Below are 57,353 nucleotides of genomic sequence, written 5' to 3' on the forward strand. Positions count from 1 at the left end.
AGTCGCGCACCTGACCCAGGTAGTCGCGCACCTGCCCCAGGTCCGGCACGAACACCAGGTCGGCCGTGGCCCACGCGCGCCCCGACAGACCCACACCCCGGGCGAACGTCGCGGTCGCCGTGACCCGCGCGAACTCCTCGCTCACCGACCCCGACTCCGAGGAGAAGTGCAACAGCCCATCGGCCGGATCGAGGGTCCAGTGCGACCCGTAGGCCCACCCGAACCCCTCACGGACAGCGGACAACGCAGCCCGCACCGCCTCCTGGCTGGACGAGACACCCGCCAACGCCGACACCACCGACGTCACCGCATCGACGTCGGCCTCCGCCTGGGAGGCGGACGCGGTGGTGACGGGCGTGCGGGAACGGACAGTGAACACGGGTGCTCCTCGGGTGGGCTCGCCGTGGGTTCGACGAGGTCGTGCGGGCGTGGCATCGATGCCGTGCACGGATGGCTTCGGCGGACCGCCAGCTCGATTGAGCCGAAACGTGTCAGTGAATGCTGTGAGCAAACGACGTTGACCCAGGTCGAGGAGGGGCCCCGGACGGTCCCGTAAAGAATGGTGCCGGGTGATCCGTGTCGTGGCGCGGGCCCATTGCGGCCCCGATGCTCGCCGGATGTGGAAATCTTGGGTCGTGACGACGCGAGTACCCGAGCGCCCCCGCCGGGCGACCAGCTCCGACGTGGCCCGCCTGGCCGGGGTCTCCCGGGCCACGGTGAGCTACGTGCTCAACGACGTCCCGCACCAGACCATCCCGGAGGTGACCCGCCGCCGGGTGATGGAGGCCGCCGCAGCGCTGAGCTACCGGGCGTCACCGGCCGCACGCGCGCTCCGCACCGGGCGGTCCGACGTGGTCCTCGGGGTCCTGCCCGCCGTGCGGTACAGCCACATGTACGCCACCTTCTTCGCCGAACTGGGCATCGCGCTGGGCCGGCGGGGCCGGACGCTGGTGGTGCACCCGCTGGACCCGGGCACGCTCCCCCTGCGCGAGGTGTGGCGGACGCTGACCCCCGACGCCGTGCTGGCCTTCGGCCCCCTCGGCGACGAGGACGTCACGGCGATGCGGGCCGCCGGCATCCAGGTCGCTCTCGCACTGAGCCCGGTTGCCCCCCGTGGCCCCTGGGAGGTGGGGATCGGCGACCAGTCCATCGGACACGCCCAGGCCGAGCACCTCCTGGGCCTGGGGCACCGGTGCCTGGGACTGGCCCTGCCTGCCGACCCGCGGGTCGAGGCGGTCTCCGGTGGACGGGTCGAGGCGCTGCACTCGCGGGCCACCGCGGCCGGCGGCGGGTCCTCGCTGCGGTCCCTCGACCCCGAGGACCCCGACGCCGCACTCGCGGCCTGGTTGGCGGACGAGCCGGACATGACCGCCGTCGCCGCCTGGAACGACGAGGTCGCCTTCGCCCTGGTGGCGGCCGCGGCGCGGCTGGGGGTGGCCGTCCCTGAGCGTCTGGCCGTCATCGGTGCCTACGACCACGCGGTGGGCAGGATGTCGCGGCCGACGCTGTCCACGGTGCGCGTCGACGTCGCCGCCCGGGTGGAGCCCATCGCGGCCGCCCTCGTCGCCGCCGTCGAGGGGGCTCCGCTGCACCTGGACCCTCCGGGCACCGACACGCTGGAGGTCGTGCGCCGGGGGTCGACGTGACCCCCGGCGCAGCGGGCGGCGCCTAGAGCGGCCAGCGCGCCGGTCGCGTGTCGGCCGGCTGCACGGTGAGCACGGCGACGTCGTCGACGACTGCGGCGTCGGCGGTCCGGTGGCCCAGCTGCAGCAGGTCCCGACGCAGCCGGGCGACCCGGGGGCCGAGGTCCCCGGCCCGTCCCTCGACGGTGACGTGGACCAGCTGCTCGCCCCGGCCCCGTGCCTGCTGCAGGCGCGCGAGCGCCCCGGCGAGGTCGTCGGCGCCGGAGCCGGCTGCCGCCAACCCGTCGGGTGCCGGCACGAGTCGGGTCATCGGGACGGGTCGGCGGCCACGCCGGTCACCCGTCCGCGGTCCTCGAGGGCGCGCAGCGCCAGGTGCACGAACGTCGCGGTGACCTCGCGGTCCAGCGGGCCGGAGACCCAGTGCGCCACCAGCAGCGCGCGGGCCAGGTGGAGCACCGTGGCGTCCTCGGCCGGGACGCCGCCCAGGCCCGTCCACCACGCGTCCAGGTCGTCGTGCAGGTGGCCGTGCAGGGCCCGCCGCAGCGTGGGGTCCAGGGAGGCGCGGCCCAGCAGTGCGGCGGCGACCTGGGCCGAGCGGGTCGGCGGCTGGGTCCAGGACTCGGCCAGGGCGCGGACGGCGAGCGGTGGCGGGGTGTCGGTGTCGGGCCGGGGGAGGAGCTCGGCCCGCTCCATGAGCTCGGCCTCCAGGGCCCGCATGTCCGGCCAGCGCCGGTAGATGCCGGCCTTGCCCGCGCGGGTGTGCGCGGCGAGCAGGTTGGCGGTGAGACCCGCCGACCCGCGCTCGATCAGCAGGGTGGCCGCCCGCTCCCGGAGCCGGTCGGTCAGCACCGGGTCCAGCGGGCGCCCGGGGCTGCGCGGGCGGGTGGTCGGTGCGTCGACCGGCTGGCGGTCGAGGTCCTCCTCCAGGTACACGGACACGGTTCTCCTCTCGAGCAGCCGGCTTCTCGACTGCGGGGTTACAGCTTTAAGCGTGCACGGACACTGTCCCATGGGAGAGCCGGAACGGAAGCGACCCCACGCGTGAGCTGCGTCTACGTGCCACCCGCCGGGGTGAGGGCCGCGTCCGCGGGTCTCAGGACCGGGGGGTCGACTGCCGAGGCAACCGCCATGGGACGACGAGAGGCCGCACGCAGCGGCTGGGCGCCCCGGGACGCCCCGGCGGCGACCCGGCTGGGCCTGGCGTTGCTGCTGGCCGGCGTCGCGCTGCACGTCGGCCTGCTGGTCGCCCTGGGTCCCGCGCGGTCCAACGCCACCGTCCAGCTCGTGGCCCTGGCGGCGCAGGTGGCCACCTGCGCCGCGGTCGCCCGCTGGTCGGTGCGCCTGCCGTCGGGCACGTGGGCCGGGCTGGTCCTCGTCGTGACCCCGGTGATCGGGCTGCTCCCGCCCTTCTACCCTCAGGTCGTCCTGCTGGCCGTCCCGTTGCTGTTCCTGCTCGTGGTGTTCTCCTCCCACGCGCTGGGGGCTGGCGTCGCCCGGTTGGTGACCGCGCAGGCCGTCCTGGTCGCCGTGCGGGTCGCCTGGCAGCTGCACGGCGATGTCGCGCTGAGCGTGGTCGACGTGCTGTTCGTCGGCGGCGTGCTGGTCCTGGTCCACGGCCTCCTGGTCCGGGGGGCCGACGCCCAGGAGCTGCTGGTGTCCCGGCTGGAGCGCGAGGCCCGGTACGACGGGCTCACCGGGGTGCTGGCCCGGCAGGCCTTCGAGGACGGCGTGGACCGTGCGCTGCTCGGGACGGCGGGGCCGACCGGACTGCTGCTGGTGGACGTGGACCACTTCAAGGCCGTCAACGACACCCACGGCCACCCCGTCGGGGATGCCGCGCTCCGGCACGTCGCCGAGCTGGTGTCGGCCGGCGTCCGGCGGTCCGGTGGGGTCGTGGGCAGGCTGGGTGGTGACGAGCTCGGGGTGCTGCTCGTCGACTGCACCGCCGAGGTGGCGGCGGAACGGGCCGACGCGCTGGTCCGTCAGCTGCGCGCGTCCCCGCTGCGGACCGGCGAGGGCCTGCTGGTCGGGCTGACCCTGAGCATCGGTGCGGCGGCGACCGACCGGGGTGGCCGCATCGAGCTGTACGCCGCGGCGGACGCGGCGCTGTACGACGCCAAGCGGGCCGGACGGGACCGCGCCTCGGTGCGGGTCGACGGCGACCGCCGCTCGGGTGCCCCGGTCGTGGAGCCGGCCGCGGATCCCGTCGTGGGGCAATCCTCACCACTCTGATCGGGTTGGTGTGGAGACGAGATCCGGCGGCTGGTAGGAACACCGGCGTGGACGACCCGGCACGTGCCCCCCGACGCCCCGACGCCGACCGGCTGCCCGACTTCGTCATCGCCGGCGCCCCGAAGGCCGGGACGACGGCCCTGCACGCCGCGTTGGCCACCCACCCGGGGCTGTTCCTGTCCCCGGTCAAGGAGCCGAAGTTCTACCTGACCGACGGGCGCCCGCCGCCGCGGTCCGGGCAGCGCGGCCCCGGCGACGCGCACAGCGCGCAGGAGTGGGTCTGGCGCCGCGACCGGTACCTCGCGCTCTTCGACGGTGCACCCGCCGGCGCGGTCCGGGGCGAGAGCACCCCGTTCTACCTCCACGACCGGGCGGCACAGCGGCGCCTGGTGGCAGACGTCCCCGGGGTGCGGGTGGTCGCGGTCGTCCGGGACCCGGTCGACCGGGCGTACTCCAACTGGGTGCACCTGCGCGCGGACGGCCTGGAGCCCGAGCCGGACTTCGGGCGGGCGGTCGAGCTGGAGCAGCAGCGGGTCGCGGCCGGCTGGGCCCCCTTCTGGCACTACCGCGGGCTCGGTCGCTACGGGGAGCAGCTGCGCGACCTGCTCACCCTGCTGCCGCGGGAGCAGGTGCTGGTGCTGCGGTACCGCCAGGTCGTGTCGGCCCCGGCCGACACCCTGGACCTGGTGGCCGGCTTCCTCGGGGTGGCGCCGGGGCTGGCCCACGCGGTGCCGGCGGAGAACGTCAAGCCGCACGTCGCCGACTCCCGGCGCCACCGGGCGCTGTCCCGCGTCGCCCGGACCGGGGCCGCACTGGGCGCCGGCCTCCCGCCGCAGGTCTGGCGGCAGGCCTCCCGGCCGCTGCTGGCCGCGCTGCACGCCGGCCGCACCCCGCGACCACCGCTGCCGGTCGACGTCCGGCGGGCGGTGCTGGCGCCGCTGCTGCCCGACATCGCGCTGCTGGAGGAGCTGCTGGGGGAGTCCTTCGAGGACTGGCGGGGTGACACCGGACGTGGGGACTTCCGGTCCCGCACGGCGACCCCGTGAGCCCGGCTGACAGGCTCCGGGCATGACGAGCTGGACCCCTGACCGGCTGGACCGCTTCTGGGGCGAGGCGCAGGTGGTGGCCGTGCCCGAGGACCCGCGGCCGGGGTCGTGGGCCGGCGGCCCCTCGGTCCAGCACGTGGACGGCGTGTGGTGGCTGGCCTCCCGGCTCCGTCGCCCGGTGGGGGAGGGGCGCGGGTTCGCCAACGTCCTGTCCCGGTCGGCGGACGGCGTGCGCTTCGAGCCGGTCGCCGCGCTGGGCAAGGACGCCTTCGGCGCGGAGTCGCTGGAGCGGCCCTGCCTGGTGCACACCCCGGAGGGCCGGTGGCGGGCCTACGTCAGCTGCGCGACCCCGGGCACGAAGCACTGGCGGGTCGACCTGGTGGAGGCCGACACGGTGGCGGGCCTGGCCACCGCGCCGTCCCGGACCGTGCTGCCCGGCGACGCCGGCTCGGCCGTCAAGGACCCCGTCGTACGGCACGACGGGGTCCGCTGGCACCTGTGGGCCTCGGTGCACCCGCTCGACGACCCCGACGCCACCGACCGGATGACCGTCGAGCACGCCACCAGCCCCGATGGCGTCGACTGGACCTGGCAGGGCACGGCGCTGGCCGGGCGTCCCGGTCTCTGGGACGCCCGCGGGGTGCGCCCGGCGACGGTGTGGGTCGAGGGTGGCCGGACCTGGGCGCTGTACGACGGCCGGGCGAGTGCCGCGGAGAACTGGGAGGAGCGCACCGGTCTGGCGCAGGTGGGCGGGGCCGGCTGGACCGCGGTCGGCGCCGAGCCGTTGCTGCAGAGCCCGCACGCCCCGCACGGGCTGCGCTACGCCGACGTCGTGGTGCTGGCCGACGGGACCCAGCGCTGGTTCTACGAGGCCACCCGGGCCGATGGCGCACACGAGCTGCGGACGGTGCTGCTTCCCGCACAGTGAGACAGGTGTTTCACAGAATGGGACGGCGGGTGCAGGCTGTCGGCGTGGACACCTACACCCACGGCCATGCCGACGCCGTCCTGCAGTCCCACCGCTGGCGCACCGTGGAGAACTCCGCCGGGTACCTGCTGCCGCACCTGCGCCCCGGGCTCGGCGTCCTCGACGTCGGCTGCGGGCCGGGCACGATCACCGTCGACCTGGCCCGCCGGGTCGCCCCCGGTCGCGTGCTGGGCCTCGACGTCGCCGAGGCGCCGCTGGACGAGGCCCGGGCGCTGGTCGACGGCGAGGACGTCACCTTCGCCGTCGGCGACGTCTACGCCCTGGACCTGCCCGACGACTCCGTCGACGTGGTGCACGCCCACCAGGTGCTGCAGCACCTCACCGACCCGGTCGCCGCGCTGCGCGAGATGGCCCGGGTGGCCCGGCCCGGCGGGCTGGTCGCCGTCCGGGAGGTCGACTACGCCGCGACCACCTGGTTCCCGGCCGACGAGGGCCTGGACCGCTGGCTGGACCTCTACCGCCGGGTGGCCCGCCGCAACGGCGCCGAGCCCGACGCCGGCCGGCGGCTGCGCGCCTGGGCGCACGCGGCCGGGCTGCGCGACGTCACCGCCTCGGCGTCCACCTACTGCTACGCCTCGGACGCCGAGCGGGAGTGGTGGGGCACCTCGTGGGCCGGCCGGGCGACCGCGTCCGCGTTCGCGGAGCAGGCGGTGGCCTACGGCCTGGCCACCCCGGCCGAGCTGGACGACGTCGCGGCGGCGTGGCTGCGCTGGGCCGCGGCCGACGACGGCTGGCTGGGCATGCTGCACGGGGAGCTGCTGGTCCGGGTGTGACCGGGGTCCCGGGGCCACGCGGCCCCGGGACCCGTGGGTCAGCGGCGGACCGAGGACATGTCGGGGTAGCGGTCGCCGACCGAGGCGCCGACCGGGAGCACCTGCTCCAGGGTGGTCAGCTCCTCGGGCGTGAGCTCGACCTGCACCGCGGCGGAGTTCTCGGCCAGGTAGGAGCGCCGCTTGGTGCCCGGGATCGGGACGACGTCCTCGCCCTGGGCCAGCAGCCAGGCCAGCGCCACCTGCCCGGCGGTGACCTGCTTGGCCTCCGCCAGCTCGCGGACCCGGTCGACGAGCTCGAGGTTCGCGGTGAACGCCTCGCCCTGGAAGCGCGGGTTGGCCCGCCGGAAGTCGTCGGGCGCCAGGTCGTCGACGCTGCGGATCGCCCCGGAGAGGAAGCCGCGGCCCAGCGGGGAGTAGGGCACGAAGCCGATGCCCAGCTCGCGGACGGTGGCCAGCACGCCGTCCTCCTCGACGTCGCGGGTCCACAACGACCACTCGGTCTGCAGTGCGGTGACCGGGTGCACGGCGTGCGCCGTGCGGATGGTGTCCGGGGCGGCCTCGCTGATGCCCAGGTGGCGCACCTTGCCGGCGGCCACCAGCTCGGCCATGGCGCCCCAGGTGTCCTCGACGGGGACCGTGGTGTCCACCCGGTGCTGGTAGTAGAGGTCGATGTGGTCCACGCCCAGCCGGGCGAGGCTGGCGTCGCAGGCGGAGCGGACGTAGTCGGGGCGCCCGTTGATGCCGCGGGTGCCGTCGGGACGGCGCTCGTTGCCGAACTTGGTCGCCAGCTGCACCTCGTCGCGACGGCCGGCGATCGCCCGCCCGACGAGCTGCTCGTTGGTGAAGGGGCCGTACATGTCGGCGGTGTCCAGGAAGGTGACGCCGGAGTCCAGGGCGGCCGCGATGGTGGCCAGGGACTCCTGCTCGTCGCCGGCGCCGTAGAACTCGCTCATGCCCATGCAGCCCAGGCCCAGGGCGGACACGGTCAGGGCGGCGTCGGCGGTGCCGAGGGTGCGGGTGGGGAAGTCGGTCATGGGTCCAGCGTCGGACTTCGAGTGCACTCGACGTCAAGCCGGGGCGGTCAGCCCCAGACGGTGCGGTACCCGGCGATCTTGTGGTTGATGGCGTCCAGGTGGTCGGTGACCTCGGCCAGGTGCCGCCGGACCTCGTCCCGGTGGGCCTCCAGGACGGCCAGCCGCTGGTCCTCGTTGCCGGCTCCGGCCCGGCACAACTCGGCGTAGGCCCGGATCGCCCGGACCGGCATCCCGGTGGCCCGCAGCCGCTGCACCATCTCGATCCAGCGCACGTCGTCCTCGTCGTAGCGCCGCCGGCCGGCCGCGGTGCGTCCCGGTGAGCCCAGCAGCAGCTGCTCGGACTCGTAGTAGCGCAGCGTGTGCGTGGTCAGCCCCAGCCGGGCGGCGGCCTCGCCGATGGTCATGCCGGGGCTCTGCACGGTGGTCACCCCACCGATGATGCCCCCGCCGGGGGGTGCCGCACCCGGGCCTCGAGGGCCTGCAGCGAGCGCCGCACCCCGACGGTCACCGCGCCGAGGGCGAAGAAGCCCTCGTCGTCGGGCACGGCGGAGGCGCGCAGCAGGTGGGTGAGCCGGTCCAGCGCGCCGAGGGCGGCGGCGATGGCGTCGTCCCGGGCGTCGTGCTCCGCGCCCCGGTGGTAGGGCGTCCGGACGACGCCGGCCAGGCCCTCGAGGGCGTCGGCCAGCACCCATCCGGTGCCGTCGTCGACCCGGTCCAGGCCGCGGCGGTGCGGTTGGAACTCCACCACCAGCGTGGTCAGGTCGTCGATGAGGACGGCGACCCGGTCCAGTGCACGGGACTGCTCCCGGATGCTGGTCGCCCGGCCCTGCCAGCGGCGCGCCCGCGGGTTGGCCTTGCGGGCCCGCTCGACCTGCTGCTCCTCCCGGCGCAGCCGGTCCAGTGCGACGTCGAGGGCCTCCCCGCGTCGCTCCCACTCGGCCGGTTCGGGGGTGCCGCCCAGCCGCAGGGCCGCGGCGACGTCCTCCAGGTGCGCGGCGACCAGCGCCCGGGTGACGACCAGCTGCTCGACGGCCCGGGTGAGCAGCATCGGCGGGAAGAGCACCGTGGTGACGGCGACCCCGACCGCGGCGCCCAGCAGGGTCAGCCCGCCGTAGCGCAGCACGTAGGACGCCGGGTCGTCGGTGCCCACGGTGATCATCAGGACGGCGGCGAAGCTGACCCAGCTGGCCTGCTCGCGCAGCAGCCGCCACTGCTCGACGGCGATCGCGATCGCGACGATCAGCGCGATGGTCAGGGCGTTCGGCACGCCCCGGGTGACCTCGTAGACGCCGACGGCCAGCCCGAAGCCCAGGAACATCGCGGCGACCGTGCGCCAGGCCGCGGACGCGGAGTCCGCCACGGTGGGGTGCACGGCGATGACGGCGCCGAGCGGGGCGTAGTAGGCGTAGTCCGACAGCGTCGGGGGCAGCAGCACCGCGATCTGCCAGGCCAGCCCCGCTGCCACCGCTGCCCGGACGCCACGCTGCACCCACGGCCGGCGCAGCAGGCCCACCACCCGCCTCACCGGCCCAGGATGCAGCGCCGCCAGCGGCGTTCCCCCGGCGGGGGGCGCAGCCGCCGGGGGTCACGCCTACCGTGGCCCCGTCGTCCCCCGTCTCCGGAGAGCAGGCACCCTGTGCGCGTCGTCGTCGTCGGCGGGACCGGTCACATCGGCACCCACCTGGTGCCCCGGCTGGTCCGGGCCGGGCACGAGGTGGTGAGCATCAGCCGGGGCACCGGCAGCACCTACCAGGACGCTCCCGAGTGGGCCTCGGTCGAGCGGGTCGTCGCCGACCGTGAGCAGCAGGACGCCGCCGGGGTGTTCGGGGCCACCGTGCTCGCGCAGCGCCCCGACGCCGTGGTCGACCTGGTGTGCTTCACCGTCGAGTCCGCGCAGGCGCTGGTCGATGCCCTGCGCGGCCGGGTGGCGCACCTGCTGCACTGCGGGTCGCTGTGGCGCTACGGGCCCAGCCTCGAGCTGCCGATAGTGGAGGGCGCGGGCACGGCGCCCAGCGACGAGTACGGCATCGCCAAGGAGGCGATCGCCCAGCTGCTGCGTGCGGAGACGGCCGCCGGTGGGCTGCCGACCACCTCGATCCACCCCGGGCACATCGTGGGCCCGGGCTGGGCGCCGATCGGGCCGCTGGGCAACCTGGACCCCGACGTCTGGCTGGCGCTGTCCCAGGGGCGCCCGCTGCGGGTGCCCGGCAGCGGTGCGGAGGCGATGCACCACGTGCACGCCGACGACGTGGCCCAGCTCTTCGAGCTCGCCCTCGCCCAGCGTGACGCCGCCGCCGGTGAGGACTTCCACGCGGTGGCCGCCACCGCCCTCACCGTGCGGGGCTACGCCGAGCTGGCCGCGGGGTGGTTCGGCCGGCAGGCCGTCCTGGAGCAGGTCACCTGGGAGGAGTTCCGCGCCGGGACCACCCCCGAGGCGGCGGAGGCCAGTTGGGGCCACCTGCACCGCAGCCACGTGCTGAGCATCGAGAAGTCCCGGGCCCGGCTGGGCTACGCGCCGGCCCACGGTCCGGCAGGGGCGGTGCTGGAGTCGGTGCGCTGGCTGGTCGAGCACGACCGGCTCACCGTGGCCGGCCCCCTGCGCGTCTGACCTCCCGGCCCGGTCAGGCGGGCTGCTCGTCGGCGTGCGCGACGTGCCGCAGCTGGGACCAGATCAGCACCACGAACACCGCGGACCCGGCGAAGGCGAACCAGAACGGCGCGGTGACGCCCCACTCCCGGGCCAGCAGGCCGCCGATGCCCGAGCCGACCACCAGCCCGCCGAACGTGCCGACCAGGTTCACGCTGCCCACCCGGCCCTGCAGCGGCTGCGGGACGGCGCGCTGCCGCACGGTCACCGACGTCGTCCCCCAGACGAAGGCGTGCACGCCGAAGACGAAGAACACCGGCAGCGCGACGGCGGGGCTGCGGGTCAGCGCGAGCGCCAGGTGGGTGAGGGTCTCGACCACCAGGCCGACCCGCAGCAGGTCGCCCAGCCGGACCCTACGGGTGATCCACCCGTAGGCCAGCACGCCGATGAGGCCGCCCGCTGCGCTGACCGCGGTGACCAGCCCGAAGCCGATCGGACCCAACCGCAGCTGCTCGGTGGCGTAGAGGACCAGCACCGACCAGGCCGCGCCGAAGGTCAGGTTGAACACGGTGATGGTCAGCACCAGCGTGCGGACGGCGGCGTGGTGCCGGACCCAGCGGGCGCCCTCGGCGATGTCGGCCCGCAGCCGGGACGGCGGCCCCTCCCGCGGCGTCCGGGGCACCACCACCCGGGACACCAGCACCGCGCCGAGCGCCACCACGACGGCCTGCACGCCGAACGCCCAGGCGGCGCCCACGGCGAACAGCGCGGCGCCCAACGGCGGCCCGGCCAGCTGGTTGACCGTGATGAACCCGGTCTGCAGCCGTGCGTTGGCCACCGCCAGGTCGTCCCGGTCCACCAGCATCGGCAGCAGCGTGGACGAGCTGTTGTCGGCGAAGACCTCCGCCGTCCCCAGCAGGAGGAGCACGCCCAGGACGGCGGCGATCGGGACGGCGTCGGTGGTCAGCGCCAGGGTCAGCACGGTGAGCACCACGGCCCGGGCCAGGTCGACGGTCACCACGATCAGCCGCCGGTCCAGCCGGTCGGTGACCGCCCCGGCCAGCAGCCCGAACAGCAGCGGCGGCAGCCACTGCACGGTCGCCGCCAGCGCGACCAGCAACGCGTCCTCGGTCAGCGAGGCCACCAGCAACGGCCCGGCGGCCAGTGCGATCCCGTCGCCCAGGTTGGACGACCAGGACGACGCCAGCAGCCAGCGGAACCGGGTGCCCAGCCGCCGCGGGACCAGCACCTCCCCGAGACGGCTCACCGCCCGACCCTCTCACCCGGGTCGGGCGGTGAGACTCAGCCCTGCCCGCTCAGCCCTGCCCGCTCAGCCCTGGTGCTCAGCCCTGCCGGTCGGCGTTCGCGACGACGGCCGCGCTCACGTACTGGGCAAGGCCCGGCGCGATCCGCTCGTAGTACGCGGTGAACCGCTCGTCCTGGACGTACATCGCGCCCAGGCCGGCGTGCAGCTCGGGCGGGCAGTCGTACCAGCGCCGGGTGATCTGGCCGCGGTGCTCCTCGGCCAGGTCCATCGCCCGCTCGCCGTCGGCCGGGGCGCCGTCGGCCAGGGCCGCGGCGAACCGGGCCTCCAGGTCGTCGGTCTCGGCCTTGACGTCGAGCCAGTCCTGCTTGGTCATCGACTGCTGCCGGGTCTTCGACTGCGCCCAGGCGTCGGTGTCGCCCCAGCGCTCCTGCGCCTCGGCCTCGTACTGCTCGGGCAACCAGTCCCCGAACACCTCGAAGCGCTCCTGCGGGGTCAGCGGGATCCCCATCTGCCGTGCCTCCATCTCCTTCTTGACGGCCGCCACCATCTGTAAGAGGACCTCGTCCTCCCCACCACGAGCAAGCTCGCGGCGGGCCCCGGGACGAGGCCGTGCCGGCCCGCCTGCAGGGTCCCGCGGCGAGCTCGCGAGTCGTGGGGGGCAGGCGGGTCCTCTTTCTGCTGGAGCCGGTCGACGTCGGTGACGTCGTAGACCCGGTAGCCCGCCGCCGTCCGTCCGGACGGCGTGAGCAGCCCGATCCGGTCGTAGTGGTGCAGCGTGCGCACCGTGACGCCGGCCAGCCGGGCCAGCTCTCCCACCGTGTGGCTCATGCCTCTCCTCCTCCGACGACGACGATGCAACCGCCTGACGCCGCGTCAGGGTCAAGCCCTCTCGCGGATCCCGTCCACCGGGGTGAGGATCGGGGACGTGTTCCCCTCTGCGGACGACCCGTTCCCCCGCTCGCGCGTGCGCGTCCGGGAGCAGGAGATGGCCTACGTCGACACCGGCGAGGGGGACACGGTCCTCTTCCTGCACGGCAACCCCACGTCGTCCTACCTGTGGCGCAACGTCATCCCGCACCTGTCCGGGCTGGGCCGCTGCGTCGCCCCGGACCTGATCGGCATGGGCGAGTCGGCCAAGCTGCCCGACCCCGAGCGCGGCACCTACTCCTTCCAGACCCACGCCGGGTACCTGGACGACCTCCTCGAGGAGATCCAGATCGGCGACCGGGTCACCCTCGTGCTGCACGACTGGGGCTCGGCGCTGGGCTTCCACTGGGCGGCCCGGCACGCCGACCGGGTCCGTGCGATCGCCTTCACCGAGGCCATCGTGACGCCGCTGCTGTGGGCGGACTGGCCGCGGGACGCCAAGGGCGTCTTCCAGGGCATGCGCTCGGACAGGGGCGAGGACCTGGTGCTGGACCGCAACACCTTCGTCGAGCGCATCCTGCCGGGCTCGGTGCTGCGCGGGCTGTCCCCGGAGGCGCACGAGCGCTACCGGGCGCCCTTCCGCGAGCGCGAGGACCGCTGGCCCACCCTGGAGTGGCCGCGGCAGATCCCGATCGAGCACGTGCCACCGGACGTGCACGACGTCGTGGACCACTACGGCCAGTGGCTGGGGCACTCCGACGTCCCCAAGCTGTTCGTCAACGCCGACCCCGGCTCGATCCTGGTCGGCCGCCAGCGCGAGACCGTCCGCCGGTGGCCGGCGCTGACCGAGGTCACGGTCCCCGGCAGCCACTTCGTCCCGGAGGACTCCCCGGACGACATGGGCCGCGCGATCGCCGACTGGCTCCGCACCCTGCCCTGACCCCGCCGGCCGGCCCGCCGGCCCGCCCGCCGGCCCCGCTGCGCGGTGATCATGGAGTTGGGAACGGTGACACGCCGGACGACGGCGTGTCCGCGTGCACCAACCCCGTGATCACCGGCTGAGGTGCCGGCGGGTGGGGGGGCGGGTGGGGGTGGAAACCGGGTGCGGAGGGCGGGGTGCAGGTGGGAGGGTCCGGGCCCATGAGCAGCCCCCTTGGCCCCGGCGGTACCCGGCGGGAGGCGGCCGTGGCCGCGGCCGTCGACGCAGCCCTCTCGGTCGGGGTGACCGGCGCCGACCCGGCGGTGCTCTACGAGGCGTTCTCGGTCGTCGTCCACCTGGCGCCCGAGCCGGTGGTGGCCCGGGTGCCCACGGTCCTGCCGCGCACCGTGCGCGCGGACCTGCCCGCCCGGCTGCGGCAGATGCGCGCCGAGCTCGCGGTGACCGCGTGGCTGGCCGGCCGCGGCTTCCCCGTCGTCGTCCCGGCGCACCCGGAGCCGCTGGTCGCCGACGGACAGGCACTGACCCTGTGGCGGTGGGTGGAGCAGACCGACCGGGAGGTGCCCGAGACCGAGAGCGGGGCCCTCGTCGCCCGGCTGCACGCCGCGCTGGCCGACTGCCCGGTGGAGCTGGACTGGCTGGTCCCGCTGGACGAGTCGGTGCCCGACGCGCTGGGGCAGCTCGTGGCGGACCGGCCCGCCTGGCTGACCGCCGAGGACGTCGTCCGGGCGCAGGGGGAGTGGGACCTGCTGGCGCCCCTGGCGACCGAGCCGGCTGCCTGGGCGGCGGCCTTCCCGGACGCGCCGGCGCAACCGGTGCACGGGGACGCGCCGTTCTACAACGTGATCGCCACGCCGTCCGCGCTGCTCAGCTCGGACTTCGAGCACGTCGGCCACGGGCCGCCCGAGTGGGACCTGGCCTCCGTGCCCGCCGGCGTGCGGGCCGGCTACGACGCCGAGGCCGCCCGGCTGGGCCTGCGCCCGCTGGACGAGCGCGCCCTGCAGGTGGCCGAGCGCGGCCGCGCCCTGCAGCTGCTGGCCGTCCTGCCGCTGGCCGGTGAGCTGCCCGGCATGGCCGATGCCCTGGAGGGCTTCGCCGCCGGCTGGCGCGCGAGCTCCCCGCTGGCCGACCTCCTCCGGCGGTGATCATGGGAGTCGCCCCGCCGACACGCCGGGCGACGGCGTGTCGGCGTGCACCAACCCCATGATCACCGGCGGGCGGGGGTGTGCGGGTGGGCGGGCGGGCGGGCGGGCGGGTGGGGGTCAGGCGGTGATGGTGGCCTTGGCCGTCGTCCAGGCGCGGAGCTGGTCGGTGGGGGTGACGCCGAGGCCGGGGCGGTCGGAGAGGTACATCCGGCCGCCGGCGGTCTCCAGGTGCTCGTGGAAGAGCGGGGTCAGCCAGTCGAAGTGCTCGACCCAGGGCTCGATCGGGTAGGCCGCGGCCAGGTGCGCGTGGATCTCCATGGCGAAGTGCGGCGCCAGGGTGAGGTGGTGGGTCTCGGCGAGGGTCGCCAGCTTGAGGAACTGGGTGATGCCGCCGATGCGGGGGGCGTCGGGCTGGATGACGTCGACCGCGCCGTGCCGGATCAGCTCGGCGTGCTCGGCGACGCTGGTCAGCATCTCCCCGGTCGCGATGGAGGTGTCCAGCGCGCGGGCGAGTTGGGCGTGGCCCTCGGCGTCGTAGGCGTCCAGCGGCTCCTCGATCCAGACCAGGTCGAACTCCTCCAGCGCCCGGCTGACCCGGATCGCCGTCGGCCGGTCCCACTGCTGGTTGGCGTCCACCATGATCGGGACGTCGTCCCCGAGGTGCGCGCGCAGCCGGGAGACCCGGCGGACGTCCTCCTTGGAGTCCGGCAGGCCCACCTTGATCTTGATGGCGCCGATGCCGGCCTCGAGCGTCGCGGTGGCGTTGTCGCAGACCTGCTCGATCGTCTCGTGCAGGAAGCCGCCGGAGGTGTTGTAGCAGCGCACCGAGTCCCGGTGGGCGCCCAGCAGCTTGGCCAGCGGCAGGCCGGCACGCTTGGCCTTGAGGTCCCACAGCGCGATGTCCATGGCCGCGATGGCCTGGGTGGAGGCGCCGCTGCGGCCCACCGAGGCACCGGCCCAGACCAGCTTGGTCCACAGCCGGGAGATGTCGTTGGGGTCCTCACCGATGAGGACGTCGGCGATCTCCTTGGCGTGGGCGAACTGGGCGGGGCCGCCGGCGCGCTTGGAGTAGCCGAAGCCGATGCCCTCGAAGCCGTTCACGGTGGTGATCTCGGCGAAGAGGAAGACGACCTCGGTCATCGGCTTCTGCCGGCCGGTGAACACCTTGGCGTCGCTGATCGGGGTGGCCAGCGGCAGCGTCACCGAGCTCAGCGTCACCGAGGCGATCCGGTCCAGCACGGGGGAGGTGGTCGGGACGGTCATCGGGGTCTCCAGGACGGTCATCGGACGAGGGCGGGGCGCTTGGGGTCGAACTGCCACCCCGGGAGCAGGTGCTGCATGGCGACCGCGTCGTCCCGGGCGCCCAGGCCGTGCTCCAGGTACAGCTCGTGCGCGGCGGCCACGGCGTCCTCGTCGAGGGTGACGCCCAGGCCCGGGGTGCTGGGGACGGCGATCGCGCCGCCGCGGATCTGCAGCGGGTCGGTGGTGAGCGGCTGCCCGTCCTGCCAGATCCAGTGCGTGTCCAGGGCGGTGATGGTGCCCGGGGCGGCCGCGCCGACGTGGGTGAACATGGCCAGCGAGACGTCGAAGTGGTTGTTGCTGTGCGAGCCCCAGGTCAGCCCGAAGTCGTCGCACAGCTGGGCGACCCGGACCGAGCCGCGCATCGTCCAGAAGTGCGGGTCGGCCAGCGGGATGTCCACGGCGGCCGAGCGGACGGCGTGTGCCATCTGCCGCCAGTCGGTGGCCACCATGTTGGTGGCCGTGGGCAGGCCGGTGCGGCGGCGGAACTCGGCCATCACCTCGCGGCCGGAGAAGCCGCCCTCGGCGCCCACCGGGTCCTCGGCGTAGGCGAGGACGCCGTGCAGGTCGCGGCACAGCTCGACGGCCTCGGACAGCAGCCAGCCGCCGTTGGGGTCCAGGGTGATCCGGGCGTCGGGGAACCGCTCGGCCAGCGCGGTGACGGCGGCGACCTCCTCGGCCCCGGCGAGCACCCCGCCCTTGAGCTTGAAGTCGGTGAACCCGTAGCGGGCCCGGGCTGCCTCGGCCAGGGCCACGACGGCGTCGGGGGTGAGGGCGGGCTCGCGGCGCAGCCGCTCCCAGTCGTCGGCCGGGGAGTCCTCGACCAGGTAGGGCAGGTCGGTGGCGGTGCGGTCCCCGACGTAGAACAGGTAGCCCAGCATCGGCACGGAGTCCCGCTGCTGGCCCTCGCCGAGCAGCTCGGCCACCGGCACGCCCAGGTGTTGGCCCAGCAGGTCCAGCAGCGCCGACTCCAGCGCGGTGACGGCGTGCACCGTCGTCCGCAGGTCGAAGGTCTGCAGGCCGCGGCCGCCGGCGTCCCGGGCGGCGAAGGCCCGCGACACCTGCGCGAGCAGGCTGCCCAACCGGGCGACCGGCTGGCCGACCAGGAACTCGGCGGCGTCGGTGATCGTGGTCGCGATCGCCTCGCCACCGGGGACCTCGCCGACGCCCTGCCGGCCCTCGGAGTCGGTGACCACGGCGATGTTGCGGGTGAAGAACGGGCCGTGCGCGCCGGAGAGGTTCAGCAGCATGCTGTCCCGCCCGGCGACCGGGACGACCTGCACCCGAGCGATCGTGGGGGAGACCATCACTGCTCCTCGGGACGGCGGACGACGCCGTCGACGCGGCGGGACAGGCCCCACGGGTTGGCCCGCTGCAGGGACGGCGGGAGCACCTCGTCGGGGGCGTCCTGGAAGCAGACCGGCCGCTGGAAGCGGTGCACGGCCAGCGTGCCGACGGAGGTGGAGCGGCCGTCCGACGTCGCCGGGAACGGGCCGCCGTGCACCATCGCGTGGCTGACCTCGACGCCGGTGGGCCAGCCGCCGAACAGCACCCGGCCGACCTTGGTGGCCAGCAGCGGCAGCACCGGGGCCAGCGCCTCGGTGTCGCCGGCGCCGGCGTGCACGGTGGCGGTGAGCTGGCCCTCGAGGTCCCCGACCGCGGTGAGCAGCTCGTCGGTGGAGCTGTAGCGGACGACCAGGCCCAGCGCGCCGAAGACCTCGGCCTGCAGCTCGGGGCGGGCGGCCAGGTCGGCGGTGGTGGTGGCGTAGACGGCCGGGGCGGGGGCGTGCGGGCCGGAGCCCGGAGTGCCCTCGGCGACCGGCTCGGCTCCCGCGGCGGCCAGCGCCTGCGCGCCGGTCCGGTAGGCCTCGGCGATGCCCGGGGTGAGCATGGTCTGGCCGGTGGCCGCGCCGACCAGCTCGCCGGCCGCGGCCAGGAAGGCGTCGCCGTCCGGGCCGGTGGGCAGCAGCAGCAGGCCCGGGTTGGTGCAGAACTGGCCGGCACCCAGGGTCAGCGAGCCGACGTAGCCCGCGGCCAGCGCTGCCGGGTCGGACAGGCCGCCGGGCATGACCAGCACCGGGTTGATCGAGGACATCTCGGCGTAGACCGGGATCGGCACCGGCCGGGCGGCGGCGGCCGCGACCAGCGCGAGCCCGCCCCCGCGGGAGCCGGTGAACCCGACGGCGGTGATCCGCGGGTCGCTGACCAGCGCCTGGCCGATCTCGTTGCCACCGCCGTAGAGCAGGGAGAAGACGCCGGCCGGCAGGCCGTGCTCGGCGACGGCCTCGGTGACGGCGCGCCCGACGAGCTCGGCGGCACCGGGGTGCGCGTTGTGCGCCTTGACGACGACGGGGCACCCGGCGGCCAGGGCGGCCGCGGTGTCGCCGCCGGCGGTGGAGAAGGCGAGCGGGAAGTTGCTGGCGCCGAAGACGGCGACCGGGCCCAGCGGCACGTGCACCTGGCGCAGGTCCGGGCGGGGCAGCGGGGTGCGGTCGGGCAGCGCGGGGTCGATCCGGGCCTGCAGGTGGTCGCCCTGCTCGACGACGGTGGCCATCAGCCGCAGCTGGCCGGTGGTGCGGCCCAGCTCGCCGGTCAGCCGACCCACGGGGAGGCCGGACTCGGCGACGGCGCGGGCGACCAGGGTCTCCCCGAGGGCCTCGACCCGGTCGGCGACGGTGCGCAGGAAGGCCGCGCGGCGGGCCGGGGACAGCGCGGCGTAGGCCGGGGCGGCCTCGGCGGCGGCCCGGGTGGCCCGCTCGACCTCGGCCGGCGCCAGCAGCGAGTAGGCCGGCTCCAGGGTCTCCCCGGTCGCCGGGTCGATCGCGCGCAGCGTGCCGGCGTCACCGGCGACGGTCTCCCCGGCGATGATCGAGGAGCCGGTCAGGGTCTGGGTGGAGGTCATCAGGACACCTTGTCGATGAGCACGGTGAGGTCGGCGAGCTCGGCCTCGGTGAGGTCGGTCAGCGGCGGGCGGACCCGGCCGCCGTCGCGGCCCACGGCGGTGAGCCCGGCCTTGATGATGGACACCGCGTAGCCCTTCTTGCGGTCCCTGATGTCCAGGTAGGGCAGCACGAAGTCGTTGAGCTTGGCGTAGACCGCGGCCCGGTCCTTGGCGCGCACGGCGGCGAAGAACTCGGTGGCGAACTGCGGCACGAAGTTGAAGACCGCCGAGGAGTACGTGCTCACGCCCAGCTCCAGCAGCGGCAGCGCGAAGGTCTCCGCCGTCGGCAGGCCGCCGACGTAGACCAGCCGGTCGCCGACCCGGGCGTAGGTCCGGGTCATCCGCTCGATGTCCCCGACGCCGTCCTTGAGGCCGATCATCGTGGGGTTGCGGTCCGCGGCCTGCGCGACGGCGACGTCGTCGAGCACGGCGTTGGCCCGGCTGTAGACGACGACGCCGAGGTCGGTGGCCGAGCAGACGGCGGTGATGTGGTCGACCAGGCCGTCCTGGCTGGCCTCGGTCAGGTAGGGCGGCATGAGCAGCAGGCCGGAGGCGCCGGCGTCGGCCGCGGCCTTGGCCATCTCCACGGCTGTCGCGGTGCCGCCGGTGGCCGGGGCGAGCACCGGGACGGCGCCGTCCACCTCGGCGACGGCGGCCCGGACGACCCGGTCGACCTCGGCGCCGGTGAGCGAGAAGCCCTCGCCGGTGCCGCCGGCCGCGAAGAGCCCGGCGACCTCGAACCCGGACAGCCAGGACAGGTGCTCCCGGTAGCGCGCCTCGTCGAAGGCGAGGTCGGCGTCGAAGTGGGTGACCGGGAAGGACAGCAGGCCGGAGGCCAGCTGGGGGGCCAGGTCGGCCGGGGACATCAGGCTCACGGTGGTCCTCGCGTCGGACGGGCGCCGGTGGGTCCAGCGCGTGGCGCAGGCCACGTTAGGAACGGTCGGCGATGCCTGTCCAAGACCGGATCGGCATGCGGCGATGCCCTCCGGGCATCACCGGGTCGGCGGTCGCAGCGGGGCGAGGGCTTCGAGCACCCGCGGGAGCGCCGGGTTGACCGACTCCCGGGACCACAGCAGGTGCAGCTCGACGGGCTCGGCGTCGGCGGGGGCCAGTGGCAGGAAGACCACCCCGTCGATGCCCAGGGCGGTGGCCGAGGCCGGGACGAGGGCCACCCCGCGGCCGGCACCGACGAGCAGCAGCATCGTCAGCACCTGACTGACCGTGTGCACGACGTTCTCGTGCCGGATCGGCACGAGTCGGACGGCGAGGTCGTAGAAGTACCGGGCCTGGCTGGGGGAGTGCATGACCATCGGCTCGTCGGCCAGCACGGCGGGGTCGACCGGGCCGGCAGCCGTGGCCAGCGGGTGGTCGGCCGGTACCGCGACCAGCAGCGCCTCGCGGTCCAGCAGCCGGGAGGCGAACGCGGCCCGGTCGAAGGGCGGCCGGGCCAGCCCCAGGTCCAGCTCCCCGCCGAGCAGCCCGGCGACCTGCTCGCGGGACACGCCCTCCTGCAGGTCGACGTCCAGGTCCGGCAGGGCCTCGGCGACCAGGCCGAGCAGCCGGCCCAGCACCCGGTAGGCCGACGCCGCGGTGAAGCCGATCCGGACCGTGCCCCGCGAGCCCGCGGCGACCCGGCGGGCGAGGTCGGGGGCCGCGTCGGCGAGGGACAGCAGCCGGCGGGCCTCGGTCAGGAAGACCCGCCCGGCCGGGGTGAGGGCCACCCCGCGGTTGTCCCGGTCCAGCAGCTGGGCACCGATGTCGCGCTCCAGCTTCTGGATCTGCCGGGACAGCGGGGGCTGGGTCATCTGCAACCGCGTGGCGGCGCGCCCGAAGTGCAGCTCGTCGGCGACGGCGACGAACCCCCGGAGCTGGTCGAGGCTGAACACGATGCGTCGAGGGTATCGCTCGATGCCTCATCGGGCTTGGACCGGCATCGCTGCGCCGACATACGGTCCCCCGAGTCCCAGGCCCGTGACCGCGCTCACAGCGGCAGGGTGGGCCGTGTGGCCGGGACGACGCTCTCGACGAGGAGGACGACATGACGTGGAACACGACGCGCCGATGGGCCGTGGCGGGGATGGGTGCGACGCTGGTCGCGACGCTGTCGGCCTGTGGGGGCAACCTCGGAGGGGGCGGCGGCGGTGACGACGCTGCGGCGAGCTTCCCCGACGGCCCGATCACCCTGCTCATCGGCCAGGACCCCGGCGGCAGCACCGACCTCATCGGCCGCGCGCTGGCCGAGATCGCCTCCGACGAGCTCGGCGTGGCGATCAGCGTGGAGAACCGGCCCGGCGCCAACGGCGCGCTGGCCGCCGAGGAGCTCGCCGGCTCCGAGCCCGACGGGCAGACGCTGATGGTCTTCAACGGCACGCTGGCCTACATCACACCGCTGGCCGTGTCGGAGGACGAGGCGCAGGACATCAACGACTTCACCGTCGTCACCGGCATCTCCCAGGACGACTACGTGCTGGTCACCGCCGCCGACAGCGGCATCGCCAGCATCGACGACATCACCGCGGCCGGCTCGGTCACCTACGGCACCACGGGCGTGGGCACCGGCAGCCAGCTGTCCACTGCGCTGCTGACCGGCGAGCTCGGCGTCGAGGCCACCCCGGTGCCCTTCGACGGTGGCGCCCCGACCCTGACCGCCGTCCTCGGTGGCCAGGTCGACATCGCCGCCATCCAGCTCGGTGAGGCCTTCAGCCAGATCGAGGCCGGCGAGCTGACCCCGATCGTCACCTTCGCCGCCGAGCGCAACGAGTTCCTGCCCGACGTGCCCACCGCCGTCGAGGAGGGCTACGCCGACGCCGAGGTGCAGCAGTCCCGGGCGATCGTCGCCCCCGACGGCACCCCGGACGAGGTCGTCTCGGCCCTGCAGGACGCCTTCGACACCGCCTTCGCCGACTCCGGCTACCAGGACTTCAACGCCGACCGGCTGCTCACCGCCAACGAGATCGACGGCAGCGAGCTGCAGACGGTCTGGTCGGACAACCTGGAGAACTACCGGTCGCTGACGGAGGAGTACGGCATCGACCTGGGCGGCGGCGCGTGACCTCCCCCTCCTCGGGCTCCACCCAGCACGACGCCACCCAGCACGACGCCACCCGTCCCGCCGTCCCCGGTCAGCCCGGGGACGGCGGGGCGGGGGCCTCCCCGGCGGTCCGGGGGGACGCCGGGTCGGCCCCGCACCACGCGGTCGGACCGGATGCGCTGCCCGACGCCGGGGTGCTCCCCGGTGCGACCGCCGCCGAGGCCGACGACCTGGTCGACGAGGTCGCGGAGGAGGACCGGCCGCCCACGGCGGGCCCGGTCACCAACCTGGCCACCGCGGTGGTCACCCTCGGCATCGGGGTCGCTGTGCTGCTCGGGTCGCTGTCCCTGGGCGTGGGCACCGCCGAGGCCCCGGGCCCGGGCACCTGGCCGCTGCTGGTCGCGATCGCGCTGATCGCGTTGTCGGTCGCCACCGCGGTGGCCTCCCGCCGCACCACCGACGCCGAGGCCTTCACCTCCCGCGCCTGGGGCGTGCTGGCGGGCCTGGCCACCCTGGTCGGCTTCGTGCTGCTGATCGACGTGATCGGCTTCGAGGTCCCCGCGGTGCTGCTGTGCTTCGTCTGGCTGCGGTTCCTGGGCCGGGAGGGCTGGCGGACGTCGGTCCTGGTCAGCCTCGGCGTCGTCGCCGTCTTCTACGCGCTGTTCGTCGTGGCGCTGTCCGTCCCGATCCCGCACCTCTTCTAGGAGGCCCTCCGGTGGACTCCCTCAGCCCGGTCCTGGACGGCTTCCTCGTCGTCATCGAGCCGACCAACCTGCTCTACTGCCTGATCGGCGTCGTCATCGGCATGCTGATCGGCGTGCTGCCCGGCCTCGGCCCGGCCGCCACGATCGCGATCCTGCTGCCGCTGACCATCGGCATCGAGCCGGTGACCTCGATCATCATGCTGGCCGGCATCTTCTACGGCGCCCAGTACGGCGGCACGATCACCTCGGTGCTGCTCAAGCTGCCCGGCGAGGCCTCCTCGGTGGTCACCGTCTTCGACGGCCACGCGATGGCCAAGCAGGGCCGCGCCGGCACCGCGCTGGGCATCGCCGCGATCGGCTCCTTCGTCGGCGGCACCGTCTCCATCGTCGCGCTGTCGTTCCTGGCCCCGGTCATCGCCGGGTACGCGCTGGACTTCGGCCCGCCGGAGTACACCGCGCTGGCCCTGCTGGGCATCCTGCTGGTCTCCACCGTCAGCTCCGGCAGCCGCCCCAAGGCGCTCATCGCCGCCTGCCTGGGCCTGGCGCTGGCCACCATCGGCCGCGACGGGTTCACCGGCGCCGAGCGGTTCACCTTCGACAACCTGAGCCTGGCCGACGGCCTGGACTTCGTGCCGATCGCCATGGGCCTGTTCGGCCTGGGCGAGATCCTCTACAACCTGGAGGAGCGGCACCGGGCGGTCAACGCGCCCACCAAGGTCTCCAACGTCTGGCCGTCGCGGTCGGACCTCAAGCAGTCCCGCGGGGCCGTGGGCCGCGGCTCGGTCATCGGCTTCTTCCTGGGCATCCTGCCCGGCGGTGGTGCGGTGCTGGCCTCGCTGGCCGCCTACGCCATCGAGAAGCGCCGCGCGAAGGACCCCAGCCGCTTCGGCAAGGGCGCCGTGGAGGGCGTCGCCGCCCCGGAGACCGCCAACAACGCGGCCGCCACGTCGTCGTTCATCCCGCTGCTGACCCTGGGCATCCCGGCCAACGCCACCATGGCGGTCATCTTCGGGGCGCTGCTCATCCAGGGCATCACACCCGGCCCGCAGCTGGTCACCGAGGAGCCCGAGCTGTTCTGGGGCGTCATCAACTCGATGTACATCGGCAACGTGCTGCTGCTGGTGATGAGCATCCCGCTGGTCGGGGTCTTCGTCCGGATCCTGCGGGTGCGCCCGGCGATCCTGGCCCCGATCACCGTGCTGATCACCCTGATCGGCGTCTACACGGTCAACAACAACGTCTTCGACATCGTGCTGGTGATCGTCTTCGGCGTCATCGGCTACCTGATGAAGAAGTGCGGCTTCGACCCCGGCCCGCTGGTGCTGGCCTTCGTGCTGGGCTCGCTGCTGGAGAGCTCGCTGCGCCGGTCGCTGCTGCTCTTCGACGGCGACCCCACCGGCTTCTTCACCCGGCCGATCTCCGGCGTGCTGCTGACGGTGTTCCTCGTCGTCCTGCTGCTGCCGGTCGTCCAGGCCGTGCGCAACCGGCGTCGGGCCGCCCGGCCCGCCGCCGCCGACAAGACCGAGGAGCTCGTGTGACCGTGCTCGTGGGCTACCTGCCCTCGCCCGAGGGCGAGGCGGCGTTCGACGCCGCCGTCGCCGAGGCCGCCCGCCGCGGCGAGCCGCTGCTGGTGCTGAACTCCCCGCGCAGCGGTGCCCCGGTCAGCAGCACCGCCGCCGACGACGACGCCGTCACCGGGCTGACCGGCCGGGCCTCGGCCGCCGGCGTGCAGGTGGAGGTCCGCCGCACCGCCCACGAGGGCGACGCCGCCGACGAGGTGCTCCGGGTCGCCGAGGAGGTGCAGGCGTCCGTGCTGGTCATCGGCATCCGCCGGCGTTCCCCGGTGGGCAAGCTGCTCATGGGCAGCAGCGCCCAGCGGATCCTGCTCGACAGCGACCGCCCGGTCCTCGCGGTCAAGCCCGCCCGCTGAGCGCGCTCGAGGCCGGCCTGCTGGTGCTGGCCGGCCTCGGCGCCGGGCTGACCGGCAGCGTCGCCGGTCTGGCGTCGCTGGTCAGCTACCCGGCGCTGCTGGCCACCGGGCTCCCGCCGGTGACCGCCAACGTCACCAACACCGTCGCGCTGGTGCTCAACAGCGTCGGCGCCGTGGGCGCCTCCCGGCCCGAGCTGCGCGGCCAGGGACGGCGCATCGCGCTGCTGCTGCCGCTGGGGATGGCCGGTGGTGTCGCCGGGGCCGCGCTGCTCCTGACCACCCCGCCATCGGCCTTCGAGGCGGTGGTGCCGTTCTTCATCGCCGCCGCCTCGGTGCTCATCCTCCTCCAGCGCCCGCCTCGCGAGCTGGCCTCCGACGGCACCGCCGAGGCCCGCCGGCACCCCCGCCGGGCCCTCTGGGCGATGGGCGCGGGGGTGGCCGCGGTGTCGGTCTACGGCGGGTTCTTCGGGGCCGCATCCGGGGTGCTGCTGCTGGCCGTCCTGCTGCTCACCACGGGCGAGACCGTGGCCCGCGGCAACGCCCTGAAGAACACCGTCTCCGGTGCCTCCAACCTGCTCGCCGCCATCGGCTTCGCCCTCTTCGCCGACGTCGCCTGGGCCGCGGTGCTGCCGCTGGCCGCAGGGCTGTTCGTCGGCGGGGTGCTCGGCCCGCCGCTGGTGCGCCGGCTGCCCGGGCTGTGGCTGCGCCGCGGCATCGGCGTGGCCGGGCTGGTGCTGGCCGCCGTCCTCGCGTCCGCCTGACCCGACCCGATCCCCCTGGAGGTCCCCGTGCCACCCGTCGTGCCCACCGAGGACGTCGACGCCCTGCTCGTCGGAGGGGGCGTCATGAGCGCCACCCTGGGCGTGCTGCTCTCGCAGCTGCAGCCGGACTGGCGGATCGCCGTGCTGGAACGGCTGGACCAGGGCGGTCTGGAGAGCTCGGCCGCCTGGATGAACGCGGGCACCGGGCACGCCGGGCTCTGCGAGTTCAACTACACCCCCCGTCGGGCCGACGGCTCGGTCGACGTCACGGCCGCCGTGCGGATCGGTGAGCAGTTCGCCGCCTCGCTGCGGCTGTGGGCCGACCTGGTGGCCGCGGGAGACCTCGACCCCTCCTTCGTGCGTCCCGTGGCGCACCTGGGGCTGGGGCGCGGCGCGGAGGGCGTCGCCCACCTCCGGGGGCGTCGGGAGGCGCTGGCGCACCACCCGCTGTTCGCCGACACGCGCTTCACGCAGGACCGCGAGGAGGCCGCGTCCTGGGTGCCGCTGGTGACGCGGGGGCGGACCGGCGACGAGCCGTTCGCGCTGACCCGTTCCGGGCAGGGCACCGACGTCGACTACGGGACGCTGACCCGGGGCCTGCTCCAGGTCCTCACCCGGCGCGGCGCCGAGGTCTCCGTCGGCCAGCACGTCTCCCGGCTGCGTCGGCACGGCGCCGGCTGGGCTGCCACGGTGACCGACCGGCGGTCGGGGCTGGCCCGCCGGGTGCGGGCCCGGTTCGTCTTCGTCGGCGCGGGGGGCGCGACCCTGCCGGTGCTGCAGGCCGCGGGCGTGCCCGAGGTCCGCGGTCTGGGTGCGTTCCCGATCAGCGGCCGGTTCCTGCGGACGTCGGACCCGGAGCTGGTCGCCGCACACCGCGGCAAGCTGTACGGGCACGCAGCGCCCGGCGCCCCGCCGATCTCGGTGCCGCACCTGGACCTGCGCACCGTCGAGGGCCGGGAACACCTCCTCTTCGGCCCGTTCGCGGCCTTCTCCCCGAGGTTCCTGCGCACCGGCCGGCGCAGCGACCTGCTCCGGTCGGTGCGGCCGCACGCGGTCCCCACCCTGCTGGCCACCGCCCGGGACAACCGCGCGCTCACCGCACACCTGGTCGGGCAGCTGGCGCAGACCCCGACGGCCCGGACGGCGTCCCTGCGCGGCTTCGTGCCCACGGCGCGGGCGGCGGACTGGGAGCTGGTGACCGCCGGCCAGCGGGTCCAGCTGCTCGAGCGCACCGGGGGACGGGGCGCGATGGTCGGTTTCGGCACCCGGGTGGTCACCTCCGCCGGCGGGAGTCTCGGCGCCCTGCTCGGTGCCTCCCCCGGGGCATCGACAGCGGTGGCGGTCATGGTCGACCTGCTGGACCGCTGCTTCCCGGCCAGGGCCGCCGACTGGGCCGACCGGCTGGCCCGGCACCGGGGGGACACCCTCGACCTGGACGCGGTGGCCGACGCCCGCTCGGTGCTGGGGCTGCCCGCCGTCGGGGCCGCCGCGTGAACGCCGAGCTCGTCGAGCGGCTGCGCGCCGAGCTCGGCGACGCCGGCGTGCTCACCGACCCCGCCGCGACGGCGTCCTACCTGACCGACTGGCGCGGCGCGTGGTCCGGGACGGCGCTGGCCGTCGTCCGGCCCGCCAGCACCGCGGAGGTGTCAGCGGTGCTGCGGCTGTGCTCGGCCGCCGGGGTCGCCGTCGTCCCACAGGGCGGGAACACCGGGCTGTGCGGCGGCGCGGTGCCCGACGCGTCGGGCGCGGAGGTGGTGCTGTCGCTGACCCGGATGCGGGCCGTGCTGGCCGTGGACCCGGCCGAGCTGACGGTCACCGTCGAGGCCGGCGCCGTGCTGCAGGCCGTACAGGAGGCCGCGGCGGCCGTGGGCTGTCTCTACCCGGTCTCGCTGGGCTCGGAGGGCAGCGCCACCATCGGCGGCACGATCGCCACCAACGCCGGTGGCACCGGGGTGCTGCGCTGGGGCAACACCCGCGCCCAGGTGCTCGGCCTGGAGGTCGTGCTGCCCGACGGCCGGGTCTGGGACGGGCTGCGGGCGCTGCGCAAGGACAACACCGGCTACGACCTGACCCAGCTGTTCATCGGCGCCGAGGGCACGCTCGGCGTCGTCACCAGGGCCGTGCTGTCGCTGGTGCCGGCGCTGCGCTCGTCGACGACGGCGTGGGCAGCGCTGCCCTCGGTGCAGGCCGCGGTCGACCTGCTCGGGCTGTTGCGCCGGTCGGCGGGGGACCGGGTGACCGCCGTCGAGCTGGTGTCCCGGCAGGCCCTGGAGCTGGTGCTGACCCACGTCGCCGGCGCCCGGGACCCCTTCGCCGAGGTGCACCCCTGGTACGTGCTGCTGGAGCTGGGCGACGCCCGCCCCGACGCCGGCCTGGACGCGCTGCTGGAGGACGTGCTCGGGCAGGCCGTCGAGCAGGACCTGGTCGCGGACGCCGTCGTCGCCTCGTCGTCGGCGCAGGTCGCGGCGCTGTGGACGCTGCGGGAGGGCATCTCGGAGGCACAGAACCCGGAGGGGCCCAGCCTCAAGCACGACGTCACCGTGCCGGTCGGGGTGCTGCCGGAGTTCGTCGCGGCCACCGACGCCGCGCTGCGGGTGGCGGCCCCCGGCGTCCGGCTGGTCACCTACGGCCACGTCGGGGACGGCAACCTGCACTACAACCTGACCCCGCCGGTCGACGCCGACCCGGACGCGTTCGCCGCCCGCGCGCACGAGCTGGCCGACGTCGTCTACCGCGAGGTGGCCCGCCGGTCGGGCAGCATCAGCGCCGAGCACGGCATCGGCCAGGCCAAGCGCGAGGCCCTGGCGGTGGTCACCGACGAGGTGACGATGGACCTGATGCGCGGCCTGAAGACCCTCCTGGACCCGCGAGGCCTGATGAACCCCGGCAAGGTCCTCTGAGGCCCCCGCCGCCCCTGATCAACCGAGGGCGGCGGGGGCGGGCGCGGGTGCGGGCGCCAGGACGGCGTCGCAGACGGCCAGCAGGCGCTCGCGCAGGGCGGTGCCGCGGGCGGCGAAGCCGCGCTGGGCCTCGGCGTACTCGGCCTTGCCGGCGGCGGTCTCGATCGGCACCGGCGGGAAGCCGTGGTCGGCCAGGTCGTAGGGGCTGGCCCGCATGTCCAGCGCCCGGACGTCGGCGGCGAGGACGAAGCAGTCGGCCAGCAGCTCCCCGGGCACGGCGGGGGACAGCTTGTAGGCCCACTTGTAGAGGTCCATCGTGGCGTGCAGGCAGCCCGGCTGCTCCAGCTCGGCCTGGGTCTCCCGGGTGGGGGTCAGCGCGTTGCGGGGGACGGCGTCGGCGGTGAAGAACCGGAACGCGTCCACGTGGGTGCACTGCAGCCGGTGCCCCTCGACGACGGCGTCGGTGCCGGCCGCGCCCAGCCGCAGCGGGACGCCGCCGTGCCGGACCTCGCCGGCCCGGTAGACCATCGCCCACTCGTGCAGCCCGAAGCAGCCGAACTGCCCGGCCCGGCCGGCGGTGCGGGCCAGCAGCCCGGCGGTCCATCCGGTCGCCGCGCCCCGCTTCGCGCGGAACGCCTCGACGTCCAGCCCGACCGAGCCGTCCTCGAGCCGGGCGTACAGCGGCCAGCCGAGCCGCTCCTGCGCGAGCTCCCCGGTGACCGAGGTGCCGACACCGGCGTGCCAGCGCAGCAGCCGGGCCGGCGGCTCGGAGTAGTAGGTGAACAGGAAGTCCCACACCGGGTGCGCCTCGTGCCGGGACCGCCGCTGCTGGTGGGGCTCGACCCAGGGCGCCAGCCGCTGTCGGTGCGCGGCGTCCCGGGCGGCCGCGACGTCGGGAGGGAGCACGGGCACGCACCGAGGGTAGGTGTGCCACAGCTGTCGTTGCTGCTGCTTCCCCGGTCGGGCGTCATGACGATCGGCGCGGACGACGGCTGCGCTCAGCTGCGCCCAGGGCCGACGACATGGCCGACGAGTGCTCGGATCCGGGTCTGCTGGGCGGGGTCCCTGGTGGCCCGTGCGGTTCCGGGTGAACCCGGGCGACCGAAGTGCTGGCGCAGGACGACGGCTGCGTCCGAGGCCGTCGGTCCAGTCGGCCACGTGGCCGCAGTGACGCCGGCGGCGAGAGCCACCTCCAGCAGCCGCCACAGGTCCACGGCGTCGCGGTCGGTCATCCGCCCGGTGTAGGCGTGGGCTTTGAGGCAGATGGCGGACACCACGTCCGGGAGCGTCAGGTCGGCGACGAGGTCGTGACCGGATGTGAGGCGCACGTCGATCGCCACCGGGGTGCTCGGGCGGGCGAGGGCGAAGGCCAGGCCGGGGGATCTCGTCGACGACGAGCGCCCCGTGTACCTGGTTGGACAGCATGCGCCCCGTGTAGGAGGGGGCGAGAACGTCGATGACGAGTTCCCAGCTCGGCGGCGGCTCGGTGTCGTCAGCAGCGGGCATGGTGTGCGTGCGGACGAACCGGTTGCCCGCCTGTTGGGTGTAGCCGTGCTGCAGCAGGGCTGCGAGCAACCGTGGGTCTGCGATCACGGGGTGCTCGGCGCCGAAGTCGGCGTCAGCGGTCTCGCGGGGCGGGACTCGGTCGCCCACCTCGAACAACGCTACGAGGAGGCTCACCGCGTTCCCGCCGACGAGTCGGTAGGGGGCGTCGAGTTCGGCGGCGATGGCAGCGAGATCAGCAGCGGCCAGGAAGGCCGCATCGCTGGCGCGGCCTGCGGAGGCGAGGACGAGGCGGTCGACGCTCATCGTGTCTGGCCGGTGGCCGCCCGGAACCGGGTGCGCAGCAGTGCACGCAGCGCCGCGACAGCCTGGTCGGTGTCGGATGCAGGGGAGCGCTGGAGGTCCCAGAGCACCTGCACCCCGTCGGCCAACGGCAGCGCGACACGATCGTCGAGATCATCGGGAGCCGCCCAGACGCCAGGATCGGCCGGGACGGTGAGTTCCAACGTGGCTTCGTCGGGGCCGGAAGGGGTCAGCCCGACCGTGCTGAGGTCAACGGGGGTGCTCCGCCCGCTGGGCGCGGCGTAGACGACGGCGCGGAGTGGGCGACGCCAGGCAGCCAGCGCATCCGCGGCGACGTCCCCGGACACTGCGACAGGCACACCTGCGCCGCGCAGAGCGGTCACGGCGGTCCGGGCCTGCTCCGGTGCACTGGCGAACCCGAACCAGTAGGTGGTGATGCCTCCGGGTCCTGGGTAGCGGCCCAGCCACCAGTCGGCCAGGTCGTCCCAGTCCGTCACCGACCAGTGCGACCGCCCTGGATCGGCCCTCCGTGTCACCAGCCCCGCGGTGACGAGGCCGGACAACGTCTGGGAGACCCGCCCCTGACTCACGGCAGCCTGCGACGCCAGTTCCTGTTGAGTCGCCGAGCGACCGGCGAGCAGCCGACGGACGACGGTCAGAGCGCCCCAGGGGCGACGTCCTGGTCGGGCCGGCGCTGAGGTGGTGGGCGACGAGGGTGACGACCCGGACGGGAGGCGGACGACACGGGTCGGCAGCACGATGTGGCCGCTGACCGGCTGGCGCCCGCGGGCATCGGTCACCAGCACCGAGATGCCCGCGGTCTCCGCTGCATCGAGCGCTGCAGGGCTGGCTGAGGGCACCACGAGCAGTGCGGCACCACGGTGAGGCTGTGGCGCCATGTCGTGTACGTGGCTGGGGACGAGTGGCGCAGAGCGCCGCTGCACCCGAGCGAGCACTCGGCCGGGATCGTCGTCGGCACCGAGTTCCACCTCGGAGGGGTTCAGTGGTCGCACGACGATGCCTGCGGCCAGCAGGGACGTCCACGCGTGCGGTGGTATCAGCATCAACTGCCCCTTTCAATGATTGCTGATAATGCCAGTCCGGGCCTTCGCCGTCCTCGATTGAGCTCGATCGCGCCGTGTCATGACCCTCGGAGCAGGTGGGTGGACCAGGGGCACGGTCCCGGCAGCCGTGGGCACGACGAGTCCCGTGACGGCGATCGGGGCGGACCGCGACGGCTGGATCCTGAACTGCCCCTCGAGGCCCGTGCGCGTCGTGGACCCGGCCTCGCGGTGGAGGCCCTGGCGCAGGCCGGCGGTGTGAGGTCGCGGTGCGCTACGGACCTGCGGGGTGACGCTTGACACAGGTGGAGCGCTCAACCAGTGTCCGGCGCATGACGCTCGCAGGCACTCCCACCGTGGTCGACACCGACGTCCTGGTGGTGGGCACCGGCCCCGCCGGGGCCTCGGCCGCGCTGTTCCTGGCGACCTACGGGACGCGGGTCCTCGTCGTCACCAAGTACGGGCGGCTGTCCCAGGAGCCGCGGGCGCACATCACCAACCAGCGCGCCATGGAGACCCTGCGCGACATGGGCGTCGAGCAGACGCTCACCGCGCTGGCCACCCCCTGGGAGCTGATGGGGACGACGACGTTCTGCACCAGCCTGGTCGGCGAGGAGCTCGGCCGGATCCCCAGCTGGGGCACCGACACCGTGCGGCACGCCGACTACGCCCTGGCCAGCCCGTGCACGATGCTCGACGCCCCGCAGACCCTCACCGAGCCGGTGCTGGTCAAGGCCGCCCAGGACCGCGGCGCACGGGTCCGCTTCGACACCGAGTACCTGCGCCACGTCCAGGACGACGAGGGCGTCACCACCACGCTGCGCGACCGGCTCACCGGGGTCGAGTTCGACGTCCGCTCGCGCTACCTGGTGGGCGCCGACGGCGCCCGCAGCGCCGTCGCCACGGACCTGGAGCTGCCCTTCGAGGGCCCCGGTGCGGTGGGCGGCGCGCTGGGCATCGTGTTCCGCGCCGACCTCACCCACCTGGTCGCCCACCGGCCCTCGGTCCTCTACTGGATGCTCCAGCCGGGCGCGGAGAAGGAGGGCGTCGGGCTGGGCGTGCTGCGGATGATCAAGCCCTGGACCGAGTGGATGCTGATGTGGGGCTACGCGGTCGCCGACGGCCCGCCGGAGCTGACCGACTCCTTCGTCCGGGAGCTCGCCGTCGGCCTCGTGGGCACCGACGACTTCGAGATGGAGGTGCTGTCCGGCTCGCCCTGGACGGTCAACCACCACTTCGCGACGACGATCAGCCGCGGCCGGGTGTTCTGCGCCGGGGACGCCGTGCACCGCCACCCGCCGACCAACGGCCTGGGCTCCAACACCTCGATCCAGGACGCCTACAACCTGGCCTGGAAGCTGGCCCACGTGGTGGCCGGCACCGCCCACCCGAGCCTGCTGGACTCCTACGACGCCGAGCGCGCCCCGATCGCACGGCAGGTCGTGGAGCGAGCCAACCGGTCCATCGCCGACACCGGCCGGATCATGGCCGCCCTCGAGCTCACCGACACGACCGACGTCGAGGTGCTGGAGCGTCAGCTCGCGCTGCGCCGGGCGCCGGGGCCCGACGGCGACCGGGTCCGGGCCGCTGTCCGGGAGGCGATCGCGCACAAGGCCTACGAGTTCGACGCCCACGGCGTCGAGCACAACCAGCGCTACGCCTCCGCCGCGGTCGTCCCCGACGGGACGCCGATGCCGCCCTACGAGCGGGACGCCGAGCTGTACGCCCGGCCCACCACCTGGCCCGGCGCCAAGCTGCCGCACACCTGGGTCACCCGGGCCGGGCACGAGGTGTCCACCCTGGACCTGGCCGGCACGGGCCGCTTCGCCGTCGTCACCGGGGTCGGTGGGGACGCCTGGCTGGCCGCCGCGGCCGAGCTGGGCGCCCAGCGCGGGCTGACGATCACCCCGGTCGCGATCGGGCCGGGGCTGCCGGTCGACGACCCCTACGGCACCTGGGCCGACCTGCGGGAGACGGCTGACGGCGGGGTGCTGCTGGTGCGGCCCGACCTCTACGTCGCCGCCCGGCACGCGGCCGCCCCGACGTCGCCGGAGCAGGCCCGGGAGTGGCTGGCCGGCGCGCTGGACGCGGTGCTGGGCCCGGTCGCGACGGGCTGACCGACGGGGAGGCGGCCCGCGGACTAGCGTGGTCGCCTCCCGCGCCGCCGCACCACCCCCAGGAGACCTGCCCGTGTCGAGCTCCACCCCCGACCCCGCACTGGTCGCCGAACAAGAGCACGTCACCGGTCTCTACGCCCGGCTCGACGCCGCCCGCGAGCTCGCCGTCCGCCGCCGGGAGCAGGCCATCTCCGCCCCGCTCGTGGACAACGCGCAGGCCATGGGGGAGAAGGAGGCCGCGGTCCGCTTCCACGGCACCCGGATCGTGCAGCTGGACGCCGCCGAGGCCGGCCTGGTGCTGGGCCGCCTGGACCGCGAGGACGTCGCGCAGCCGCTGTACGTCGGCCGCACCGGGCTGCCCGCCGACGACGCCGGCGGCGACCCCGCACTGGTCGACTGGCGTGCCCCGGCCAGCCGGCCGTTCTACACCGCCACCCCGTTCCGGCCCGAGGGCGTGAGCCGTCGTCGGCACATCCGCACCCTGGGCCGCCGGGTCACCGGGATCGACGACGAGGTGCTGGTGCTCGCCGAGGGCGAGGAGGCCGACGAGCACGGCCTGACCGGTGAGGCCGCGCTGCTGCGCGCGCTCACCGCCGACCGCACCGGCCGGATGACCGACATCGTGCGGACCATCCAGGCCGAGCAGGACCAGATCATCCGCTCGGACTCCCGCGGTGTGCTCGTCGTCCAGGGCGGGCCGGGGACCGGGAAGACCGCCGTCGCCCTGCACCGCGCGGCCTACCTGCTCTACACCCACCGTGACCGGCTGGCCCGCAGCGGTCTGCTCGTCGTCGGGCCGACCCCGACGTTCCTGCGCTACATCGCCGACGTGCTGCCCGCCCTCGGTGAGACCGGCGTGCTGCTGGCCGGGCTGGGCCAGCTGCGGCCGGGCCTGGACGCCCGCGCCGAGGACCCCGCCGACGTCGCCGAGGTCAAGGGCCGGCTGTCGATGGTCGACGTCGTCGCCGCGGCCGTGAAGGACCGGCAGGGCGTGCTGCGCGGCACCCGGGAGGTCGTGGTGGACCGGGAACGGATCCGGCTGCGCGCGGGGGACGTCGCCCGGGTGCGCACCCAGGCCCGCCGGGCGTCCCGGCTGCACAACCTGGCCCGCCCGGCGTTCTACCGCGGACTGGTCGACCTGATCGCGCAGCGGGTGGCCGACCGGATGGCCTCCGACGTCCGCGGCGGGGAGGACCTGCTCGACGCCGAGGACCGCCGCGCGCTGCGCCGGGAGATCGCCGGCGAGCCCGCCGTCGCCGACCTGGTCGAGGAGCTGTGGCCGCTGCTCACCCCCGAGGAGCTGCTGCGCGACCTGTACGCCTCCCCGGCCCGCATCGCCGCGGCGACCAAGGGGTGGTCCGAGGAGGACCGGGCGCTGCTGGTCCGCGAGGCCGACGCGTCCTGGACCGTCGCCGACGTCCCGCTGCTGGAGGAGGCCGACGAGCTCCTCGGCGTCGACGACAGCGCCGAGCGGGCCGCCGCGCAGCGTCGCCGCCAGGCCGGGCTGGACGACGCCCAGCGCACCCTGGACCTGCTGCACGGCTCCCGCTCGCACGACGCCGACGACGACGAGGAGTCCGAGGAGCTCACCGCCGGCGACCTGCTGGACGCCGAGGGCCTGGCCGCCCGCGAGGAGGAGGCCGACTACCGGTCCACCGCCGAGCGCGCCGCCGCCGACCGCACCTGGACCTTCGGGCACGTCGTCGTGGACGAGGCGCAGGAGCTGTCCGCGATGGCCTGGCGGGTGCTGGCCCGCAAGTGCCCGACGCTGTCGATGACCGTCGTCGGCGACCTGGCGCAGACCGGCAGCGCCGCCGGTGCCTCCAGCTGGGCCGAGGTGCTCACCCCGCACGCCCGCACGCAGTGGCGGATGGCCCAGCTGACGGTCAACTACCGGACGCCGACGGAGATCATGGAGGTCGCCGCCGACGTGCTGGCCGCCTCCGGGTCGCAGCTGGAGGCCCCGCGGTCGGTGCGCTCGGCCGGGGAGTTCCCCGCCGTGGAGCTGCTGACCGAGGCCGAGCTGACCGACCGGGTCGCCGCCGTCACCGCCGACCTCGCCGGCAAGAGCGGGACGACGGCCGTCATCGCCCCGGTCAGCCGGTTCGACGACGTCGTCGCCGCCCTGACCGCGGCGCTGCCCGCCGTCACCTCCGGCGGGGCCGCGGACTCCTCCGCCGGCCCCGTGGTGCTCCGCCCGCACGAGGCCAAGGGGCTGGAGTTCGACTCGGTCGTGCTCGTCGAGCCCGCCCGGGTGCTCAGCGAGGGCACCCGCGGGTCCAGCGACCTCTACGTCGCCCTCACCCGGGCCACCCAGCGGCTGGCCGTGCTGCACACCGAGCCGCTGCCGGAGTCGATGCACCGGTTGCAGGGCTGACCGGACCGCGCGCACCCTGGGTGGGGATGAGCTCAGCAGCCGACCTGCTCGCCGCCGCCCGCGCCGTGGCCGCCGAGGACGAGGACCGGGCCGGGGTCGCCATGCTGGTGGCCCTGGCCGACCGCACCCGACCGGACACCGGACCGCCCGACCACCCGCTGCCCGCCGACCGCGAGCTGGCCTGCGCGGTCGAGCAGGCCTGGGCGGTGCTGCGCGGCGCCGACCCCGACGTCACCGTGCAGGACGCGCTGGCCGCGGTGGCCTGGCTGCGGTTCCGGCCGCCGTCGGCCCCCGTCGGGGGTGCCGACCTGCCGCTGGCCGCGTGGCGGCCGGGGGACACCCCGCTGCCGCCGGCGGCGGCCCGGGACGAGGAGGCCGGGCGGGTCCGGGACGCCGTGCTGGCCGGGCGGCACCTGCGGGTCGTCAACTTCCACAACACCCCGGCCTCGCACGCGGCCGAGCTCCGCCGGGAGCTGGCCTGGTACGCCGAGCGGTTCTCCCCGGTCACCGAGGCCGAGCTGCACGCCGCGCTGGACACCGGCGTCTGGCGGGACCCGCGGCCCGGCGTCGTCCCGGCCTTCTTCGACGGGTTCGCCAGCGCCGCGCAGGTCGCCGCCCCGCTGTGCGAGGAGCTCGGCCTCGTCGGCTGGTTCTACCCGCCCACGGAGTTCCTGGACTGCCCCGTCGACCAGCAGCGCGCCTTCGCCGCCGAGCACGACCTGGGCGTGCTGGCGGAGGACCTGCCCGGGGACGGCCCGCTGGCGATGAGCTGGGACGCCCTCGCCGACCTGGCCGGCCGGCACGTCGTCTGCGGGCACTCCGCCACCCACGCCAGCTCGGCGTCCGTGCGCACGGCCGGCGACGTCGAGCGGCAGGTGACCCGGCCGCTGGCCCGGCTCACCGAGGTCCTCGGCCGCCGTCCCGCCGCCTGGGCGTGGCTGGGCGGCACCCCGTTCGACCCGACCGCCCCCGGCGACGCCGCCGTGGCCGCCGCCGGCGTCCGCCTCTGGACCAGCAACGCCGCCGTAGAGCGCCTCGCCTGACCCCGCCCCCCACGTGAGGCAGAGGAAGCTCTACACCCCCTCTGCGAGCCACGAGGGGGTGGAGAGCTTCCTCCGCCGGGGGCGGGGCCGCACACCCGCACGGGGTGGCCCGGCCGCGCACCCGCCCCGGACACGGGAGACTGGGCGCATGCGCTTCGAGTCGGTCTACCAGCACGGCTTCGCCCGGGTCGCCGCGTGCACCCAGCGGACCGCCCTGGCCGACCCGCCGGCCAACGCGGAGTCCGTGCTGCGCCAGGCCCGGGCCTGCGCCGAGGACGGCGTCGCTGTCGCGGTGTTCCCCGAGCTGACGCTGTCGGGCTACTCCATCGAGGACCTGCTGCTGCAGGACCCGCTGCTGGACGCCGTCGAGGTGGCGCTGCAGACCGTCGTCGCCGGCAGCGCCGACCTGCTGCCGGTGCTGGTCGTCGGCGCCCCGCTGCGGCACCGCAACCGGGTCTACAACTGCGCGGTCGTCGTCCACCGGGGGCGGGTGCTGGGCGTCGCGCCGAAGTCCTACCTGCCCACCTACCGGGAGTTCTACGAGCGCCGCCAGCTGGCCCCCGGCGACGACCAGACCGGCACCATCCGGGTCGGCGGCGCCGAGGTGCCCTTCGGGCCCGACCTGCTCTTCGCCGCCACCGACGTGCCCGGGCTGGTCGTGCACGCCGAGGTCTGCGAGGACGTCTGGGTGCCGATCCCGCCGTCGGCGGAGGCCGCGCTGGCCGGGGCGACCGTGCTGCTCAACCTGTCCGGCTCGCCGATCACCGTGGGCCGGGCCGAGGACCGCCGCCTGCTGGTGCGGAGTGCGTCGTCGCGCTGCCTGGCCGCCTACGTCTACGCCGCGGCCGGTGAGGGCGAGTCGACCACCGACCTGTCCTGGGACGGGCAGACGATGGTCTACGAGAACGGCGTGCTGCTGGCCGAGACCGACCGCTTCCCCGACGGCGACCGCCGCGCCGTCGCCGACGTCGACCTGGACCTGCTCCGCCAGGAGCGGGCCCGGATGGGCACCTTCGACGACAACCGCCGGCACCACGCACCCGCCGCGCGCACGGTCGAGTTCACCCTCGACCCGCCCGACGCCGACCTGGGCCTGCGCCGGGAGCTCGAGCGCTTCCCCTTCGTGCCCAGCGACGACGCCCGGCTCGAGCTGGACTGCTATGAGGCCTACAACATCCAGGTCGCCGGGCTGGCCCAGCGGCTCTCGGCGATCGGTGACCCGAAGATCGTCATCGGCGTCTCCGGCGGGCTGGACTCCACCCACGCGCTGATCGTCGCCGCCCAGGTGATGGACCGGGCCGGCCGCCCGCGCAGCGACGTCCTGGCGTTCACGCTGCCCGGCTTCGCCACCAGCGACCACACCAAGGGCAACGCCTGGGCGCTGATGCGGGCCCTGGGCGTGACCGCCGCGGAGCTGGACATCCAGCCCACGGCGCGGTTGATGCTCGACGAGATCGACCACCCCTTCGCCGACGGCGAGCCGGTCTACGACGTCACCTTCGAGAACGTGCAGGCCGGCCTGCGGACGGACTACCTGTTCCGGATCGCCAACCAGCGCGGCGGGATCGTGCTGGGCACCGGCGACCTGTCCGAGCTGGCGCTGGGCTGGTCGACCTACGGCGTCGGTGACCAGATGAGCCACTACAACGTCAACGGCGGCATCCCCAAGACCTTCATCCAGCACCTGATCCGCTGGGTGATCGGCACCGGGCAGTTCGACGCCGAGGTCGGCGCCACGCTGCAGGCCATCGTGGACACCGAGATCAGCCCCGAGCTCGTGCCGGGGGAGACCGCGCAGTCCACCGAGGCCGCCGTCGGCCCCTACGCGCTGCAGGACTTCACCCTCTTCCACGTGCTGCGCTACGGCTTCCGGCCCTCCAAGATCGCCTTCCTGGCCTGGCACGCCTGGCGGGACGCGAGCACCGGCGACTGGCCGCACGGGTTCCCCGAGGCCAAGCGGGTCGCCTACGACCTGCCCGAGGTCCGCCGCTGGCTCGAGGTGTTCTGCCAGCGGTTCTTCGGCTTCAGCCAGTTCAAGCGCTCGGCGATGCCCAACGGCCCGAAGGTCTCCGCCGGCGGCTCGCTGTCCCCCCGCGGGGACTGGCGGGCGCCCTCGGACGGGTCCGCCGCGCTGTGGTTGGCGGAGCTGCGCGCGAACGTCCCGGGGTGAGCGTCCGGCCGACCGCGGCCGAGCGGGCCGCCGTCCTCCCGGGGGACGACGTCGTCCCGGACGCGACGATCGCGATGGACACCGCCTTCTCGCTGCCGGCACCCCCGGACGCCCTCTGGCCGTGGTTCGTGCAGCTGGGCAAGCGGCGCGGCGGCTACCCCCTGCCGCGGTGGGTCGAGGCGCTCACGCCACCGGACCGGCGCGGGTCGCGGCACCTGGAGCCGACCCTGCAGGGCCTCGCCGTCGGCGACGTGATCCCGGACTGGGGCGGCCGGCACGCCACCTTCACCGTCCACGAGATGCGACCCCCGCACACGCTGGTGCACCGCTCGACCCGCGACCACGTCCGGCTCAGCTGGGCAGTCGTGCTGGCCCCCGAGGGGGCCGGGACGAGGGTCCAGCTGCGCCTGCGGCTGGCCGGCGTCCGGCACCGGCGGACGGCGGTCGTGCTGGGCGGCGCGGCCGACCGGCTCACCGTCGCCGGCCTCGCCGTCGGACTGCGGGAGAGGCTGTCAGCGCCCGCCAGCGTAAGCGGCGCTGCCGGTGCCGGCGCCGCCCGAGGCCCCCAGGATGGGGGGATGGCCACCGTCGAACGGCACGTCGCCGCCCCGCCCACCGCCGTCTGGGACGTCCTGGCGAACGGCTGGACGTACAGCAACTGGGTGGTCGGCGCCTCCCACATGCGCGCCGTCGAGGAGGCCTGGCCCGCGGCCGGGGCCAAGCTGCACCACAGCCAGGGCACCTGGCCGGTCACCCTGGACGACGAGGCCGTCGTCGAGGTGTCGAAGCCCGCCAGCCGACTCGTGCTGCGCGCCAAGGGCCGCCCGTTCGGCGAGGCCCGGGTGGAGCTGGACCTGCGCGCCGAGGACGGCGGCACCCGCATCACCATGACCGAGGTGCCGATCAGCGGCCCCGGCAGGTGGGTGCACAACGCGGCCACCGAGCTGCTCCTGAAGCACCGGAACACCGAGGCACTGGAGCGGCTGGCCGCGATGGCCGAGCGCCGCACGACGCCCGGTCACTGAGGGCGCTGCGGCGGCTGCACGGCGGTGCTGTGCCGCACGTGGCTGATCCAGACCGGCTCGGGGTGGGTGTCCTCGCCGGCGGCGACGTCCTCGGCGGTCCGCAGCTCCGCCACCTTGTGCACCAGCACCCCGAAGCCCACCTTGGCCAGCACGTCGGCCGCCGAGTAGGCGACCTGCATGCCGGCGAACCAGGCCGGGGTGACGTCGAGGAACACCGGCACGCTGTAGACCAGCGGGTACACCCCGAAGCTGCCCAGCAGCACGATCGTCGCGTTGCGCAGGCTGACGGCGGCCTCCCGGCCCATCGTGGGCATCGACGCCCGGACGGCGCCGATCAGCGCGACGTACAGGTAGCCGTAGAAGACCGTGCTGACCAGGCCCCAGGCCACGAGCGCGGTGGTGCTGCGGCCCTGGTCGGCGACCTGTGACCCCAGGTGGCCGGTGAGGATCATCAGCGCGGCCGCGGTCATGGTGGTGGCCCGCAGGGTGCGGGCTCGGGCGCCGGCCACCGAGCAGACCGCGAGCAGCTCGACGGTCAGCAGCGGCACCGTTACGGTCCAGTCGACGTAGCGCGTGGCCAGGGTGGACCGGGCCCCCTCCTCCGGCACGTGCTCGTCGCCGGACAGCGTGAAACCGGCGTCCCAGTCGCGGAAGAGCAGCAGGTAGGACAGGGCGGCCACCGCACCGATGCAGGTCCCGGCGTGGACGGCCGGGCGGTAGCGGACGCCCACCTCGTCCCGGCTGGTCGCCGACCAGACGGTGTAGGCCAAGAGCGCGAAGCCGGCGCCCAGGATCGCGTAGGTGACCAGGTCGTAGAGGCCCAGGGGCATCGTCTGCAGCTCGGGCGGGCGGGTGTCCACGGTGCTCCCGGCCGGCCCGCCGGTCGCCCCGGCCCCCGGCAGGTCGCCGCGGCCCGGGGACCGCGGGGCGTCTGCGGCCGGGGCTGGGCCGGGGCCCTCCTACCGCGTGGTCGCCGACGACAAACGGGTCAGAGCCCGGCGGCCAGCCGCTGTGGGGCGTGCCGGGTCGGCTCCCGGTAGAGCGGGTAGAGCGCCCCGACGGTGCGCCGCACCTCCGCGGTGTCCAGCCAGGCCGGGCCGCCGACCCGCTCGGTGGCCTCCCGGGTCAACCGCACCGGCAGCCGGTCGGCCGTCGTCGGCACCCCGAGTCCGACCAGCGGGCTGTCCCGCTCCAGCAGCCGGCGCAGCACCCGCTCGCCGATCCGGCCGTAGGACAGCGTCTCCACCTCCAGCCCGGGCACCAGGGTCTTGGCCACGTGCACGTCGCCGACCTGCGCGTGCGCCACCAGCAGGTCGAACCCGGTCAGCCGTTGCTGCCACAGCGCCAGGGTCCCGGCCGGCCCGGTCACCTCCGAGGTCGGCAGGTCGGTGTAGGCGACGGTGTCCCGGCGCACCCAGGCCGGGGCCATCAGCTCGGACAGCTCGGCGGTGGACAGCCCGGTCCAGCCGGTCATCGCCTCCAGCGCCCTGGTCTCCTGCGGCGGCAGCGGGTGCTGCAGCTCGGCGGCCAGGTAGGCCGGGTGCAGCGCACCCACCCGGTCCAGGGGGCCGAAGGCGAACGCCCGCCGGGCCCGGGACGACGCCAGCTCCAGCACCGCCTTGCGGACGGCCTCGGCCCGGTCCGGAGCGGCCGCCTCCCCGACGGCGCTGACCACGACCGGCACGTCGGTGGCGGGGTCGGTGGCCACCGCGTGCACGACGACGGCGAACTCGGTGCTGGCCAGCCGCACGCTCACGCTGAGCCCGGCGTCCTCGAGCGCGGCGATCGCGGCGCAGGCGTCCGGGTCGTCGATGCCGGTGACGACGGTGCCGCGCTCCAGCGCGCGGAAGTCCACGGTGTTCCCGTCGCGCTGCAGGAGCTCGCCGATGCCGTGGGCGACGGCCCGCTCGGCGGTGTCCCCGGCGCCCATGCCGTTGGTGATCGGGGTGACCAGCCAGCCCCCGGGCGGCGGGTCGCCGGCGATGCCGGTGGCGTGCGGGGCGACCAGCTCGGCGGGCACCAGCACCTCCTCGCCGGTCGCCCAGCGGGTGGTGGGCAACCAGCGCAGCGGCCGGTCCGGGTCGGCCCCGGCGGGCAGCACCAGCGTGCGGGGGTCGGCGACCCGGTCGGCCCCGCGCTCGGCCAGCAGCTCGGGGTACGTGGCCGTGCGGGGGGTCACGCGCAGCAGTGCGTCGTCGAGCAGCACCTGCTCGGCCAGCTCACCCCAGGCGCCGGTGGCGGCCGCGGCCTCGGTGGCCCCGTAGCCGACGCCGTGCCCGGCCCGGTCGCCCGAGCGCCAGACCGTCGCCGTCGTCGGGACGCCGGTGCGGTCGTGTCCGCGCAAGTCCAGCTCGAACAGCTCGCCGGGCGGCAGTGCAGCGCGGTACGCGGCGGCGGGATCGGTGCTCACCGGGCCAGCCTGCCCGGGAACGGGCCCGGCCACCTCCCGGCGGGCTCAGTCCCGGCGCGAGGACCCGCGGCGGGCCCGCTTGACGCGGTACATGTCCTCGTCGGCAGCGGTGAGCACGGTCTCGGGGGTGGTGCCGGGGCTGCTGAGCGCGATGCCCACGCTGACCCCGATGGAGTGCGTGCCGGTGGCGGACACGAACGGCGCGGTCATCGCCGCGACCACCCGGCGGGCGATCACGTCCGCCGCCCGTGCGCCGTCCACCCCTGCGCAGACGAGCACGAACTCGTCGCCGCCGATCCGCCCCACGGTGTCCCCGGGCCGGACGACGGCGGCCAGTCGTGCGGCGGTCTGGGCCAGCACCGCGTCGCCGGCGGCATGGCCGTGGCCGTCGTTGACGGCCTTGAAGCCGTCCAGGTCGCAGTAGAGGACGGCGACGGTCCCGCTGTCCCGGGCTGCGGTGGCCAGGGCGTGCTCCAGCCGGTCGACCAGCAGACCGCGGTTGGGCAACCCGGTGAGCACGTCGTGCAGGGCCGCGGTGCGCAGCCGTTCCTCCAGGGCCCGCTGGTCGGTGACGTCGGACATCGTCACCACGGCGCCCAGCGGAGCCCCGTCGGGGTCCAGGACCGGGACCCCGGAGCAGGCGATCAGCCGCTCGGGGGCCCGGTGCGGGCGGAGCAGCAGCTCGGCGGAGGCGGGCCGGCCGGTGCTGAGCACCCGGACCAGCGGCAGCTCCTCCACCGGGAAGGTGGACCGGCCGTCGGGGCGCAGCAGCGTGTAGTGCCGGGACAGCTCCTCGGGGGACAGGTCGACCAGCACGTCGCCGCCGTGCCAGCGCCGGCTCTCCCGGTTGAACAGCGTGACGGTGCCCTCGGTGTCGCACGCGGCGATCCCGGCGGGGAGCGCGTCGAGCAGGGTCTGCTCGAACGCCCGGGTGCGGGCCAGCTCCGCCCGGGCCTCCTCGGCCAGTCGGTGGTCCCGGCGCCGTTCGAGCAGGGCGACGACGACGGCGGCGAGGTCCTCCAGCCGGGCCAGCTGCGCGTCCGACAGCTGCCCGGGCCGGTCGTCCAGCACGCACAGGGTGCCGATGGTCGTGCCGTCGACGACGAGGGGGGCGCTGGCGTAGAGCCGGACGGCCTGCCACCGGCCGTCGACCCAGGGGCTGTCGGTGAAGCGCGGGTCGAGGGACAGGTCGGAGGAGGAGAACACGCCGGGCAGCCGGGCGGCGCGGTCGCACAGCGAGTCCGCGCGCGGGGTGTCGGCGCCCACGAAGCCGGAGGTCGAGATCTGGCACTGCCGCTCGGTGTCCAGCAGGTCGACCGTCGCGTACGGGGTGCCGGCGAGGGTGGCTGCGACCCGGGTGAGCGCGTCGAGTTCGCTGTCGCCGGGGACGTCGAGCAGGTCGATCTCCTGCAGCAGCTCGTGCTGGCGCTCGCGCAGCCCCGGGTCGTCGGGCGGCAGGGGCGGGTGCCACGGCTCCTGCGACCTGTCGTGCACCGGCCTGTCGCCCGTCACCGTCACCCGTCCTCACCGTGCCATCGCCTGGAGCCTCGGGGCGCGACACCCCCACCCCTTCAACGGACGAAGTGGTTCCGCACTTGAGGTGGCCCCGGGGGACGTCCCCCGTGTGGGTGTGGCGTCAGCCGGCCAGCGTGCGGACCGTCTCCACGACGGCGATGACGGCGAAGACCAGGAACAGGCCGGCGGCGACCCGGCGGATGAGCGCGATCGGCAGCCGGTCGGCCAGCTTCTTGCCCAGGAAGACGGCCAGCCCGGAGACCACCAGCAGGGCCGCCCAGGCGCCGACGAAGACCGACAGCGGCTCGTCGTACCGGGCGGCGAGGCCGGCGGTGGCCAGCTGGGAGAGGTCGCCCCACTCGGCGGCGAACAGCACGCCGAAGCTGATCGCGGCGGCGCGCAGGAACGGGGTCTGCTCGCGCCGCTCGGCGGCCTCGCCGCCGTCCTCGGGGCCGCTGCCCGCGCTGCGCCACAACAGCACGGCGCCGACCAGGAACAGCAGCGCCACGACGCCGGTCACCAGCGCCTCGGGCAGCAGGGACAGCAGCGACCCGGCGGTGACGGCGATGGCCACCTGGACGGCGAACGCCGTCCCGACGCCGACGAAGACCGGCAGCGGCGCGAACCGGGTGGCCAGCACCAGGGTGGCGAAGAGCGTCTTGTCCGGCAGCTCGACCGGGAGGATGAGGATGAAGGCGGCGGCGATGACCGACAGGACCAACGGAGGGGCTCTTCTCTGCTCGGCACGACCGGGCAGGGGCACGCAGCCTCCGACCGGCCGCGCCACGGGTGGGTGGACTGCAGCGGTCGAAGGTCTCGCCCATCCGGTTCGCACCGGACCCGCTGACCGGGTGCCCGGGGGCACCAGCATGTCGACCAGCGGACGGGGGGCTACTCCCCTTCTCCGGGCGACACCCTAGCCCAGGCGGCGGCCGTGGCGGCGCGCAGCACCTCCTTGGCCGGCAGGTCGAGTGCCCTGGCCAGCGCGGCGACGTCCTCCCACTCGACGCTGACGTTGACCGGGGTGCCGTCGTCGGTGCGGGCGGTCTTGGTGCCGACCCGCCCGCCGAGGACGGCGACGTCGGACTGCTCGCGGTCCAGGGCGACCTTGCCGACCGGGGTGACCCGCAGCCCGATGGTGGAGGTCTGGGTGAACACCGCCCGCTGGACGGCGGCCGCCGTCTCCGGCCGGGTCAGCACCGACAGGGTGTGCGCCGGGCGGCCCTTCTTCATCACGATCGGGGTCAGCCAGGCGTCCGAGGCGCCGGCGGCGAAGAGCTGCTCGAGGACGGTGGGCCACAACCGCGGGTCCAGGTCGTCGATGTTGGTCTCCAGCAGCAGCGGGGTGCCCGGCTGGGTCACCGGCTCGCCGAGCACCAGCCGGACGGCGTTGGGCAGCTCCCGCGGGTCCCGGCCACCGGCGCCCGATCCGGTCCGGTCCGGGCGCATCGCCGGCATCGGGCCCCAGACGTCGACCAGCTCGGCGACCAGCGCGGCCCCCGTCGGCGTGCAGCACTCGTGCGGGACGGGCCCGGCGTGCACCGGCAGGCCCCTGAGCAGCTCCAGGACGGCCGGGCCGGGCACCGGGACCACCCCGTGCTCACCGTGGGCCGTGCCGCTGCCCAGGGCGACGGAGGAGGCGGTGAGGGAGTCCAGGCCCAGCCACCGGAGCCCGGCCACCGTGCCGACGACGTCGGCCAGGGCGTCCAGGGCGCCGACCTCGTGGAAGTGCACCTGCTCGGCCGGCACCCGGTGCACCCGGCCCTCGGCGTGGGCGAGCCGGGCGAAGACCGCCAGTGCCCGGTTCCGCACGGCCTCGTCCAGGGCGGCTGCCCCCAGCAGCGTCCCGACGTCGTCCCAGGTGCGGTGCACCCCGGTCTCCGGTGTGTGCACGTGCACCCGGGTGGCGCCCAGGCCGTGCCGGGTGACCTGCTCGGTGGTCAGCGTGACCGGCTCGACCGGCAGGGCCGCGACCGCGTCCTGCAGGACCGCGAGCGGGACCCCGGCGTCCACGAGGGCGCCGAGCAGCATGTCCCCGCTCGCCCCCGCGGCGAGGTCGAGCCACCCGATCACCGTCTAGTCGAGGTAGTCCCGGAGGGACTGCGAGCGGCTGGGGTGGCGCAGCTTGGACATCGTCTTGGACTCGATCTGACGGATCCGCTCGCGGGTGACCCCGTAGACCTGGCCGATCTCGTCCAGGGTGCGCGGCTGGCCGTCGGTGAGGCCGAAGCGCAGCCGGACGACGCCGGCCTCGCGCTCGCTCAGGGTGGCCAGCACCGAGGTCATCTGGTCCTGCATCAGGCTGAAGCTGACCGCGTCGACGGCCACGACGGCCTCGGAGTCCTCGATGAAGTCACCGAGCTGGCTGTCGCCCTCGTCGCCGATGGTCTGGTCCAGGCTGATGGGCTCCCGGGCGTACTGCTGGATCTCCAGCACCTTCTCCGGGGTCACGTCCATCTCCACCGCGAGCTCCTCGCGGGTGGGCTCGCGGCCCAGCTCCTGGAGCATCTCGCGCTGTATGCGGCCCATCTTGTTGATGACCTCGACCATGTGCACCGGGATGCGGATGGTGCGCGCCTGGTCGGCCATCGCGCGGGTGATGGCCTGGCGGATCCACCACGTCGCGTCCGACCATGTGCACCGGGATGCGGATGGTGCGCGCCTGGTCGGCCATCGCGCGGGTGATGGCCTGGCGGATCCACCACGTCGCGTAGGTCGAGAACTTGAAGCCCTTGGTGTAGTCGAACTTCTCCACCGCGCGGATCAGACCCAGGTTGCCCTCCTGGATCAGGTCCAGGAACGCCATGCCGCGGCCGGTGTAGCGCTTGGCCAGGGACACCACGAGGCGCAGGTTGGCCTCCAGCAGGTGGTCCTTGGCGCGCTGGCCGTCCCGCTCGACCATCGACAGGTCGCGGCGGGTCTGCGTGGGCAGCCGCTCGCCGGCCTCGGTGGCCTCCATCAGCTTGTGGGCGGCGTACAGGCCGGCCTCGATCCGGCGGGCCAGGTGCACCTCCTCCTCGGCGGTGAGCAGCTTCACCCGGCCGATGAGCTTGAGGTAGGCGCGGACCGTGTCGGCCGAGGTGGTGGCCTCGGCGTCCTTACGGGCCTTGAGCAGCGCCGCGGACTCGGCCTCGTCCTCCCAGTCGGTCTCGGGGGCCTCGGTCGTGCCGGTGGTCGCAGCCTCCGCAGGCGCCTCGTCGTCGGAGTCGTCGTCGGTGGTCGTCGTGTCGAGGGCGTCCTCGCCCTCGACGACGTCGGAGACGGAGATGCCCTTGGCGGTGCCCGGGCCGGTGCTGGGGGCGGCCTTCTTCGCAGCCGGGGTCTTCGGCGCGGCCTTGGGGGCCGCCTTCTTGGCGGCGGCCTTCTTGGCCGGGGCCTTCTTGGCGGGTGCCTTGGCAGCGGAAGCGGTGGGGGCGGCAGTCACGAACGCCTCTCCTGACGTGGTCGTCGGCGTCGCGGGGACGACGGGCGTCCCGGCGGAGAGGCCGGTGGTGGTGCGGCGGCGGCCGCACCGGTCCTGAGGGGGGAGTGCGGTCCGCCAGGGCGGTCAGCCCCACAGGGTAGTCGCCGTCGGGCGCCGGGTGTGCCAGAACCCGTCGCGAGGTCCTCCGGGAGGGGTGCTCTCACGTCAGTCGCAGGCCCAGGGCCAGCGCCATCGGCGCTGCCAGGCTCATCAGGGTGACCTGGTCGACGTGCGCCCCGGACAGGGCGGGGACCCCGTGGGCGCCGTCCAGCTCGCAACGGACGAACTGGGCCCGTTTGACCGTGGTGCCGACGAACCGGGCGGCCGGCAGCCGGCAGTCGGTGAAGACCACGCCGTCCAGGGTCGCCGACGTCAGGTCCACCGAGTCCAGGTCGCAGCCGGTGAAGCGCACCCGGCGCAGAGTGGCGAACCGGAGGTCCAGCCGGGCGGCCCGGACGTCGTCCAGGGTCACGTCCTGCCACATCCCGCCGGCCACCGACGTCCCGGCCAGCCGGGTCTCGGCGACCGCGACCCGGTGCCACCGCCCGTCGGGGACGTCGACGCCGGACAGGTCGGAGCCGGTGATCTCCACGTCGGTGAAGGAGCACCGGGTCAGCCGGCCGCCGATGAGCCGCAGCCCGTCGAGCCGGCAGCCCTCGAGCTCGACGTCGTCGGCGTGCAGGTCCTCGGCGTGCCCGGAGACCGACCGGCCCTCGACGAGGCCGTCGAGGTCCAGGTCCTCCAGCGCGACCGGGACCAGGTCGGGCAGCTCGGGGGCGGCGGTGAGCGGGGTGGCGGCCCGGGCGCGGGGCGGCACGCTCAGCGGGGGAGGGACCGGCGGGCGATGCGGGCGGCGAAGACGCCGGCGGAGTACCCGTTGTCGATGTTGGACACCACGACGCCGGGGGCGGCGGAGTTCAGCATCGTCAGCAGGGCGCCGAACCCGCCGAAGGAGCTCGCCTGGCCCGTCGAGGTGGGCACCGCGACGATCGGCACCTCGGTCATCGAGGACACCACCGTGGCCAGCGCCGCGTCGAGCCCGGCGACGACGACCAGGCAGTCGACGTCGGTGAGCAGGGAGCTGTCGGCCAGCAGCGGGCGCAGCCGGCTGCCCCCGACGTCGTCGACCCGGACGACCTCGGTGCCGGTGACCTTGGCGACGAAGGCGGCCTCGGCGGCCACCGGGGTGTCCCCGGAGCTGGCGCACAGCACGCCGACCCGGCCGCGCGGCTCGGGCAGCGGGCCGACGGCGGCGGCCATCGCGGCGGCGTCCATGGTCGTGTACGCGTCGTGCTCGCTGGCCAGGGCGACCAGGGTGTCCGCCGTCGCACGGACGACGACCGCGGCCCGGTCGGGGTGCTCGCGGCGGGCCTCGCGGACCAGGGCCAGCACCTGCTCGGTGCTGCGGCCGGTGCCCCAGATGACCTCGGGGCCCGGGGTGGAGACGGGCTCCCGGGTGGCCGGGCTGCTGCTCACCGGGCGGGCCGACGGCCCGGGCTCGGCGGGCGGGTCGACGGGGCCGACGGTGCGCCCGCGCTGGGTGCGGGGGCCACCGGCGCCGGGCAGCGGCTCGACGAGCAGCCGGGCGAAGCCGCCGGCGCCGTCATCGGGGTCGCCGGAGCCGGAGCCGGTGGCGGTGTCGCTGTCGGTGTCGCTGTCGGTGTCGGTGTGCTCGTCCTCGACCGGGGCCTCCTGGGGCGCGGGCGCCCCGGGGCCGTCGCCGAAGAGCACGTCGGTCGGGCGGGACCGGCGGGTCCGGCCGGCCTCGGGCTCGTCGTCCTCGGCTCGCTGCGGATGCACGTCAGTGACACTAACCGGCCCGGGCCCCGACCCCGGGTCACCGTCGGGGGCCGTGTCGGCCGGCAGCAGCTCGCCCTCCAGGACGGCGGGGGCGACCGGGTGTGTGGTCGCCGGGTCGCCGGCGGAGCCCTCCGGGGCGCGGGTCTGGGTGACCCCGGACAGCCGCACGACGCGGTCCCGGCCGCTGCGCTTGGCGTCGTACAGGACGCCGTCCGCGGCGGCGAAGAGGGTGCGCCGGTCGTCGCCGCGGGCGGCCGAGGCGATGCCCACGCTGATCGTGACCGGCACGTCGATGCCCAGCGCGGACCAGTCGTTGCCCGAGATGGACAGCCGGATGCGCTCCATGGCGCGCTCGCCCTGCTCGGCGGTGGTGTCGGGCAGCAGGACGACGAACTCGTCCCCGGCCCAGCGGCACACCTCGTCGGTGTCCCGGACGCCGTCCACGAGCAGCTGCGCGACGGCGCGGAGCACCGCGTCTCCACCGGGGTGGCCGGCGGCGTCGTTGATGGACTTGAAGTGGTCGATGTCGACCACGGCCAGCGCGGGGGCGGCCCCGGCGGTCAGCAGCCCGTCGAGGCGGGCCTCGGCGTACCGGCGGTTGGGCAGGTGGGTCAGCGGGTCCTCGTAGGCCTGCCGGCGCAGCTGCCCGGCGGCCCGCTCGGTCTCCAGCAGGCTCTTGCGTCGTCCGAACAGCTCGACCCAGCGGGTCCGGCGCTCGTCGACCCGGTCCAGCTCGTCGGCCAGGTAGGCCTGCAGGTAGGGCAGGGCCCGGACGGCGTCGTCGAGGTCGGCGTGCAGCGTGCACAGCTCGCGCAGCGCGGAGCGGCGCAGCCGGGGCAGCCCGTGCTCGGTGGCCAGCGCCAGCGACTGCGCCAGCGGCTCGTCGGCCTCGGTGCCCAGCCCCTGCCGGCGCAGGGCCCGGCCCAGGGCCAGCAGCGCGGAGGCCAGCAGTCCGCGGTCGCCGTCGGCGGCGGTGACGGTGACGGCGTGCCGGAGGGCGGGGACCGCGTCGGCGCACTCGCCCAGACCGACCAGCGCCCAGCCGAGCACCACCTCCGCGGCCACCCGGCGCGGGTCCCCGGTGGGCAGCTCGTCCTGGGCCCGCTCGGCCAGCGCCAGGGCCTCGGCGAAGTGCGGCAGGGCGTCCTCGGGGGTGCTGTCGTCGAGCAGGCTCTCGCCGACCTCGGCGCACAACGAGGCCAGCCTGGAGGCGCTGTCCCCGACGAGGGCCGCGGAGCCCGCGCCGGGCACGTCCTCGGCCAGCCGCCGGGCGGTCAGGTGCGCGCGGCGCTGGTAGTCCAGGGCCAGCGGCATGAGCTCCAGGTCGGCCAGCACGGCGGACAGGGCGCCCAGGGTGTGCACGAGCAGCGGGCTGACCGGCAGTGCCGGGTCCAGCAGGCTGGCGGCCTCGACGGCCTCGTCCATGGCGGCGTCGACCCGGCGCGAGAGCAGCTCGATCCGGGCGTGCCGGGTCAGCCCGGCCGCGCGCTGCAGGTCGTCGTCGGAGGCGTCGAAGGCCGCCCGGGCCGACCGGACCAGGGCGATCGCCCGTGCCGCGTGGGCCGCGGACTCCGACCGGGTGCCCAGGACGACACCGGGGTCGACCTCGGCGTCGGGGCCGCCCGCGTCCAGCAGCTCGGCGACGCCGTCGTGCAGGTCGAGGGGCTCCTCGGGGTCCCGGCCGGGCTCGTCGATCGGGTCGCCCAGCAGGGTGAACCCGGCGACCCGCAGCCGGCGGACGAGCAGCTCGGCGCGCAGCGTGTCCGCCCAGGCCCGGGCCAGCGAGGTCAGCGGGGCCGTCGAGGGCGGTCCGGCGGGGGTGGCCGTGGGGTCGCCGGCAGCATCGACGTCGGCGAGCAGCGACTCGGCGAGGTCGAGCTGCCAGTTCGCCAGCGCGGAACTGACCTGCTCGTGCAGGACCCCGGGTGGCACCAGGGCACTGTGCACTCTGGTGGGCCCGCTGTCACGCACCGGGCCGGGGGCACGCCGGGCGTGCCCGTCCCGGCCGGCACCCCAGGCGGGCCGGTCGGCCGGGGTGCGGCGGGGCGGGGCCTGCCCGGCGGAGGTGGCGCGCGGGGTCACCGGCGGCCCGGACGGGGGCGGGCGCCGGTCACGGGGCGCCCTCGTCCTCGACGTCGAAGGCCCAGCCCGACGGGCGCACCACGCGGGCACCGAGGAGGTCGGCGACCAGCTGGTCGACCGAGGCCTGCGGTGCGCGCGGCGTGCCGGCGGCCGAGGACGCGGCGCCGGCCTGCTGGGAGGGCACCCGGGTGGACCCCGGGGAGGCGTCCGCGGGCGTCGGAGCCCCGGTGCGCACCCGGTCACGCCCGGCGCGCTTGGCGGTGAACAGGTGCAGGTCGGCGGAGTCGAACACCTCGCGCCAGGTGCGCGTGCCCGGGGACCCGGCGGTGCCCGGGTGCGAGGTGGCGATGCCGATGCTGACCGTGACCGGGTCGGCGATGCCCAGCTCGGACCAGTCGCAGTGCACGACGGCGTGCCGCAGCCGCTCCATCGCCAGCACGGCCTGGGCCTCGGTGGCGTCGGGCAGCAGCACCAGGAACTCGTCCCCGGCCCAGCGGAAGACCTGGTCCCCGGTGCGGCAGTGCAGCCGGAGCAGCTCCGCCAGCCTGCGCAGCACGGCGTCCCCGTGCAGGTGGGAGTTGTCGTCGTTGACGGTCTTGAACCGGTCGACGTCGACGACGGCCAGCGACAGCGGCCGGGTGGCCAGGTCCAGCTCGCCGAGCCGGCGCTCCGCCGAGCGCCGGTTGCCCAGCCCGGTGAGCGGGTCCTCGAGGGCGTGCCGGCGGGCGACCGCGGCCTGCCGCTCGGCCTCGCGCAGCCGGCTGCGGCGGACGAACATCTCGGCCCACAGCTCGCGTCCGCGCAGGTGCATCCGGCTGGCGTCGGCGCGGTAGGCCTCCAGCCAGTGCAGCGCCTCGGCGGCCCGGCCCAGCTGGGCGGTGGTCTGCCCCAGCTCCAGCAGGCACTGGCGGTGCCGGCGGTGGTCGCCGACGGCCGCGAAGGCGCCGGCCGCGGCGACCAGGAGGTCGGTGGCCTCGTCGGCGGCCGCAGCGGCCGCGGGGTCCGCGGTGACGCCGGCGAGTGCGGGGCCGACGGCGTGGGCCGCGGTCCGGGTGAGCAGCCGGGCCAGGGCCAGGTCGGCGTAGCCCAGCAGCCACAGCCCGCCGGTGGCCTCCACCCGGCCGCGGACCCGCCGCAGTGCCGGCAGGGTGCCGTCGAGGTCGTCGGCCAGGGTCAGTGCCCAGGCGTGCACGACGGCCAGCAGGTCGGCCTCGGCCTCCGGCGGCTCCCAGTCCAGGTCCGAGGCCGCGAAGGAGCAGCGCAGCGCGATCGCGGCGAGCCGGGCGGCGCGGGCGTCGTCCCCGCGGCGGTGCACGGTCTGGGCCAGCTCGGCGTGCTGCTGGGCGCACAGCCGCAGCAGCCGCCAGCAGTCGGCCGGGTCGGCGAGCGCGGAGGCGACCCGCTGCCCGCGCAGCGCCTGGGCGACGGCGAGCTCCTCGAGGTCCAGCCGGGTCAGGGCCAGGGACAGCCAGTGGTGGGCCTGGTGCAGCTCCCGGCTGGGCTGGTCGGCGGGCACCTGGTCGGTGAGCAGGCTGGCGTCCACGGCCAGGTGGAGGGCGGCGTCGAACCGGTCGCCGCTGACCTCCAGGTGGGCCAGGTAGGCCAGCACCAGGGCGCGCTCGGCGTCGGCCGGGCAGGCCTCGGCGGCGGCTCGCGCGGCGGCCACCTCGTCACCGGCGGCGCGGACCTCGTCGCCGACCAGCAGCCGCCGGGCGGTGAAGGCGTGCGACCACGCGGTCCACCGCGGGGTGCCGGCCTCGGCGAACTCGACCTCGACCTCGGCGAGGGAGTCCACGAAGGCCCGGGCGTCCTCCCGGTCGCTGGCCTCCAGCAGGGCCCACCGGGCCGCGGCGAGAGCCGCGTCGTCCACGAGGGCCGGGGTGCCGGTGGTCACGCGGTCCTCCACTCACCTGTGGGACGCCGGTCCGAGAGGTGTCCCCTCGTCCGTGCGTTCGGCCGGTGGCGAGGCAGCTCCCCCCGGGGCGGGGACTGGACCCGACCCGGCCGCACTACCCTGCTCGGATGCCGTCGAAGCCCCCGACCAGGTTCGCCTATCTCGGGCCCGAGGGTACCTTCACCGAAGCGGCCCTCCGCAGTACCGGTGCCTCCTCCGAGGGGGAGTCGGTGCCCCTGGCAAGCGTGCCCGCGGCGCTGGCGGCACTGCGTTCCGGCGAGGTCGACGCGGCCTTCGTGCCGATGGAGAACTCGGTCGAGGGTTCGGTCTCCCCGACGATCGACGGGCTGGCCGCCGGGGACCCCGTGGTGGTCACCCGGGAGGTCTTCCTGGAGGTCGACTTCGTCCTCGGCGTCCGTCCCGGGACCGGCCTGGGGCAGGTCCGCACCGTGGCCAGCCACCCGCACGCGCTGGCCCAGACCCGCGGGTGGGTCGCCGAGCACCTGCCCGGCGCCGCCGTGGTCGCCGCCGCCTCCACGGCCGAGGCGGCCCGGCTGGTCGCCCTCGGCGAGGGGGACGCCGCGGTCTGCCCCGCGCTGGCCGCCGCCCGCTACGGGCTGGAGGTCGCCGCGCAGCGGCTGGCCGACGCGCCCGGCGCCGTCACCCGGTTCGTCCAGGTGGAGCGGCCGGGCCGGCTGCCGGCGCCGACCGGGGCGGACAAGACCACGCTCAACTGCGTCGTCGCCGACCGCACCGGGGCACTGCTGGACCTGCTGTCCGAGCTGGCCTCCCGCGGCATCAGCCTGACCCGGCTGGAGTCCCGTCCGCGCCGGGAGCGGCTGGGCGTCTACTCCTTCTCCCTCGACGTCGAGGGGCACCTGGCCGACCGCCGGGTGGGCGACGCGCTGGTCGCCCTGCACCGGCTCTGCGACGAGGTGCGCTTCCTGGGCTCCTACCCGCGCGCCGACGGCCGGGAGGTCAAGCCGGTGCTGGCCGCCGCCGCGGACGGGTCCTTCGCCGCCGCCGAGCAGTGGCTGGCCGACGTGCGCGCGTCGGCCGGCTGACCCGGTCACCGGGGGCGGCACCGGCGCAGGACGGGCCGCTGGAACGGCACCACCCAGACCGGTCATGGTGACCCAGTGTGCGGCTCCAGGAGCAGGACGCAACCCCCTCGACCGGCCGGCGTCCTCACCCCCAGCCGAGCTCGTGCAGCTTCTCCTCGCCGATGCCGAAGTGGTGCGCGATCTCGTGCACCACGGTGATGGTGACCTCCTCGGCGACCTGCTCCGCGGTCTCGCAGACGTCGCAGATCGCCTCCCGGTAGACCATGATCCGGTCCGGCAGCTGACCGGAGAGGTCCCAGCTGCGCTCGGTCAGCGCGTAGCCCTCGTAGAGGCCCAGCAGGCTGGGCTCGTCGGGGTTGCGGTCCTCGACCAGGACGACGACGTTGTCCACCAGGGCCATCAGCTCGGCCGGGACCTGGTCCAGGGCGTCGGCGACCAGGTCCTCGAACTCCTCGACCGGCAGCGGCCTCACCAGCTGGTGGGCAGCGGGCGGCCCTCCTCGTAGCCGGCCGCGGACTGGACGCCGAGCACCGCGCGCTCGTGCAGCTCGTCGACCGTGCGGGCGCCGGCGTAGGTGCAGGAGGACCGGACGCCGGCGACGATGCCGTCGACGAGGTCCTCGACGCCGGGGCGGGCGGGGTCCAGGTACATCCGGGAGGAGCTGATGCCCTCCTCGAACAGGCCCGCGCGGGCCCGCTCGAAGCCGGACTGGGTGGACGTCCGGGCCTTGACGGCGCGGGCCGAGGCCATCCCGAAGCTCTCCTTGTAGAGCCGCCCGGTGCCGTCCTCGTGCACGTCGCCGGCGCTCTCGTAGGTGCCGGCGAACCAGGAGCCGACCATGACGTTGGCCGCGCCCGCGGCCAGTGCCAGCGCGATGTCGCGGGGGTGCCGGACGCCGCCGTCGGCCCAGACGTGCCTGCCGGCCTCGCGCGCGGCGGCCGCGCACTCCTCGACGGCGGAGAACTGCGGGCGGCCGACGCCGGTCATCATCCGGGTGGTGCACATGGCGCCGGGCCCGACGCCGACCTTGACGACGTCGGCGCCGGCCTCGACCAGGTCGCGGGTGCCCTCGGCGGTGACCACGTTGCCGGCCACGACGGGGGTGCTGCCGGCGACGGCGCGCACCGCACGCACCGCCTCGACGGCCTTGGCCTGGTGGCCGTGCGCGGTGTCCACCACGAGGACGTCGACGCCGTGCGCGAGCAGCGCCTCGGCCTTGCCGGCGACGTCGCCGTTGATGCCGACCGCGGCGGAGGTGAGCAGCTGGCCCGCACCGTTGACCGCCGGGGTGTAGAGCGCGCTGCGCAGCGCGCCCTTGCGGGTGATCACGCCGACCAGCTGGTCGCCGTCGACGACGGGGGCGGCGTTGACCCTGGCCTCGGACAGCACGTCGAAGACCTCGGGCAGGTCGGTGCCGACCGGGACGGTGAGCGGGTCCGGCGCCATGACCTGGGACAGCTGGGTGAACCGGTCCACGCCCTGACAGGCGCCGTCGGTGACCACGCCGACCGGCCGGCCGCCCTCGACCACGACGACGACGCCGTGCGCGCGCTTGGTGAGCAGCTGCAGCGCCTCGGCGACGGTGGCGGTGGGCGCCAGCGTGATCGGGGTGTCGTAGACGGTGTGCCTGGCCTTGACCCACTGCACGACCTCGCCGACGACGTCGGTCGGGATGTCCTGCGGCAGGACGGCGAGGCCGCCCCGGCGGGCGATGGTCTCGGCCATCCGGCGGCCGGAGATGGCGGTCATGTTGGCCACCACGACCGGGATGGTGGTGCCCACCCGGTCCGGCGTCGTCAGGTCGACCTCCAGCCGCGACCCGATGGTCGAGGAGCCGGGGACCATGAAGACGTCGGCGTAGGTGAGGTCCGTGGCCGGGCGCTGGTCGTTGAGGAACCGCATGCCCCCATGGTCCCGCACGCCGGGGTCTGGTGTGCCGGGCCGGCAGCCGCTAGGTTTGTTCCATAAGCACTCACTTATGGAGAGGGAGACCGACGTGATCGAGGACCCGGTGGGCGTGGCGGGACTGGTGGCCCGCGAGGTGCGCCGCTCGACCAGGGACGGCGTGCCGACCCGGGTGGCCGTCGCGCGGCGCACCTACGGCACCGACCGCGGCGACCTGTGGCAGGCACTCACCGACCCCGAGCGGATCCCGCGTTGGTTCCTGCCGGTCACCGGCGACCTGTCGGTGGGCGGGCGGTACCAGACCGAGGGCAACGCCGGCGGCGTCGTCGAGCGGTGCGCGGAGCCCGAGTCCTTCGCCGTCACCTGGGAGTTCGGCGAGATGGTCTCCTGGCTGACCGTCTCGCTGACCCCGGCGGCCGCGGGCACCGTCCTGGAGCTGGTGCACGAGGCCCCGGTCGACCCGGCGACGTGGGAGCAGTTCGGCCCGGGTGCGGTCGGGGTGGGCTGGGACCTCGCGTTGATGGCCCTGGGCCTGCACCTGGCCGCGGACGGCGCCCCGGTCGACCCGGCCGCGGGCCTGGCCTTCCCGACCACCCCGCCGGGCCGGGCCTTCGTCGAGGCCGCCGCCACCGGCTGGGCCGAGGCCGCGGTCGCCGACGGGGACCCCGCGGAGACCGCGCGCGCCGCCGGCCGGGCGACGACGGCGTTCTACACCGGCGACCCGCACGAGGCGTGACGGCGGCCGCGGCGGCCCTGGACGCACTGGGCGACCCCACCCGGCGGCGGGTGCTGGAGGTGCTGTCCGGCGGGGAGCGACCGGCCGGAGCGGTCGTCGACGCCCTCCGCGAGCACGGGCCCATCTCCCAGCCGGCGGTCTCCCAGCACCTGCGGGTGCTCCTCGACGCGGGCCTGGTGACGGTCCGTGCCGAGGGCACCCGCCGGGTCTACGCGCTGGGCGCCGAGGGGCTGGTCGCCGTCCGGGAGTGGCTGGTGCGGTTGACCGACCCACTGGCGCCCTTCGCCCAGCCGCTGGACGCACTGGCCACCGAGGTGGCGCGCGGTCGCCGGGCCCGGCGGCCGGAAGGGCCCGGGGGGCAGGCGCGGCGGGCCTGAGCGCCGGGGGCGGGGAGCGTCCGTGTCGAGATCGGGCCGGCGGTTCCGTCCCCGGGGTGGAGGCGGCCACGATGGGCCGCACCGGACCGAGGAGACCCGATGCCGAAGTACCTGTTGCTCAAGCACTACCGCGGCGCACCCGCCCCGACCAACGACGTCCCGATGTCGGAGTGGACGCCGGAGGAGGTCACCGCGCACATCCGCTACATGGAGGAGTTCGCCGACCGGCTCCGCGCGAACGGGGAGTTCGTCGACGCCCAGGCGCTGTCCCAGGAGGGCACCTGGGTCCGCTCGGACGGCCCCGGCCGCCCGCCCGTCACCGACGGGCCCTTCGCCGAGACCAAGGACCTCGTCGCCGGCTGGATGGCGATCGACGTCGACGACCACGAGCGGGCGCTGGAGCTGGCTGCCGAGCTGTCGGCC

Annotated in this window: 51 protein-coding genes and 2 pseudogenes (1 of these 53 running past the window's edge); 24 read left to right on the forward strand and 29 right to left on the reverse strand. The window is 75.4% G+C overall.

Translation table 11 applies throughout. The annotated features are described in order from the left end of the window. A pseudogene (locus tag ASG41_RS05850) lies at window positions 1-379 on the reverse strand (chemotaxis protein); the annotation flags it as partial. Between the two features lie 256 nt (window positions 380-635). Between ASG41_RS05850 and ASG41_RS05855 the strand changes: the two are divergent. Then, entirely contained in the window at window positions 636-1,646 is a 1,011-nt protein-coding gene (locus ASG41_RS05855; protein WP_162245533.1) for a LacI family DNA-binding transcriptional regulator, read from the forward strand. A gap of 22 nt (window positions 1,647-1,668) precedes the next feature. Here ASG41_RS05855 and ASG41_RS05860 read toward each other — a convergent pair whose 3' ends face one another. Both ASG41_RS05860 and ASG41_RS05865 read right to left on the reverse strand, forming a co-directional pair. After that, window positions 1,669-1,953: a hypothetical protein gene (locus ASG41_RS05860; protein ID WP_235564537.1), complete on the reverse strand. Its 285-nt coding sequence runs from the start codon at window positions 1,951-1,953 to the stop codon at window positions 1,669-1,671. Then, window positions 1,950-2,582, reverse strand: coding sequence for a TetR/AcrR family transcriptional regulator (locus ASG41_RS05865; RefSeq protein WP_056291267.1), 633 nt, complete (start codon window positions 2,580-2,582; stop codon window positions 1,950-1,952). The genes ASG41_RS05860 and ASG41_RS05865 overlap by 4 nt, the downstream gene beginning before the upstream one ends. A 189-nt stretch (window positions 2,583-2,771) precedes the next feature. Here ASG41_RS05865 and ASG41_RS05870 point away from each other — a divergent pair, with 189 nt between their 5' ends. The 4 genes from ASG41_RS05870 to ASG41_RS05885 are packed head-to-tail and all read left to right on the forward strand — an operon-like array spanning window position 2,772 to window position 6,682. Continuing rightward, window positions 2,772-3,875 carry a diguanylate cyclase gene (locus ASG41_RS05870; RefSeq protein WP_056291269.1) on the forward strand — a complete coding sequence of 368 codons (1,104 nt, stop codon included), beginning with the start codon at window positions 2,772-2,774 and terminating at the stop codon, window positions 3,873-3,875. Window positions 3,876-3,922: 47 nt separating this feature from the next. After that, window positions 3,923-4,921, forward strand: coding sequence for a sulfotransferase (locus ASG41_RS05875; RefSeq protein WP_235564538.1), 999 nt, complete (start codon window positions 3,923-3,925; stop codon window positions 4,919-4,921). Window positions 4,922-4,943: 22 nt separating this feature from the next. Continuing rightward, entirely contained in the window at window positions 4,944-5,849 is a 906-nt protein-coding gene (locus ASG41_RS05880; protein WP_056291272.1) for a hypothetical protein, read from the forward strand. Window positions 5,850-5,893: 44 nt separating this feature from the next. Beyond that, a complete protein-coding gene (locus ASG41_RS05885; RefSeq protein WP_235564539.1) occupies window positions 5,894-6,682 on the forward strand; it encodes a methyltransferase domain-containing protein in 789 nt (262 codons plus the stop codon). A gap of 38 nt (window positions 6,683-6,720) precedes the next feature. On the opposite strand, the gene ASG41_RS05890 is transcribed toward ASG41_RS05885, so the two are convergent. From ASG41_RS05890 to ASG41_RS05900, 3 genes are read right to left on the reverse strand one after another with little or no spacing between them, the layout of a single operon-like run. After that, window positions 6,721-7,716, reverse strand: a complete 996-nt coding sequence (locus tag ASG41_RS05890) for an aldo/keto reductase (RefSeq protein WP_056291275.1) — start codon at window positions 7,714-7,716, stop codon at window positions 6,721-6,723. Window positions 7,717-7,763: 47 nt separating this feature from the next. Beyond that, window positions 7,764-8,144, reverse strand: coding sequence for a MerR family transcriptional regulator (locus tag ASG41_RS05895; protein WP_200938747.1), 381 nt, complete (start codon window positions 8,142-8,144; stop codon window positions 7,764-7,766). Continuing rightward, window positions 8,141-9,241 carry an aromatic acid exporter family protein gene (locus ASG41_RS05900; RefSeq protein WP_082556628.1) on the reverse strand — a complete coding sequence of 367 codons (1,101 nt, stop codon included), beginning with the start codon at window positions 9,239-9,241 and terminating at the stop codon, window positions 8,141-8,143. The genes ASG41_RS05895 and ASG41_RS05900 overlap by 4 nt, the downstream gene beginning before the upstream one ends. A gap of 111 nt (window positions 9,242-9,352) precedes the next feature. On the opposite strand from ASG41_RS05900, the gene ASG41_RS05905 reads away from it, so the two are divergent. Next, on the forward strand, window positions 9,353-10,324 hold the full coding sequence (locus tag ASG41_RS05905) for an NAD(P)-dependent oxidoreductase (RefSeq protein WP_056291279.1): 972 nt from the start codon (window positions 9,353-9,355) through the stop codon (window positions 10,322-10,324). A gap of 13 nt (window positions 10,325-10,337) precedes the next feature. Here the strand turns inward: ASG41_RS05905 and ASG41_RS05910 are convergent, their stop codons facing one another. The 3 genes from ASG41_RS05910 to ASG41_RS24565 form a co-directional block, all read right to left on the reverse strand. After that, complete coding sequence (locus ASG41_RS05910; protein WP_056291282.1) at window positions 10,338-11,570, reverse strand: MFS transporter; 1,233 nt, start codon at window positions 11,568-11,570, stop codon at window positions 10,338-10,340. A gap of 76 nt (window positions 11,571-11,646) precedes the next feature. Beyond that, window positions 11,647-12,117: a TipAS antibiotic-recognition domain-containing protein gene (locus ASG41_RS24145; protein WP_200938748.1), complete on the reverse strand. Its 471-nt coding sequence runs from the start codon at window positions 12,115-12,117 to the stop codon at window positions 11,647-11,649. Further along, complete coding sequence (locus ASG41_RS24565; protein ID WP_235564540.1) at window positions 12,063-12,398, reverse strand: MerR family transcriptional regulator; 336 nt, start codon at window positions 12,396-12,398, stop codon at window positions 12,063-12,065. The genes ASG41_RS24145 and ASG41_RS24565 overlap by 55 nt, the downstream gene beginning before the upstream one ends. A gap of 97 nt (window positions 12,399-12,495) precedes the next feature. Here ASG41_RS24565 and ASG41_RS05920 point away from each other — a divergent pair, with 97 nt between their 5' ends. After that, window positions 12,496-13,377, forward strand: coding sequence for a haloalkane dehalogenase (locus ASG41_RS05920; RefSeq protein ID WP_056291285.1), 882 nt, complete (start codon window positions 12,496-12,498; stop codon window positions 13,375-13,377). Between the two features lie 200 nt (window positions 13,378-13,577). Continuing rightward, window positions 13,578-14,519 carry a phosphotransferase gene (locus ASG41_RS05925; protein ID WP_157519084.1) on the forward strand — a complete coding sequence of 314 codons (942 nt, stop codon included), beginning with the start codon at window positions 13,578-13,580 and terminating at the stop codon, window positions 14,517-14,519. A 117-nt stretch (window positions 14,520-14,636) separates the two neighbouring features. Here ASG41_RS05925 and ASG41_RS05930 read toward each other — a convergent pair whose 3' ends face one another. The 5 genes from ASG41_RS05930 to ASG41_RS05950 form a co-directional block, all read right to left on the reverse strand. Continuing rightward, window positions 14,637-15,803 carry a mandelate racemase/muconate lactonizing enzyme family protein gene (locus tag ASG41_RS05930; RefSeq protein ID WP_056291289.1) on the reverse strand — a complete coding sequence of 389 codons (1,167 nt, stop codon included), beginning with the start codon at window positions 15,801-15,803 and terminating at the stop codon, window positions 14,637-14,639. Further along, the gene (locus tag ASG41_RS05935; protein WP_056291291.1) at window positions 15,800-17,125 is read right to left on the reverse strand and encodes an enolase C-terminal domain-like protein; all 1,326 of its coding nucleotides are present in this window, start codon (window positions 17,123-17,125) and stop codon (window positions 15,800-15,802) included. The genes ASG41_RS05930 and ASG41_RS05935 overlap by 4 nt, the downstream gene beginning before the upstream one ends. Continuing rightward, entirely contained in the window at window positions 17,125-18,720 is a 1,596-nt protein-coding gene (locus ASG41_RS05940; RefSeq protein ID WP_056291293.1) for an aldehyde dehydrogenase (NADP(+)), read from the reverse strand. The genes ASG41_RS05935 and ASG41_RS05940 overlap by 1 nt, the downstream gene beginning before the upstream one ends. Next, window positions 18,720-19,625 (reverse strand): 5-dehydro-4-deoxyglucarate dehydratase, encoded by a 906-nt coding sequence (kdgD, locus tag ASG41_RS05945; protein ID WP_235564543.1) that lies wholly within the window; start codon window positions 19,623-19,625, stop codon window positions 18,720-18,722. Before kdgD ends, ASG41_RS05940 begins: the two co-directional genes overlap by 1 nt. A 126-nt stretch (window positions 19,626-19,751) precedes the next feature. Beyond that, the gene (locus ASG41_RS05950; protein WP_056291298.1) at window positions 19,752-20,645 is read right to left on the reverse strand and encodes a LysR substrate-binding domain-containing protein; all 894 of its coding nucleotides are present in this window, start codon (window positions 20,643-20,645) and stop codon (window positions 19,752-19,754) included. 152 nt (window positions 20,646-20,797) lie between these two features. Here ASG41_RS05950 and ASG41_RS05955 point away from each other — a divergent pair, with 152 nt between their 5' ends. From ASG41_RS05955 to ASG41_RS05985, 7 genes are read left to right on the forward strand one after another with little or no spacing between them, the layout of a single operon-like run. Then, window positions 20,798-21,811 carry a tripartite tricarboxylate transporter substrate binding protein gene (locus ASG41_RS05955; protein WP_056291300.1) on the forward strand — a complete coding sequence of 338 codons (1,014 nt, stop codon included), beginning with the start codon at window positions 20,798-20,800 and terminating at the stop codon, window positions 21,809-21,811. Continuing rightward, window positions 21,808-22,494, forward strand: coding sequence for a tripartite tricarboxylate transporter TctB family protein (locus tag ASG41_RS05960; protein WP_082556629.1), 687 nt, complete (start codon window positions 21,808-21,810; stop codon window positions 22,492-22,494). The genes ASG41_RS05955 and ASG41_RS05960 overlap by 4 nt, the downstream gene beginning before the upstream one ends. 11 nt (window positions 22,495-22,505) lie before the next feature. Continuing rightward, a complete protein-coding gene (locus tag ASG41_RS05965) occupies window positions 22,506-24,032 on the forward strand; it encodes a tripartite tricarboxylate transporter permease (RefSeq protein WP_056291302.1) in 1,527 nt (508 codons plus the stop codon). Further along, window positions 24,029-24,424, forward strand: coding sequence for a universal stress protein (locus ASG41_RS05970; protein WP_056291304.1), 396 nt, complete (start codon window positions 24,029-24,031; stop codon window positions 24,422-24,424). Before ASG41_RS05965 ends, ASG41_RS05970 begins: the two co-directional genes overlap by 4 nt. A 23-nt stretch (window positions 24,425-24,447) precedes the next feature. Then, complete coding sequence (locus ASG41_RS05975) at window positions 24,448-25,185, forward strand: sulfite exporter TauE/SafE family protein (RefSeq protein ID WP_235564545.1); 738 nt, start codon at window positions 24,448-24,450, stop codon at window positions 25,183-25,185. Window positions 25,186-25,212: 27 nt separating this feature from the next. After that, the gene (gene mqo, locus ASG41_RS05980; RefSeq protein ID WP_056291308.1) at window positions 25,213-26,679 is read left to right on the forward strand and encodes a malate dehydrogenase (quinone); all 1,467 of its coding nucleotides are present in this window, start codon (window positions 25,213-25,215) and stop codon (window positions 26,677-26,679) included. Next, the gene (locus ASG41_RS05985) at window positions 26,676-28,085 is read left to right on the forward strand and encodes an FAD-binding oxidoreductase (protein WP_056291310.1); all 1,410 of its coding nucleotides are present in this window, start codon (window positions 26,676-26,678) and stop codon (window positions 28,083-28,085) included. Before mqo ends, ASG41_RS05985 begins: the two co-directional genes overlap by 4 nt. Before the next feature lie 18 nt (window positions 28,086-28,103). On the opposite strand, the gene ASG41_RS05990 is transcribed toward ASG41_RS05985, so the two are convergent. The 3 genes from ASG41_RS05990 to ASG41_RS23430 form a co-directional block, all read right to left on the reverse strand. Continuing rightward, entirely contained in the window at window positions 28,104-28,997 is an 894-nt protein-coding gene (locus ASG41_RS05990) for a hypothetical protein (RefSeq protein WP_056291312.1), read from the reverse strand. Between the two features lie 86 nt (window positions 28,998-29,083). Continuing rightward, window positions 29,084-29,425 carry a hypothetical protein gene (locus ASG41_RS24155; RefSeq protein ID WP_056291315.1) on the reverse strand — a complete coding sequence of 114 codons (342 nt, stop codon included), beginning with the start codon at window positions 29,423-29,425 and terminating at the stop codon, window positions 29,084-29,086. Window positions 29,426-29,890: 465 nt separating this feature from the next. After that, entirely contained in the window at window positions 29,891-30,880 is a 990-nt protein-coding gene (locus ASG41_RS23430) for a winged helix-turn-helix domain-containing protein (protein ID WP_157519085.1), read from the reverse strand. A gap of 404 nt (window positions 30,881-31,284) precedes the next feature. On the opposite strand from ASG41_RS23430, the gene ASG41_RS06005 reads away from it, so the two are divergent. The 5 genes from ASG41_RS06005 (at window position 31,285) to ASG41_RS24160 (ending at window position 39,684) form a co-directional block, all read left to right on the forward strand. Further along, on the forward strand, window positions 31,285-33,069 hold the full coding sequence (locus tag ASG41_RS06005) for an FAD-dependent monooxygenase (RefSeq protein WP_056291319.1): 1,785 nt from the start codon (window positions 31,285-31,287) through the stop codon (window positions 33,067-33,069). A 73-nt stretch (window positions 33,070-33,142) separates the two neighbouring features. Then, complete coding sequence (locus ASG41_RS06010; protein ID WP_056291321.1) at window positions 33,143-35,446, forward strand: AAA family ATPase; 2,304 nt, start codon at window positions 33,143-33,145, stop codon at window positions 35,444-35,446. A 26-nt stretch (window positions 35,447-35,472) separates the two neighbouring features. Further along, entirely contained in the window at window positions 35,473-36,489 is a 1,017-nt protein-coding gene (locus ASG41_RS06015; RefSeq protein WP_056291323.1) for a hypothetical protein, read from the forward strand. Window positions 36,490-36,637: 148 nt separating this feature from the next. Beyond that, the gene (locus ASG41_RS06020; RefSeq protein WP_056291325.1) at window positions 36,638-38,659 is read left to right on the forward strand and encodes an NAD(+) synthase; all 2,022 of its coding nucleotides are present in this window, start codon (window positions 36,638-36,640) and stop codon (window positions 38,657-38,659) included. Continuing rightward, window positions 38,656-39,684, forward strand: coding sequence for an SRPBCC family protein (locus ASG41_RS24160; RefSeq protein ID WP_200938749.1), 1,029 nt, complete (start codon window positions 38,656-38,658; stop codon window positions 39,682-39,684). Before ASG41_RS06020 ends, ASG41_RS24160 begins: the two co-directional genes overlap by 4 nt. Here the strand turns inward: ASG41_RS24160 and ASG41_RS06035 are convergent. From ASG41_RS06035 to ASG41_RS06075, 10 genes and pseudogenes are all read right to left on the reverse strand, one after another. Beyond that, complete coding sequence (locus ASG41_RS06035) at window positions 39,678-40,544, reverse strand: bacteriorhodopsin (RefSeq protein ID WP_235564547.1); 867 nt, start codon at window positions 40,542-40,544, stop codon at window positions 39,678-39,680. The two genes, ASG41_RS24160 and ASG41_RS06035, sit on opposite strands and share 7 nt — an antisense overlap. A gap of 128 nt (window positions 40,545-40,672) precedes the next feature. Next, window positions 40,673-42,094: a YcaO-like family protein gene (locus ASG41_RS06040; protein WP_056291327.1), complete on the reverse strand. Its 1,422-nt coding sequence runs from the start codon at window positions 42,092-42,094 to the stop codon at window positions 40,673-40,675. Between the two features lie 45 nt (window positions 42,095-42,139). Next, window positions 42,140-43,606, reverse strand: coding sequence for a sensor domain-containing diguanylate cyclase (locus ASG41_RS06045; RefSeq protein ID WP_162245534.1), 1,467 nt, complete (start codon window positions 43,604-43,606; stop codon window positions 42,140-42,142). 124 nt (window positions 43,607-43,730) lie between these two features. After that, window positions 43,731-44,330 (reverse strand): TMEM165/GDT1 family protein, encoded by a 600-nt coding sequence (locus tag ASG41_RS06050; RefSeq protein ID WP_200938750.1) that lies wholly within the window; start codon window positions 44,328-44,330, stop codon window positions 43,731-43,733. A gap of 170 nt (window positions 44,331-44,500) precedes the next feature. After that, window positions 44,501-45,682 carry a nickel pincer cofactor biosynthesis protein LarC gene (gene larC / locus ASG41_RS06055; protein WP_056291331.1) on the reverse strand — a complete coding sequence of 394 codons (1,182 nt, stop codon included), beginning with the start codon at window positions 45,680-45,682 and terminating at the stop codon, window positions 44,501-44,503. Window positions 45,683-45,685: 3 nt separating this feature from the next. Next, a complete protein-coding gene (locus ASG41_RS25185) occupies window positions 45,686-46,198 on the reverse strand; it encodes a sigma-70 domain-containing protein (protein WP_200938751.1) in 513 nt (170 codons plus the stop codon). Between the two features lie 100 nt (window positions 46,199-46,298). Then, a pseudogene (locus ASG41_RS25380) lies at window positions 46,299-47,033 on the reverse strand (sigma-70 family RNA polymerase sigma factor); the annotation flags it as partial. Window positions 47,034-47,232: 199 nt separating this feature from the next. Then, a complete protein-coding gene (locus ASG41_RS23915; protein ID WP_056291333.1) occupies window positions 47,233-47,889 on the reverse strand; it encodes a pentapeptide repeat-containing protein in 657 nt (218 codons plus the stop codon). A 2-nt stretch (window positions 47,890-47,891) separates the two neighbouring features. Then, a complete protein-coding gene (locus ASG41_RS06070; RefSeq protein ID WP_235564557.1) occupies window positions 47,892-50,804 on the reverse strand; it encodes a diguanylate cyclase in 2,913 nt (970 codons plus the stop codon). A gap of 178 nt (window positions 50,805-50,982) precedes the next feature. Further along, window positions 50,983-52,848 (reverse strand): GGDEF domain-containing protein, encoded by a 1,866-nt coding sequence (locus tag ASG41_RS06075; protein WP_235564558.1) that lies wholly within the window; start codon window positions 52,846-52,848, stop codon window positions 50,983-50,985. A 128-nt stretch (window positions 52,849-52,976) separates the two neighbouring features. On the opposite strand from ASG41_RS06075, the gene pheA reads away from it, so the two are divergent. After that, window positions 52,977-53,912, forward strand: a complete 936-nt coding sequence (pheA, locus tag ASG41_RS06080; RefSeq protein WP_056291337.1) for a prephenate dehydratase — start codon at window positions 52,977-52,979, stop codon at window positions 53,910-53,912. 124 nt (window positions 53,913-54,036) lie between these two features. On the opposite strand, the gene ASG41_RS06085 is transcribed toward pheA, so the two are convergent. Together ASG41_RS06085 and ASG41_RS06090 are read right to left on the reverse strand one after the other, a co-directional pair. Continuing rightward, window positions 54,037-54,384, reverse strand: coding sequence for a metallopeptidase family protein (locus ASG41_RS06085; protein WP_056291339.1), 348 nt, complete (start codon window positions 54,382-54,384; stop codon window positions 54,037-54,039). Continuing rightward, window positions 54,381-55,814, reverse strand: a complete 1,434-nt coding sequence (locus tag ASG41_RS06090; protein ID WP_056291341.1) for a GuaB1 family IMP dehydrogenase-related protein — start codon at window positions 55,812-55,814, stop codon at window positions 54,381-54,383. The genes ASG41_RS06085 and ASG41_RS06090 overlap by 4 nt, the downstream gene beginning before the upstream one ends. Window positions 55,815-55,908: 94 nt before the next feature. On the opposite strand from ASG41_RS06090, the gene ASG41_RS06095 reads away from it, so the two are divergent. From ASG41_RS06095 to ASG41_RS06105, 3 genes are all read left to right on the forward strand, one after another. After that, a complete protein-coding gene (locus tag ASG41_RS06095; protein ID WP_200938752.1) occupies window positions 55,909-56,553 on the forward strand; it encodes an SRPBCC family protein in 645 nt (214 codons plus the stop codon). Beyond that, the gene (locus ASG41_RS06100) at window positions 56,550-56,930 is read left to right on the forward strand and encodes a helix-turn-helix transcriptional regulator (RefSeq protein WP_056291345.1); all 381 of its coding nucleotides are present in this window, start codon (window positions 56,550-56,552) and stop codon (window positions 56,928-56,930) included. Before ASG41_RS06095 ends, ASG41_RS06100 begins: the two co-directional genes overlap by 4 nt. Window positions 56,931-57,029: 99 nt before the next feature. Continuing rightward, a protein-coding gene (locus ASG41_RS06105) for a YciI family protein (protein ID WP_056291347.1) crosses the window boundary here: on the forward strand, window positions 57,030-57,353 show its 5' portion. 84 nt of this gene lie beyond the right edge of the window; 324 of the gene's 408 nt are visible here — the first part of the coding sequence; the start codon lies at window positions 57,030-57,032; the stop codon falls past the right edge of the window.

Source organism: Modestobacter sp. Leaf380, from assembly GCF_001424485.1.
Taxonomy (GTDB): domain Bacteria; phylum Actinomycetota; class Actinomycetes; order Mycobacteriales; family Geodermatophilaceae; genus Klenkia.

Excerpts from the sequence above, each read along its gene's own strand:
- ASG41_RS24145 (WP_200938748.1), bottom strand. The coding sequence starts at position 12,117 with ATGGTGGCGGCCGTCAAGAAGGAGATGGAGGCACGGCAGATGGGGATC.
- ASG41_RS05880 (WP_056291272.1), top strand. The coding sequence starts at position 4,944 with ATGACGAGCTGGACCCCTGACCGGCTGGACCGCTTCTGGGGCGAGGCG.
- ASG41_RS25185 (WP_200938751.1), bottom strand. The coding sequence starts at position 46,198 with ATGGCCGACCAGGCGCGCACCATCCGCATCCCGGTGCACATGGTCGAG.
- ASG41_RS06020 (WP_056291325.1), top strand. The coding sequence starts at position 36,638 with ATGCGCTTCGAGTCGGTCTACCAGCACGGCTTCGCCCGGGTCGCCGCG.
- ASG41_RS05925 (WP_157519084.1), top strand. The coding sequence starts at position 13,578 with ATGAGCAGCCCCCTTGGCCCCGGCGGTACCCGGCGGGAGGCGGCCGTG.
- pheA (WP_056291337.1), top strand. The coding sequence starts at position 52,977 with ATGCCGTCGAAGCCCCCGACCAGGTTCGCCTATCTCGGGCCCGAGGGT.
- ASG41_RS06015 (WP_056291323.1), top strand. The coding sequence starts at position 35,473 with ATGAGCTCAGCAGCCGACCTGCTCGCCGCCGCCCGCGCCGTGGCCGCC.
- ASG41_RS06005 (WP_056291319.1), top strand. The coding sequence starts at position 31,285 with ATGACGCTCGCAGGCACTCCCACCGTGGTCGACACCGACGTCCTGGTG.
- ASG41_RS05935 (WP_056291291.1), bottom strand. The coding sequence starts at position 17,125 with ATGGTCTCCCCCACGATCGCTCGGGTGCAGGTCGTCCCGGTCGCCGGG.
- ASG41_RS05940 (WP_056291293.1), bottom strand. The coding sequence starts at position 18,720 with ATGACCTCCACCCAGACCCTGACCGGCTCCTCGATCATCGCCGGGGAG.
- ASG41_RS05870 (WP_056291269.1), top strand. The coding sequence starts at position 2,772 with ATGGGACGACGAGAGGCCGCACGCAGCGGCTGGGCGCCCCGGGACGCC.
- kdgD (WP_235564543.1), bottom strand. The coding sequence starts at position 19,625 with ATGTCCCCGGCCGACCTGGCCCCCCAGCTGGCCTCCGGCCTGCTGTCC.
- ASG41_RS05930 (WP_056291289.1), bottom strand. The coding sequence starts at position 15,803 with ATGACCGTCCTGGAGACCCCGATGACCGTCCCGACCACCTCCCCCGTG.
- ASG41_RS06090 (WP_056291341.1), bottom strand. The coding sequence starts at position 55,814 with ATGCGGTTCCTCAACGACCAGCGCCCGGCCACGGACCTCACCTACGCC.
- ASG41_RS05890 (WP_056291275.1), bottom strand. The coding sequence starts at position 7,716 with ATGACCGACTTCCCCACCCGCACCCTCGGCACCGCCGACGCCGCCCTG.
- ASG41_RS05860 (WP_235564537.1), bottom strand. The coding sequence starts at position 1,953 with ATGACCCGACTCGTGCCGGCACCCGACGGGTTGGCGGCAGCCGGCTCC.
- ASG41_RS24565 (WP_235564540.1), bottom strand. The coding sequence starts at position 12,398 with ATGAGCCACACGGTGGGAGAGCTGGCCCGGCTGGCCGGCGTCACGGTG.
- ASG41_RS05955 (WP_056291300.1), top strand. The coding sequence starts at position 20,798 with ATGACGTGGAACACGACGCGCCGATGGGCCGTGGCGGGGATGGGTGCG.